Consider the following 55,793-nt stretch of genomic DNA (forward strand, 5'->3'; position numbering starts at 1 on the left):
GTGGATTTCGCCTATGCCGACCGCCCGCTGGTGCGCGACCTGTCGACCACGATCTTCCGCGGCGACCGCATCGGCCTGATCGGCCCCAACGGCAGCGGCAAGACCACCCTGATCAAGCTGCTGCTGGGCCAGCTCGCGCCCGATCGCGGCGAGGTCAAGCTGGGCAGCAACCTGCAGGTCGCCTATTTCGACCAGTACCGCGCGACCCTGCGCGAGGACTGGAACGCGCTGGAGAACGTGGCCGAAGGCCGCGACTTCGTCGAGGTCGGCGGCAAGCAGAAGCACGTGATCGGCTACCTGCAGGATTTCCTGTTCACCCCCGAACGCGCGCGCGCGCCGATCACCCGTTTGTCCGGCGGCGAGCGCAACCGGCTGCTGCTGGCCAAGCTGTTCGCGCAGCCGTCCAACCTGTTGGTGATGGACGAACCCACCAACGACCTGGACGTGGAAACGCTGGAGCTGCTGGAAGAGCTGCTCGGCGATTACCCGGGCACCTTGCTGCTGGTCAGCCACGACCGCGACTTCCTCGACAACGTGGTCACCTCGACCCTGGTGATGCAGGACGGCCAAGAGGGGCGCGTGGGCGAATACGTGGGCGGCTACAGCGATTGGCTGCGCCAGCGTGCGCCGCCGGCCGCGGCGACGGGCGCGAGCAAGATCGCCGCCGCCACAGCGCCCGCCGCCCGCGCCGAACCGGCTCCGGCCGCGGCACCCGCCGCGCCCAAGCGCAAGCTCAGCTACAAGGACGCGCGCGAGCTGGAGCAGCTGCCGGCGCTGATCGAAACGCTGGAAGCGCGCGTGGCCGAGTTGACCGCGCAGATGAACGAGCCCGCGTTCTATCAGCGCGACGCGGCGGCGATGGCCGCGCACACCGCGCAACTGGCCAAGACCCAGGCCGAGTTGGACCACGCCTACGCGCGTTGGAGCGAGCTGGAAGGCTAAGGGTTCGCCAAGGGCGCCAGGCCCCGTAACCGCCCAACGCCAAGATCAAATGGCCCGGCCCCAACTTCCGTCCCTTGCACGCGCCGGCGACGCGGTCCCTAATCGCAGCCAAGGCCGATACGGCCGGCGAGGGGAGCGGACACCATGCGGGCAATCATGACGACGGCAGCGATCGCGCTGGCGCTGGCCGGGCTGCCGGCCGCGGCGGCAGTCAAGGACGCGGCCAAGGACGGGTTCACCGTCGAGAACGAGCAGTTCGTACCGGTCGATGCCGCCACCGCCTGGAAGGCCTTGGTCGAGGACGTCGACCAGTGGTGGCCCAAGGACCACACCTGGTGGGGCAAGGCCTCCAAGCTCAGCATCGATGCGCGCGCCGGCGGCTGCTTCTGCGAGATCGGCGGCGCCCAGCAGGCGCAGCACATGACGGTGGGCTTCGTCGATCCGGGCAAGACCTTGCGCCTGCTCGGCGGCCTGGGCCCGCTGCAGGGCATGGGCCTGAGCGGCGCGGCGGAGTTCCGCCTGTCGCCGGCCGAGGGCGGCGGCACCCGCATCGTGCTGTTCTACCGCGCCGGCGGCTACACGCCCGACGATCTGAGCAAGTTCGCACCGGTGGTGGATCAGGTCATGGGCCTGCAGTTGCGCGGTCTGGCCGAACACCTGCGCAAGCCCGGCACCGCAGGCGCGCGCAAGTGAATCCCAGCGGCGCCGCCTATCGCACCCGGCATGCGCGCGGCGCCACGCTGGCCACGCACCGCCATCGCGCGCCGTACGCGGCGCTGGTGCTGGACGGCGACTACACCGAATCCAGCCTGGACGGCCCGCTGCCATGCCGCCCCGGCACCCTGGTGCTGCACCCGGCCTACCACGCGCACGGCGACCGCTTTGGCGGGCTCGGCGCCAGCGCGGTCAACATCGAGCTGACCGAAGTCGGCTTCGACCTGTCCGCCAGCGCCTGGCAGGTGCACGACCTGCGCGAAGCGGTGGAGGTGTTCGAACGCTGCCCGCAGCGCTTGTCGGAATTGCTGGCTTGCGCCAGCCCGCAGGCCGCGGCCGAGCCGCCCGATTGGCAGGGCGAGCTGCTGCGCCGCATGGCCGATTCCGAACAGGACATCGCGCTGCTGGCGCGCGGACTGGGCGTGTCGGCCGAGCATGCCAGCCGCGCGCTCAGCCGCAGCTACGGCATGTCGCCGCGTGCCCTGCGCCGCGAAGCGCGCTGGCGCCGCGCCCTCAACCTGCTCGGCGGCGCGTTGCCGCTGGCGGAGGTGGCCGTGGCGGCGGGCTTCGCCGACCAGAGCCACCTGCACCGCGTGGTGGTCGCCCATGCCGGCTGCACGCCGGCGCGGCTGCGGCGGCAGATCAAGTGCGTACAAGACCGGGCGATCGGCGCCGCGGCCTAATCGCTCCAACGCGCCCCCGCGCCTCTGGAGCCTCCGCGATGAAAACCCCTCTGCCGCTCGCTGCGGCCGCCTTGCCCGTGTTGTTGGCCTTGGCACTCAGCGCCGCCGCCGCGGCCCCCGCTGTGGAGCCCACGCCCAGCGGCCCGCTCGCCGCCAAGGCCGTGAGCGAAGCCTTGGGCTCGGCCTTGCGCGCCGACGTGCCGACCGCGCTGACGGCTTTGAAGGCCGCGCCGGCCGAACAGTTCAACGCCAAGGACATCGCGTTTCGCAGCTGCATGATCGAACGTCATGAACGGACCTCGCCGCCGGCGCCGGTCGGCGAGACCGACGATCCGCTGGCGCGCAAGGTGCTCGATCTCTATCAGAACTACTGGTGGCACGCGGTGCGCGATCCGGCCGGGCGCCCGGCCCGCGACGCGCAACTCAAGGCCGACCTGGCCGCGACGATCGGCGAGAAACCGCCGGCCGACGGCGACGAGGCCTTCGACGCCCTGACCGAACGCATCAACGTCAAGCTGCGCGCGGCCGGCATGCATCCGCTGCAGGGCCGCACGCCGCCGCTGTACGACTTCATGGTGTGGCGCCAGCAGGAAGAACGCGACTACACCGTCGCGCTGCCCGGCGGCGAGCAGCAGCCGGTCAAGGTGTTCGTGATGGACGACTGGCTCAGCCGCGGCTGGAGCCATTACACCGCTTGCAGCTACACCGGCGCGGCCGGCTGGGCCAACGAACAGGGCCTGTTCGCGGTGCGTTCGGCCTACGGCGACTTGCAGGGCGAGGACTTCAAGGTCAGTTTCCTGGGCCACGAATCCCAGCATTACGCCGACCTCAAGCGTTGGCCCGACATGCCGCCGTGGACGCTGGAGTACCGCGCCAAGCTGGTCGAACTGGCCCTGGCCGACGAAACCCGGATCAAGTTGCTGGACCGCTTCTACCGCAGCCAGGACGACGAGCCCGATCACCCGCACCCGTATGCGAACAAACGCGTGATCGCCGCCGTGCTGGCCCGACTCGGTCAGCCGGCCAGCGCCGACCTGCGCCAGGCCGATCCCGAGGCGGTGCGCCGCGCGGCGCGCGAGGTGCTGATCGAGGACAGCCGCAAGCGCCAGGCCGAAACGCCGGCCGCGGCGCCCAAGGCCTGAATAGGCCTGAATAGGTTCCGCTCCGCGGGCGCTACACTGCCGGCATGCAACAGAATTTGTTCGACGCGGCGCCCGCGGCTTCCACCGATATCCACCGTTTGTTCTTCGCCCTGCTGCCCGATGCGGCGACGCGAGCGCGCATCGCCGACCAGGCCTCGGCCCTGCGCGATCGCCACCAGGCCGGCGGCCGCCTGATCGGCGCGCACCGCTATCACCTGACCCTGCAGTTTCTCGGCGACGCCGACCGTTTCGACGAGCAGCGCGCGCAGGCGGCGCAAACCGCCGGCGCCGGTGTGGTCGCCAGCGCGTTCGATCTGCCGCTGGATCGAGCCGGCAGCTTCCGCAACCGCTCGATCCCGTGGTGGCTGGGCTGCGAGCGCACCCCGCCGCAGCTGCAGGCGCTGTGGGAGCGGCTGGGCCTGGCCCTGGCCAAGCGCGGCGTGCGGGTGGAAGGCGGGTCCGCCCTGACCCCGCACGTGACCATCGTTCGCGACGCGGCCGGCGCGCTGCATCCGCCGGTCGGGATCGAGCCGATTCTCTGGCGGGTGCGCGATTTCGCCCTGATCCACAGCCAGCTCGGCAGCCGCAACGCCTACACCGTGCTCGGGCAGTGGCCTTTGGCGCGGTGACCGGACCACAATGGCGGCGTCCTCGCTGGGGCTGCCGCCATGGTCCAGACCGATCCGCGCATCGACGCCTACATCGCCCGGGCCGCCGAGTTCGCCCGGCCCATCCTCGAACACCTGCGCGGCGTGGTCCGCCAGGCCTGCCCCCAGGCCGAGGAAACCCTGAAGTGGGGCATGCCCACCTTCACCTACCAGGGCAAGATCCTGTGCGGCATGGCCGCGTTCAAGCAGCACGCCAGCTTCGGCTTCTGGCAGGGTGCCAACATCGTCGGCCCCGACGGCGCGCAAGGCGACGAGGCCATGGGCCAGTTCGGCCGCCTGACCCGCGTGGCCGACCTGCCGGGCAAGCGCGTGCTCAGCGGCTACGTGAAGCAGGCGATGGCGCTGATTGACGCCGGCGCGACCCGACCGGGGGCCAAGCGCGGCGCGCCCAAGCCGCCGCTGGAGGTGCCGGCCGACCTGGCCGCGGCGCTGAAGAAGAACGCCGCCGCACGCAAGACCTTCGAGGCATTCCCGCCCAGCCACCGCCGCGAGTACGTGGAATGGCTGACCGAGGCCAAGCGCGAGGCGACCCGGCTCAAGCGCCTGCAACAGACGCTGGAATGGCTGGCCGAAGGCAAGCCGCGCAACTGGAAGTACATGGGCACCTGAGTTCGGGCGCTACCCGCCGGCTCAGCGTGGCCGCTGGTCTTGATTGCGCGGCAGCAGGCGCAGCCGCGCCTGCATGCCGTAATGGTCCGAGGCCCAGACGCCGTCGGCATCGGGCCGGTCGAACAGGCGCCGGGCGTCGACGACGGCGAACGCGCGCGGATCGAACCAGATGTGGTCGATGCGCAGCGGCGCGTACTGTTTGAGGTTGAGCGTGCTGTGCTCGCGCGCGTCGTCGGCGATGCCGGGGTGGCGCGCGCCGTAGGCGTTGCGGTAACGCGCGGCCAGTCCGGCGAATTCCGGTGCGTGCTCGCCGGCGTTGAAGTCGCCGACGATCAGGGTCGGCGTGCCGTCCTGGTTCGCGTCGATGCGCGCGAGCAGGTCGGTCACCTGGCGGCGGCGGATGTCGCCGCCCTCGGGCTTGTAGTGCAGATGGGTGGCGTACACGTCCACCGCACGCTGGCCGATGGCGATGCGGGCGTGGGCGACGGTGCGGTAATCGTCGGCCGGCTGCAGCGGCGCCCAGTCCAGCGCCAGCATCGGCCGGCGGCTGAGAATGGCGTTGCCGTAGCGGCGCGGCGCGTCGGCGGCGTCCACGCTGCTGAAATAGGCGCGGTAGCCCAGCGCGTCGGCCAATTGCTGGGCCTGGTTGGGCAGGGTTTCGTGCTGCAGCACTTCCTGCAGCGCGATCACGTCCGGCTTCAGCCGGCGCAGCTCGGTCACGATCTGGCGCTTGCGCGCCGGCCAGTCGCTCTTGTCGTGCCAGAGGTTGAGGCTGACCACCGTGACCTCGCCGTCGGCGGCCTGCGCCACCGGCGCCGCCCAACCGGCGGCGACGGCCAGAAACAGCGCGGCGAGCGAACGGCGCAGCATGCTCAGCGCGGCACGGTGGCGGTGCGCAGCACCGGGTAGAGCCGGTAGCCCTGGTCCCAGGACGAATGACGGCGGTAGAAGAACTCCAGCCGCGCCTGCGAGTTCTGGGCGAAGGCTGCATCGTCCTTGAGCTTGCGCTCGAACTCGGCCTTGAGCTTGGGATCGGCGGCGAGCATCTCCCGCGCCACTTCCTCGGCCACGTAGTCCTCCATGTATTCCTTGCGCTCGAAGGCGTTGTTGAACTCGCCCCAGGCGGCCAGCGCGTCGGGCGCCTGCGGTTCCAGCAGGGCCATGGCCAGCCGCGCCTTGGGCTGGGCGATGGGCACGAACAGCGCGCCGGCGGCCAGGTCGCGCTGCTCGGGCTTCCAGCTGCCGGCCAGGGTCAGGCGCTGGTGGCCCTCCACCGACTGCGCACCGAACTCGGCCTGGTCGGCGCGGAAGGCTTCCACCCGCGCGTGCACCATCGCGCCGTCCAGGCGGCGGTAGCGCACGCCGTGGGTGTCGAGCTTGGCCGCGACCCAGTCGGCGTGCGCGGCCGGTACCAGGTAGCCGCCGCGCGGCGCCTTGATGCTGAGGCTGGGCTGCACGTCGTCCTTCATCGGCAGGTTCCAGATCTGCGGCACGTTCTCGTCGTAGCGCGTCATCAGCGCGCCGGAGATGTCCGAGGGCGTGCGCGTATAGGCATAGCCGCGGAAGGCCACGGTGCGTACGCGCTCGCCGGCGCGGTAGTCCAGGGCCACGTTCTGGCCGCCGAGCTTGGCCGAACGCTGGTCGGCCGCGGCCGCCTCGCGCTGCCAGGCCGTGCCTTGCGCGGCCACCAGTTCGAGCACATCGACGATGGTGTTGCGGGTGATGCGCACGCGGGTCGGGTAGTCCTTCCACGAATGCGTTTCCACCAGCATGCCCAGGCGGTTGCGCAGCTGGAAATAGCCGTGCGAGAAGCGCGGCGGCGCCACGCCGTCCTCGAAGCCGGATTCGGGTTCGTCGTTGCGCACGAAGGAGGGGTAGTAAGGCAGCGGCAGCGAGCCCTGGGTGGCCAGGCGCGCGATGGTGCCGTCGCGCAGCGCGGTGCCGGCCTTGCGCAGGGCGGCGTCGCCCGAGCGCACCGGTTCGACCTGGATCGACACGTCGTGCTCGAACTTGGCGCCGTCGGTCACGTGCAGGTCCACGTACACCAGCGGGTCCCAGGCGCCGACCAGCTTGAGCATGGCCTGCATCTCGGCGGTGTCGGCCTTGAGGTAGTCGCGGTTGAGGTTGTAGTTTTGCGCCGTGGTGCGCCAGCCCATTTCCTCCGGCCCGCGCTGGTTGGGACGGTTCCAGCGGCCGTAGCGCTCGTGGCCGTCGACGTTGAACACCGGCACGAACAGCAGCACCTGCTTGGCCAGCGCGCCGGGCGCGGCTTCGCCGTTCAGGGCCTGGCGCAGGGCCAGGAAGCCGGCGTCCTTGCCGTCGATCTCGCCCGAATGGATGCCGCCCTGGATCAGGGTCACCGGCAGGCCGCGCTCGCGCGCCGCTTCGGGGGTGAACGCGCCGGCGGCCGAGACCACCAGCGCCTTCATCGGCCGGCCCTCGGGCGAGGTGCCGAAGTCGATGCAGCGGACCTGCTGCGGATAGCGCAACTCGTAGGCCGCGCACAGCGCGATCACCTCGTCGTAGCGGCCGGTCTTGAGGAACCCGCTGCGCTCGGCCACGGTGCTGAGGCTGTCGTCGGCGGCGTAGGCGGCGGGCAGGGCGGTGGCGAGAGCGGCGGCGAGCAGAAGTCGGCGGATCATGCGTGGGTCTCCGGGGTCTGCCCGCATGGTAGCGAAGCCTCGCCGCCACGACTGTGCCCGGCTTGCACACTGCTGACAGCCCGCGGCAGCACCGCCGCGCACCACGCGGCTGCGTACGGCGCCGGCGCCGGCGTAGACTGCGCCGCCGTCCACCGGAAAAACCCACGCATGTACGCGCTCTACTATTCGCCCGGCGCCGCCAGCCTGGTCGTGCACTGGCTGCTGATCGAACTGGACGCGCCGCACGAGCTGCGCCTGACCGACATCGCCAGCGGCGCGCACAAGACGCCCGAGTACCTGGCGCTGAATCCGGAAGGCCGCATTCCCACCCTCGTCGTGGACGACGAGCCGCTGTGCGAAACCGCGGCGCTGTTGCTGCTGCTCGGCGACCGCCACCCCGAATCCGGTTTCGCCCCGGCGCCGACCGATCCGCGCCGCGGCGCCTATTACCAGTGGATGCTGTACCTGGCCAACGCGGTGCAGTCGCCGCTGCGGCTGTGGTGGTACCCCAGCGACCTGGGCGCGGCCGATCCCGAAGCGGTGCGCGCCGCGGTGCGCGAGCGGGTGGAATCGGCCTGGCAGCGCATCGACGCGCACCTGGCCGCGCACGGGCCGTACCTGCTGGGCGAGGGCCCGGGCATCGTCGATTTCTACCTGACCATGCTGATGCGCTGGACCCGCAACATGCCGCGCCCCGGCCACGACTGGCCGCACCTGGCCGAACTGGCGCGGCGGATGAAGGCGCGGCCTTCGTTCCGCACCCTGTACGAGCGCGAAGGCCTGACCGAGTGGGCTTGAGCCACTTTTGGTTCCCCCTTTCTTGAGGGAGGCAAGGGGGGATTTGCTGTTGCTGTTGCTTATCCCTTGAGCCCCAAAAAGCGAATCCCCCTCAATCTCCCTCAACAAAGGGGAAGACAAAAGGGGCGGCGACTTTGCCATTCCTGCCTTCCCAGCCCCGGCCCGACGCGGCCCAGGCGACCGGCCGGCGGCGGCGATCGGTTAGGCTAGGCGGACCGTCACCGCAGGACCGACCGTAGATGAGCTCAGCCGCCACCGTGCCCGCCGATGCGCAAGGCAAGATGCCGCGCCAGATCGCCTACATCATCGGCAACGAGGCGGCCGAGCGCTTCAGCTTCTACGGCATGCGCAACATCCTGACCGCGTTCCTGGTCGGGACCCTGCTGATGGCCTCCACCGGCGATCTGGCCGAGCGCGAGCGCATGGCCAAGGACGTGTTTCACACGTTCATGATCGGCACCTACTTCTTCCCGCTGCTGGGCGGCTGGCTGGCCGACCGCTACTTCGGCAAGTACAACACCGTCATCTGGTTCTCGCTGGTCTACTGCGCCGGCCATGCCTGCCTGGCGCTGTTCGAGCACAGCCAGACCGGCTTCTACACCGGCCTGTTCCTGATCGCCTTCGGCGCCGGCGGCATCAAACCGCTGGTGGTGTCGTTCTGCGGCGACCAGTTCGACCAGAGCAACAAGCACAAAGCCAAGCTGGTGTTCGACGCGTTCTATTGGACGATCAACTTCGGCTCGCTGTTCGCGTCCCTGCTGATGCCGATCTTCCTGCGCGAGTACGGCCCGGCCGTGGCCTTCGGCATTCCCGGCGCGCTGATGTTCCTGGCCACCTTCATCTTCTGGCTGGGCCGCAAGCGCTACGTGATGGTGCCGCCCACTCGCAACGCGCCCGATCCGCATTCGTTCTTCAACGTCGCCCGCACCGCGCTCGGCGCCAAGGTCGCGGGGCAGGGCAACCCCGGCGTGGCCGTGGCCGCGTTGGGTGTGGCCCTGGCCGCCGGCGCGCTGGCGCTGATTCCGCTGATGGGCTTCGTCAAGAGCGCCTGCCTGGCGCTGGGCCTGCTGATCGGCTTCGGCGGCTACGGCGTGTCGCTGCAACTGGAGCGCGCGCGCGGCATCCACCCGGACGATGCGGTGAACGGCGTGCGCGCGGTGCTGCGCATCCTGATCGTGTTCGCCTTCGTCACCCCGTTCTGGTCGCTGTTCGACCAGAAGGCCTCGACCTGGGTGCTGCAGGGCCAGAAGATGGTGGTGCCCACCGACCTGTGGTGGTGGCCGACCTGGCTGATCTCGGGCGAGGGCGGGGCCAAGGCGGCCGCCTCGCAGATGCAGGCGATCAACCCGCTGCTGGTGATGCTGCTGATCCCGTTCAACAACCTGGTCCTGTACCCGGCGCTGCGCAAGATCGGCTTCAACCCCACGCCGCTGCGGCGCATGGGGTTCGGCATCGCCATCTCCGGCCTGTCCTGGATCGTGGCGGCGGTGCTGCAGCTGTACATGGACGCCGGCCACCCGATGTCGCTGGCCTGGCAGATCGTGCCCTACATCCTGCTGACCTTCGGCGAAGTGCTGGTGTCGGCCACCGCGCTGGAGTTCGCCTATAGCCAGGCGCCGCAGTCGATGAAGGGCGTGATCATGGCGCTGTGGTACCTGACCAGCACCTTCGGCAACCTGTGGGTCATGCTGACCAACGCCGCGGTGCGCAACCAGGCGGTGACCTCGCAGATCGCCGCCACCGGCCTGAGCGAGAACGCGTTCCTGATGTTCTTCTTCGCCGGCTTCGCCTTCGTCGCGGCGGCCGCGTTCGGCTTATACGCCAGACGCTACCCGATGCAGGACCACTACCGAATCGCCTGAGCGCCGCCCCGATGCTGACCCTGATCCTGATCGCCGTGACCGTGCTGGTGTCGTGGCAGGCGTTCAACAAGCCCAAGCTGCTGCACCGGCTGATCCTGTGGCCGCCGGCGGTGGAACGCCAGCGCCAGTACGAACGCCTGCTGACCCACGGCTTCATCCACGCCGACTGGCAGCACCTGCTGTTCAACATGATCACGCTGTATTTCTTCGGCCGCCTGATCGAACAGGTGCTGGCGCAGATGATCGGCCCGCTGGGCTTCGTGTTCTTCTATCTGACCGCGATCGTGGTGGCGATCCTGCCGACCTACCTGCGCCACCGCAACGACGCCAACTACAGCAGCCTGGGCGCGTCCGGCGGCGTCTCGGCGGTGCTGTTCGCCTACATCCTGCTGCAGCCGTGGACGCTGATCTTCATCCCGATCCCGGTGCCGGCGGTGCTCTACGCGGTGGGCTACGTGGGCTATTCGTTCTGGATGGACCGCCGCGGCGGCGACAACGTCAACCACAGCGCGCACCTGTCGGGCGCGATCTACGGCGTGCTGTTCATGCTGCTGATGGAGCCGCGCTTGGGCGGCTATTTCCTGCAGCAGCTAACGAGCCCCAACTTTCGTTGATCGCGCCCGGCCCCTAGAACGGGTGCGGGCGGGGCGGGCTCAGGCGGCCCAGCGGTTCTCGATGCGCGGGGCGGCTTCCAGCTCCGGAATGGTCTCGCCGTAGGCCTCGGCCAGGCGGCCGTAGATGGCGGCGTCGAGTTGCATCATTTCCAGGGCGTCGCCGTCGCCGGCGCGGACCAGATCGTACATGCGGGTGACCAGGGCAGCGTCGCTGACGGCGGTCATGGGCAGGTTCATGGACATGCGCCTTCTCCTCTTGCTCTTTCCCCTTCGGTAACGGAAACAACGCAGAAAGCGTGCCAGGGTTTGTGGCCTCTATCACCCCAAAAATGTGACGCAAGGTGTCAAGGCTGGCCCTGCCGGGGCCGGGCGGGCCTGACGTGCAGGGGCGGGCGGCCTGGCTGCGCTCACCCGGCTTGAATGCCGGCCGTGCTACCACCGACACAGCGGCGGCCGGCGGCCGCCGCACCCCCGCAGACGTCACAGGAGGCAAGGCATGGCGACCAAGAAAGCCGCCAAGACCCCGAAACGGACCCCCGCCGCGGCCAAGCCGGCCGCGCGCAAGACCGCCAAGGCGGCCAAGAAGACCGTCGCCAAGCAGGCGACGGCCAAGAAAGCCGTGGTGAAGAAGACGGCACCCAAGAAGGCCGCGCCCAAGAAGGCGGCCGGCAAATCGGCCACCGCCAAGAAGGCGGCGCCCAAGAAGGTCGCGGTCAAGAAGGTCGCTCCCAAGAAGACCACGCCCAAGAAGACCGCTCCCAAGAAGACCGCTTCCAAGAAGACCGCTTCCAAGAAGACCGCGGTGAAGAAGGCCGCCACGAAGCAGCCCGCCGCCAAGCAGGTCGCGGCCAAGAAACCCAGCCCCAAGCAAGCCGCGGTCAAGAAGGCAGCCGCCCAGCGGCCGATCCTCAGGCAGGAGGCCCCCAAGGCGTTGGCCCGCAAGCCGGGAGCGGCCGAGAACGTCGCGGCCAAGCAGGTAGGCGGCGCTCAATCCGCCCCGTCAGCTACGAGCAAACCGTCGCCGACGAAACCTCAGGCGGCTGCCAAGCGCCGTACCGCCGCGCAGCCCAAGACCGCGCCCGCGGCCACCCCGGCCCTGGCGGTCAGCACGGTCGGCGCGCGCAAACCGGCCGCACGCGCACCGGCGGAAAAGCCGGCGGCCGCCGCCTCGCCGCCCTCCGCCGCGGCCGCTCCGCGCGAGTCGCCGCCGGCCGAGACCGATGGGGACGAGCAGGGCCATGCGATCACGCCCGAGCAGGCCCTGGCCAACACCCGGCAGTTGCTCGAAGCCAAGCAGGAACGCGACCGCCAGCCCGCCGCCTGGCAGCAACTGGACCCGGGCCACGGCCAGGTGCCGCGCGATGGGCCGCAGTCGCCGTCGGCCGCGGCCAAGGCCGAGGAGCTGCACGCCGGCGAGAGCCGCATGCAGGCGATCCAGGGCAGCATCGGCACCCAGGATCGACATAACCAGGGCAAGCGCGATAATCGCTGAACCCACGCGCCGGAGGCCTGTGCCTCCGGCGTCCCCCCGACCAGGACCGTCCATGCCCAGCATCCACCACGACGCCCACACCGGCCGCTACTCGACCACCGTCGACGGCGAAATCGCCTACCTCGACACCCGGCTGGAAGGCGAGCGCCTGGTCATCACCCATACCTGGGTGCCGGAGGCGATCGGCGGCCGCGGCATCGCCGCCGAACTGGTCCGGGCGGCGTTCGAGTACGCGCGCGCGGCCGGGCTCAAGGTGCGGCCGGCCTGCTCCTACGCCGCGGCCTGGGCCGAGCGCCACCCGGAGTTTTCGGACGTGCTGGGCTGAACCCGCGCCGCCGCCGGGCGCCGCCACCGCTGCAAGCCCGGCCAAGGTGTGACAGCATGCGCGCCCGTCTTCGCACCGGCCGCCCCCGCCCGATCCCCGCATGCGCCTGAACAAACACATCAGCGACACCGGCCACTGCTCGCGCCGCGAGGCCGACCGGCTGATCGCCGAAGGCCGGGTCCAGGTCAACGGCGTGCGCGCCCGCGTCGGCGCCGAAGTGGGCGAGGGCGACCAGGTCCTGATCGACGGCCAGCCGCTGCGCGCGCGCGCGGCCGCGCCCGGCCGCCGCCAGCACGTCTACATCGCGCTGAACAAGCCAGTGGGCATCACCTGCACCACCGAGTCCACGGTCAAGGACAACATCGTCGACTTCGTCGGCCACGAGCGCCGCATCTTCCCGATCGGCCGGCTGGACAAGGACTCGGAAGGGTTGATCCTGCTGACCAGCAACGGCGACATCGTCAACGAGATCCTGCGCGCCGAGAACAAGCTGGAAAAGGAATACCTGGTGGCGGTGAACCACGCCGTGACCGACGAGTTCCTGCGCGGCATGAGCCGCGGCGTGCCGATCCACGGCCAGACCACGCTGCCCTGCCGCACCGGCAAGCTCAACCGCTTCGGTTTCCGCATCGTCCTGGTGCAGGGCTTGAACCGGCAGATCCGCCTGATGGCCGCGCACTTCGGCTTCCGGGTCAAGCAGCTCATGCGCGTGCGCATCGGCAACGTCAAACTGGCACACCTCAAGACCGGCCAGTGGCGCAACCTGACCGACGCCGAACTGCGCGGGCTGCTGCCGCACCGCAACGAGTGGTGAACGGCGGAACGCGCCGGTAGCAAACTTTCGTCGCCGGCATGCATGCGGGCATCACGGTTTCGACGATAATGTCGCCGGGAACACCAAAGGATTGCCCCATGAAGTCTGCCGCCGCCCGGCGTCTCGCCGCCGTCTCCCTGCTGGCCCTGGCACTGGCCGCTTGCAAGGACCAGCAACCGTCCGCGCCCACCACCGCCGCCACCCCGGGCACGACGCCCGCGGCCGGCACCGCCGCGCCGGTGGCGCCGGTGGAACTCAAGGACGTGGTGGAGACCACGCCCGATTACGTCATCGGCATCAGCTATCAGACCCCGGCGGCGAAGTACCCGGGCCTGGCGAGCGAACTCAAGCGCTACGCCGACGACGCCCGCACCGATCTGATCCAGGCCGCGCAGGCGCGCAAGAAAGGCGAGGGCAGCGCGCCCTACGACCTGTCGCTGAATTTCACCGAGGTGCTGGATTCGCCCGGCCTGGTGGCCGTGGCCGCCGAGGGCAGCAGCTACACCGGCGGCGCCCATGGCGCGCCGCTGATCGCGCGCTTCGTCTGGCTGCCGCAGCAGAACAAGATGCTCACCGCCACCGAGCTGGTGCCGGACAAGCAGGGGTGGACCGCGATCTCGCGCTACGTGCGCGAGCAGCTGCACTCGGCGCTGTCGCAGCGCGTGGACGCCGACGAGCTGGAGCCGGCCGAGCGCGCCGAAGTGGTGGAAAGCGCCGGCCGCATGATCGACGACGGCACCGGCGCCGACCCGGCCAACTTCGCCCTGTTCGAGCCGGTGGTGGCGCCGGACGGCAAGATGACCGCATTGCGCTTCGTGTTCGCGCCTTACGAGGTGGGCCCGTACTCCGACGGCACCCAGACCGTGGAAGTGCCGGCCAGCGTGTTGCTGCCCTACGTGGCGCCGGCCTACAAGCCGCTGTTCGCCGGCGGCTGAGGCCGCGCGCGCCGCGTGGGCGGCGCGGATCGCAGCGTTGCAGGTGTCGACCCGCCGCTCACGGCGGCGGGCGTTAGCATGGCCGTCGACTCCGTCGAACGAGGCCGCCATGAGCGCCGAGTCCCTGCGCCACCGCGTCGAAGCCCTGTTGGCGCTGGCCGACGTGCAGGTCGGCGGCGAACGGCCCTGGGACATCCAGGTCGACGACGAGCGCTTCTATGCACGGGTGATCGCGCAAGGCTCGCTGGGCCTGGGCGAGTCCTACATGGACGGCTGGTGGCGTTGCGAGTCGCTGGACGCGGCGCTGTTCCGGTTGCTGCGCGCCCACGTCGACGAGCGCGTGCACGGCTGGAGCGCGCTGTTCGACGGCCTGCGTGCGCACTTGATCAACCTGCAGACCCGCAAGCGCGCCTTCACCGTCGGCGAGCGCCACTACGACCTGGGCAACGACCTTTACCGCGCCATGCTCGGCCAGCGCCTGGTGTACAGCTGCGGCTACTGGCGCGACCGCAGCGGCGCGCCGCTGCACGACCTGGACTCGGCGCAGGAAGCCAAGCTGGACCTGGTCTGTCGCAAGCTCGGGCTGCAGCCGGGCATGCGCGTGCTCGACATCGGCTGCGGTTGGGGTGAGGGCCTGAAGTTCGCCGCGCAGCGCTACGGCGTGAGCGGGGTAGGTCTGACCATCTCGCACGAACAGGCCGAGTACGCGGCCGAGCTGTGCGCGGGGCTGCCCATCGAGATCCGCCTGCAGGACTACCGCGACCTGCAGGACGGCGAACGTTTCGACCGCGCGTTCTCGCTGGGCATGTTCGAGCACGTGGGCGTGCGCAACTACGAGACCTATTTCGACGCCGCGCGCCGCGCCCTGGCGCCGGACGGCTTGTTCCTGCTGCACAGCATCGGCGGCAACCGCTCGGTCACCCACACCGATCCCTGGATCGGCAAATACATCTTCCCCAACTCCATGCTGCCCTCGGCGCGGCAGATCGCCGAAGCCGTGGAGCAGCGTTTCGTGATCGAAGACTGGCATAACTTCAGCGCCGACTACGACCTGACCCTGCAGGCCTGGCGCGCCAATGTCGAGCGCGCCTGGCCGCAGCTGGACGAGCGCTACGACGAGCGCTTCCGGCGCATGTGGCGCTTCTACCTGGCCGGCGCCATGGCCAGCTTCCGCAGCCGGCACGCGCAGCTGTGGCAGTTGGTGCTGTCGCCGGAGGGTGTGCCGGGCGGTTACGTCGCGCCCCGCTAGCGCGCCAGTGCCGTGGGGTAGGCGCGGCGTGAGCCGCGATCCGGATTGCGAGCGCCGACGAGGTTTGCACGGCAGGCGCAGAGGCGCGGTCGCGGCTTACGCCGCTCCTACCCCAAAGCATGCAAGGGGCCGGACGAGACGGCTCCACGGAGCCGTCGCCTTCGAGCCGAAGACGCCTCAGCCCGCGCCCTGCGATTCCTGCGCGAGCTTGCTGTGACGGATGCCATAGCAGAAATACACTACCAGCCCCAGCGACACCCAGATCAGGAAGATCAGCCAGGTGATGGCCTGCAGTTCGGCCAGCAGCCAGATCGAGAAGCCGATGCCGATCAGCGGGATCGCCGGCACCCAGGGGGTGCGGAACGAACGCTGCAGGTTCGGCTTGCGCACGCGCAGCACCCACACCGAGGCGCAGATCACGATGAAGGCCGAGAGCACGCCGATGTTGACCAGCTTGGCGACCTCGCCGATCGGCAGCAGGCCGGCGACCAGGGCGGTGAACACGCCCAGCACGATGGTCGGGCGGTGCGGGGTGCCGTAACGCGGGTGGATCTTGGCGAACCAGCCCGGCAGCAGGCCGTCGCGCGAGAGCGAGAACCAGATCCGCGCCGCGCCGAGCATGAAGGCGAACAGCACGCTGGCGATGCCGACCACCGCCGAGAACGCGATCACCTTGGCGATGAACGGCAGGCCCAGCGCCGCGAACGCGTCCGACACCGGTGCGTCGCCGTCCAGGGTGGAGTAGTGGGCGATGCCGGTGAGCACCAGCGACACCGCCAAGTACAGCACCATCGACACGCCCAGCGACAGCAGCACCGCGCGCGGCAGGTCGCGCTGCGGGTTCTTGGATTCCTCGGCGGCCGTGGTCAGGGTGTCGTAGCCGAACACGGCGAAGAACACCACCGCCGCCGCGGTGCCGATGCCGCCCCAGCCGAAGTGGCCGACGCCGTCGGCGCCGATCACCCGCTCGGGCACGAACGGCACCCAGTTGGCGGTGTCGATGTAGAACACGCCGATGCCGATCACCAGCGCCACCGCCAGCACCTTGATCGCCACGATCAGGGTGTTGAAGCGCGCGCCCCATTCGGTGCGGAACACCAGCAGCGCGGACACGGCCAGGGTCACGCCGGCGGCGATCACGTTGAATACCCGGCCTTCGCCGGTGCCGATCGCGCCTTGCGCCCAGACGGGCAGGGCGATGCCCGCGCCTTCCAGCAGCACCTGCACGTAGCCGGACCAGCCTATGGCCACCACCGCCACGATCAGCGCGTATTCCAGCAGCAGGTCCCAGCCGATCAGCCAGGCCGCCAGCTCGCCCAGGGTGGCGTAGCTGTAGGTGTAGGCGCTGCCGGTGACCGGGATCATCCCGGCGAACTCGGCGTAGCACAGCGCCGCCGCGGCGCTGGCGATGCCGGCGATCAGGAACGACAGCGCCACCGCCGGGCCGGCGTTCTCCGCCGCCTGATGGCCGGCGAGCACGAACACACCCACGCCGATGATGCCGCCGATGCCGATGGCGGTCAGCTGCCACAGCCCCAGCACGCGGCGGAAATCGGAACGTTTGCCGACGTCGGCCTGCAGTTGCTCCACCGACTTGTGCCGCAAGATACGCGCCAACAGGCTCATCCGCTGTCCTCCCCAGTGATCGCCGCATCATAGCCGCACTCGCGCCGGACGGTGGCGCACGGTTCCGCAGTCTCGGCTTCCGCCCCATGCGTCACAGGGTTCGCACCGGCTCGTTATTCCGGGCACACCCACGGCGACAGGAGCCAGCGTTATGAGTAAGTGGAACCGAGCGTTTTCCGACCTGATCCGGCGCAGCCGGCCGGCGTACTGGGGCAACTGGGCGCTCAATGCCCAGATCCGTCCCGGCGCGGTCGGCATCGTCGATCCCGAGTCGGGCGATTTCCAGCTGGTGCGCGAGCAGCTGCCCAACCTGCAGGTGCTGAAGTCGGCCACTTCCAGCTCCTGGCAGCTGATGACCGAGCGCGTGCAGCGCACCGAGGCCAAGGTGGACGTGAGCGGCGAGGTCACCGACCCCGAGAGCGGGGTCAAGGGCGAGGCCGGCCTGGAAGTGAACTGGTCGATGAGCCACAGCGGCTCGATCGCCTCGGAGTTCTCGCTGCGCGAAGAAGCCTTCCTGCAGGACCTGACCGTGTTGCAGAACCACACCGAATGGCTGGCGCAGCAGGCGCAGTCGGTGGGCTTCGGCAACCACGGCCTGATCGCCCAGGGCTTCGGCGTGGTCACCAGCGTGATCTACGCCAACAGCGGCCTGAACGTGGGCTCGCAGTCGGACGACTCCAGCTTCGCCATCGCCGGCCGCGCCAGCGCGATCCAGGAAATGCTGGGCGGCGCCAGCGGCAAGGGTTCGTTCACCTCGGTGCGCAAGGCCAAGAGCGTGGACCGCCACCTGTGGCCGGACCAGGCCAACACCCAGCCCAGCGGGCTGGTGCCGATCGCGTACGCGTTCGCGTCCTTCGACGGCCACCTGCTGATGCCCAACTGGATCGGCAAGCTGGGCAGCTTCCAGATCTTCTTCAACAACAAGGTCGGCAGCACCTACATCGTCGACATCGTGCTGAGCTACAACACGCCCGAAGGCCCGCGCCGCGAGGCGTTCAGCATCAGCGGCGGCCTGTCGCGCACCATCGGCAACATTCCGCTCAACGCCACCGACATCTCGGTGGAAGCCAAGTTCCGCGGCGTCATCAACAGCGATACCTACCGCCGCCACTGGGCGCGGCCGCTGGGGCAGTGGCTGACCGGGCAGCGCCACATCGAACTGTTCGGCGTGTGGCCGGGCGCGACCCACTTCACGGTGCTGGAAGAGTGATCCAGCCGCGGCCGCTCATGGCGGCCGCGTTTCCCCTTGCATGCCAGCCGGCGCGCGGCGCCGTGGAGCATCGTCATGACGTATCTGTACGTGCAGGAAATCACCGACAAGAAGGTCGGCAAGAACTTGAACGAGCCCGAGGTCGCGATCCAGGTGCTGCGGACGATCCAGACCATCGCCGAGGCCACCGAGCCGGTGGATGGCGACCAGGTCAAACAGTGGCTGGGCCTGCTGCGCGATAACGAAATCCTCGCCCAGAAGTGGAAGACCAGCGCCCACGGCATCGAGATCTATCCCAGCGGCAAGCGCAGCGAGGACCGCCTGGGCATCGTGGTGAACAACGGCGTGGTCACCGTGGTCAACGCCTGGATCAGCGAGCACTGAGGTCGCCGCCACCGCGGTCGCGCGCGTTGTCGCCGCGCGCGGCCGCGGCGGCGGTCACAGTCCGGGCAGGGCGCAGCGATTCGGTCAAGTGCGCGCAATCTTCGGCGCCCAGCATGGCGGTCGCCGGCAGCAGGGGTGCCGGCATTTCCCCCAAGCCTGAGACGAAGCCATGACCCTGCCTTGCACTAAGCTGGTCCGGCTGCTGGGCGCGGCGCTGCTGTGCGCCGTCAGTGCCTGCGCCCTCGCCGAGACGCCCGCCGTGACCGACCGCCCCGCGCACCGCCCCGACGCCGAACGCCACGGCCTGATCGTGATCGGCCACCGCGGCGCCAGCGGCTACCGCCCCGAGCACACCCTGGAGTCCTACCGCCTGGCCATCCGCATGGGCGCGGACTTCATCGAGCCCGACCTGGTCGCCACCCGCGACGGCGTGCTGGTGGCGCGGCACGAGAACGAGATTTCCGGCACCACCGACGTGGCCGCGCACCCCGAGTTCGCCGCGCGCCGCACCACCAAGACCATCGACGGCGTGGCGGTCACCGGCTGGTTCACCGAAGACTTCACCCTGGCCGAGCTGAAGACGCTGCGCGCGCGCGAGCGTATCCCCACGATCCGACCGGCCAATACCCGCTTCGACGGCATGTACGCGATTCCGACCTTCGCCGAGGTCGTGCAGCTGGCCAAGCGCGAAAGCCGCGGCGGCCGCCGCATCGGCATTTACCCCGAGACCAAGCACCCGACCTATTTCGCCAAGGAAGGCCGCCATCTGGACGGCACGCCCATCGCCGTGTCGCTGGGCGCCAAGCTGGTCGAGACCCTGGTGGCCGAAGGGTTCACCGACCCGCAGCGCGTCTACATCCAGAGCTTCGAGGTCGAGAACCTGATCGAGCTCAAGACCCGTATCCTGCCGCGCGCCGGCCTGTCGCTGCCGCTGGTGCAGCTGTACGAGGATTTCCAGAGCCGCCGTCCTTACGACCTGGCCTACCACCTGAGCCACGGCGCCGACCTGCGGGCGATCTACGGCGACCTCGGCCAGGCCCTGCCCAACGGCCTGGGCGCCGATACGCGCTATGCCGATTTCGCCAGCGAGGCCGGCCTGCATTGGATGAAGGCGCACTACGCCAGCGGCGTCGGCCCGTCCAAGGCCAGCCTGCTGCCGCGCCTGCCATTGGACCCCAAGCGCGACGCCAACGGCGACGGCAAGGCCGAACTGGCCACGCGCAACACCGGCGTGGTCCATCCCATGCTGGCTTGGGCGCTGAAGGCCGGCCTGGTGGTGCACCCGTATACGGTGCGCGCCGAGGAACCCTTCCTGACCCAGGGCCCGAACGGCCTGGACCAGACCGCGCTGGCCGAAGCCGTGCAGCTCTACGGCCTGGGCGTGCAGGGCTTCTTCATCGACCAGCCCGATATCGGCGTGGCCGCGCGCGAGATCTACCTGGACCTGCACCGGCCCTTGCGCAGCCGCTGAGCCAAGCGGGGCAGGAGCGGCGCAAGCCGCGACCACGACAAGGACGTGGCCCAGCCAACCGCGTGTCCTGTGCCGCCGCCATGGCCCGGGCCCGCGCTTGGCGCAGCGACGCGGTCGCGGCTTGCGCCGCTGCTACCCCAACAGGCTGCCACCGTGGGAGCGGCGTAAGCCGCGATGCGTTTCGACGGCCTAAAGCCATCGCGGCTTACGCGCCTCCCACAGAACGCAGCGCCCAGGCTTTGGGGTAGGAGCGGCGTGAGCCGCGACCGCGAAACCCACTTGCGACGAAAACGTCGGCCTGCTGTGCGCCATCACATAGCTGCGCGCAGCTCAAGCAGGCAAAGCCGCCTGCAACGTGGCACCGCAATCCGCTTCCAGCTTCAGCGTCGCGATGTCGTCGGCGCGGGTGACACCGCGGTTGAGCAAAGCCAGCGGCAGCCCGGCCTCGCGCGCGGCGCGGGCGAAGCGGTAGCCGGAATAGACCATCAGCGAGGAGCCCACGACCAGCATGGCGTCGGCCTGCTGCAGCGCCTCGAACGCTGCGGTCACGCGGGCGCGCGGTACGTTCTCGCCGAAGAACACCACGTCGGGTTTGAGCAGGCCGCCGCAGCGCTCGCATTGCGGCGACACGAAGCCGGCGAAATCCAGGCCCTCCAGGTCGGCGTCTCCATCGGGCGCGGTGCGCGCCTGCAGGCCGATCCAGTCGGGGTTCTGCGCGGCCAGGCGGTCCTGCAGCGCCTCGCGCGGGCGGCGCGCGCCGCAGTCCAGGCACACGGCTTCGTCCAGGCGGCCGTGCAGGTCGATCACCTCCGTGCTGCCCGCACGCTGGTGCAGGCCGTCGACGTTCTGGGTGACCAGCCGGGCGGGGCCGCCGTGCGCCTGCCAGCGCGCGAGCGCGGTGTGCGCGGCGTTGGGCCGGGCGCGCGCGAACGCGGGCCAGCCGACGAAGCTGCGCGCCCAGTAGCGCGCCCGCGTGGCCGGTTCGCCGACGAAGGCCTGGTAGGTCACCGGCGGCTTGCGCTGCCACCGACCGTCTTCGCCGCGGTAGTTGGGCAAGCCGGAATCGGTGCTGACGCCGGCGCCGGTGAGCACGAACACGCGCGGGTGCTCTCGCAGCCAGTCGGCCAGTTGTTGCGCGGCGAGGGCGGCGTGGCGGTCGGTTTCGGCGGGGGAGGTCATGGCCGCCATTCTAGGGCTGCGGACCGCAGTGTGCCGGATGCGCTTTCTGTGGGAGCGGCGTAGGCCGCGATCGGTTTATCGGCGCACCAGCAAAAAGCATCGCGGCTCACGCCGCTCCCGCAGAAGGCAGAAGACCTGCAGCCGCTCGAACGAACGGGCAAAAAAAACCGCCCGGATCGCTCCGGGCGGCAAGTGCGATGCGAAAACGGTTTACTTCGAGCCGGTGGGCTTGGCCTCGCCGGTGGCCGGCGCGGTCAGGCCGCGGCGCTCCAGCAGCGGCTGGATCTGCGGCTCGTGGCCGGAGAAGTCGCGGAACAGCTGCAGCGCGTCCTTGCTGCCGCCCTGCGACAGCAGGGTGGCGCGGAAGCGGTCGCCGTTCTCGCGGGTCAGGCCGCCGTGCTCCTTGATCCACTTGACGGTGTTGGCGTCCAGCACTTCCGACCAGATGTAGGCGTAGTAGCCGGCCGCGTAGCCGCCCATGATGTGGCTGAAGTACGGGGTCTTGTAGCGCGGCGGCACCGGCGCGTAGCTCACGCCGTCCTTGCTCAGCGCGGCGGCTTCGAAAGCCATCACGTCCTTGGCCGCCGGCACGTCGGCCGGGTTGCCGATCTGGTGGTAATTCTGGTCGAGCATGGCCGCGCCCAGGTACTCGGTGGTGGTGAAGCCCTGGTTGAACTTGGACGCCGCCAGCACCTTGTCCAGCAGTTCCTTGGGCATCGGCGCGCCGGTCTGGTAGTGCTTGGCGTAGTTGGCCAGGATCGACGGCCAGTCGGCCCACATCTCGTTGACCTGCGAGGGGAACTCGACGAAATCGCGCGGCACGTTGGTGCCGGAGAAGTAGGGGTACTTCACGTTCGAGAACATGCCGTGCAGGGCATGGCCGAACTCGTGGAACATGGTGGTGACCTCGTCCCAGGTCATCAGCGTGGGCTTGCCCGCCGGCGGCTTGGGGATGTTGAGGTGGTTGGCCACCACCGGCAGGGTGCCGTACAACTCGGACTGGTCGACGTACGAGTTCATCCAGGCGCCGCCGCGCTTGCTGTCGCGCGCGTACATGTCGGCGATGAAGATCGCCAGCTGCTTGCCGTTGGCGTCGAACACGTCGTAGACGCTGGTGTCGGGGTGATACAGCGGCAGGTCGGTGCGGCGCTTGAAGGTGATGCCGTAGAGCTGGGTGGCGGCGTAGAACACGCCGTTTTCCAGCACGTTGTTCATCTCGAAATAGGGCTTGAGCTGCGCTTCGTCGAAGGCGTACTTCTCCTGGCGCACCTTCTCGGCGTAGTAGGCCCAATCCCAGGGCTCGAGCTTGAACGAGGGCTGGCCCTTGGCGGCCTGCTCCTTGTCGATCATGGCCTGCAAGTCGGCGGCTTCGCGCTTGGCGTTGGCCACCGCGGCCGGGGCCAGCTGGCCGAGCATGGCGTTGACCGCCTGCGGGGTCTTGGCGGTCTCGTCTTCCAGCACGAAGGCGGCGTAGTTCGGGTAGCCCATCATCTTGGCGCGCTCGGCACGCAGCTTGACCACCTGCGAGACGATGCCGGTGTTGTCGAACTGGTTGCCGCGGCTGCCGCGCGCGACCGAGGCGCGGAACAGCTTCTCGCGCAGGGCGCGGTTTTCCAGGTCGGTCAGCGGCGGCTGGCCGGTGGTGTTGAGCAGGGTCAGCACGTACTTGCCGTCGAGCTTGCGGGTCTTGGCCGCTTCGGCCGCCGCGGCGATACGCTCGTCGGACAGGCCGGCCAGCTCTTCCTTGGTGTCGACGGTGATCGCCGAGTCGTTGACCTCGCCCAGCACGTTCTGGCTGAACTTGGTGGCCAGGCCGGCCAGCTCGGCGTTCATCGCCTTGAGCTTGGCCTTGTCGGCCTCGGACAGGTTGGCGCCGCCGCGGACGAAGTCGGTGTAGTAGCGCTCGACCAGGCGCACGCCCTGCGCGTCCAGGCCCAGCGAGTCGCGGGTTTCGTACAGCTTCTTGACCCGCTCGAACAGCTTGGGGTTCAGCGCGATCGCGTCGCGGTGCGCCGACAGCTTGGGCGCGTACTGCGCCTGCAGCTTCTCTCGGGTGGGGTTGGTGTCGGTGCCCACCAGGTTGAAGAAGGCCGAGGTGGCGCGGCCGAGGATGCGGCCGGACTGCTCCATCGCGATGATGGTGTTGTCGAAGGTCGGCGCGTCCGGATTGTTGGCGATCGCCTCCACTTCCTTGAGCTGGTCGGCCATGCCGCGGTCGAAGGCCGGGGCGAAGTCGCTGTCCTTGATCTTGTCGAACTGCGGGTACTGCAGCGACAGCGGGCTCTCGGCGAAGAACGGATTGGCGGTTTGCGCGCTCACGGCGGTATCGGCCTTTTTAGCGGGGGTTGCCGCATAGGTGGGGGCGGCGGCGGTCAAAGCCACGGCCAGCGCCAGGGCGAGAGGGTGCTTCATCGGACGAACCTCGTCGAAAGGAACCCCGAAGCGTACCGGAAGGGGTCCGGAGCGGCGCATGACTAAAGGCATGGTCGACCCGGGTCGCCCGATTCGGTGACATGGGCACGGCCCGGCGCCCGGAGCCGGGCTTAGACTGCGGCCGAGCCGGCAATGGGGCGGCTGCCGGTGCAACCGTCGCCTGCGCGGCGGTATCGGTACCCCGTCGCCCGATCCGCGCGGTCACATGCGCCGCGCCGGCAGCGTCATCCCATCACCCCCAAGGACAGCGAGACGACGATGAACCCAGCCCCGCGCTCCCTCACCCGCATCGCCCTGGGCTTGTGCCTGAGTCTGGGTCTGGCCGCCAACGCCCTGGCCGCCGAAACCACGCGCTACCTGGCCCTGGTCGACGGCGGCAAGCAGGCCGGTCACCAGACCGTGACCCAGGCCGACGACGGCAGCGTCAGCGTGGACTTCATCTTCAAGGACAACGGCCGCGGCCCGGAGCTCAAGGAGACCTACACCCTGGGCGCGGACGGCACCTACCGCAGCTACGCGGTCAAGGGCACCTCGACCTTCGGCGCGCCGGTGGACGAGCGCTTCTGGATCGAGGGCGGCAAGGCGCATTGGAAGTCGACCTCCGACCAGGGCGAGCAGGCGCTGGCGCCGGGCAGCCAGTACTCGCCGCTGGGCGGCACGCCGGCCGGCTTCAGCGTGGCCCTGGCCGCGCTGAGCAAGCGCAGCGACGGCAAGCTGCCGCTGATTCCCAGCGGAACTTTGAGCGTGCGCAAGGTCGCCGAGGCGCAGGTGCAGCGCGACGGCAAGAGCCAGACCGTGCAGTTGGTGGCGATGACCGGCGTGGGCCTGACCCCGACCTTCGCCTGGGCCACCCAGGGCGAGAACCCGCGCCTGTTCGCCTTCATCTTCCCGGGCTTCCTGCAGCTGATCGAAGAGGGCTGGCAGGGCAACGCCGACGCGCTGGAAGCGCGGCAGAAAACGGCCGAGGGCGAGGCCCTGGTGGACCTGCGCCAGCGCCTGGGTCACGCCATCGCCGGCAGCACCCTGATCCGCAACGCGCGCGTGTTCGACAGCGAGCACGCCAAGCTCGGTCCGGCCTCGGACGTGCTGCTGCGCGACGGCAAGATCGTCTCGGTGGAAGCCGCCGGCGCGACCAAGGTCAAGGCCGACCGCACCATCGACGCGAACAATAAGGTGCTGCTGCCGGGCCTGTTCGACATGCACGGCCACATCACCCGCTGGGACGGCGGCCTGCACCTGGCCGCAGGCGTGACGACCGTGCGCGACATGGGCAACGACAACACCAACCTGCAGCAGATGATGGCCGACATCCGCGCCGGCAAGCTGATGGCGCCGGACGTGGTGCCGGCCGGTTTCATCGAGGGCGAGAGCAACTTCTCGGCGCGCAACGGCTTCGTCATCAAGACCCTGGACGACGCCAAGAAGGCGGTGGACTGGTACGCCGAACACGGCTACCCGCAGGTCAAGATCTACAACTCCTTCCCCAAGGACCTGCTGCGCGACACCGCCGCCTACGCCCACAGCAAGGGCCTGCGCGTGAGCGGTCACGTGCCGGCGTTCATGCGCGCGCAGGACGTGGTGGAGCAGGGCTACGACGAGATCCAGCACATCAACCAGGTGCTGCTGAACTTCTTCGTCGACGACAAGACCGACACCCGCACGCTGACGCGCTTCTATCTGGTGGCCGACAAGACCGCCGACCTGGATTTCGATTCCAAGCCGGTGCAGGACTTCATCGCCCTGCTGGCTTCGAGGCAGACGGTGATCGATCCCACCCTGACCACCTTCGACTTCCTGCGCCAGCGCCCAGGCGAGCTGTCGCAGGCCTATGCCGCGGTGGCGCCGAACCTGCCGCCGGACCTGCAGCGCGGCCTGCGCGTGGCCGAGATGAACATCCCCGACGACGCCACCGCCGCGCGCTACAACCGGTCCTACGAGAAGCTGGTCGAGTTCGTCGGCCGCCTGTACAAGGCCGGCGTGCCGATCGTGGCCGGCACCGACGCGATCCCCGGCTTCACCCTGCAGCGCGAGCTGGAACTGTACGTGCAGGCCGGCATGACCCCGTCGCAGGCCTTGCAGGTGGCGACCTGGAACGGCGCCAAGTACTCGCGCACCCTGGACAACCGCGGCTCGATCACGCCGGGCAAGCGCGCCGACCTGATCCTGGTCGACGGCGACCCGACCGCCGACATCGCCGACATCCGCAAGGTGGCGCTGGTGGTGCGCGGCGACGTGGCCTATTACCCCAGCGAGATCGACGAGGCCCTGGGCATCAAGCCCTTCGCCGCGCCGGTGCCGGTGGGCGCGCAGTAAGCCGCGCTTTCCACTCTTGCTTTCTGTGGGAGCGACGTAAGTCGCGATTTCCCCATCCGGGACGAAATCGCAGCTCACGCCGCTCCCACAACCGCCCGGTTCCCTCGCACTCTCGGGGTAGGAGCGGCGCAAGCCGCGACCCTGAAATACGAACGGCCGGGCAACCGACGCGGCCATGCGCGGCATCCCGGTCGCGGCTTGCGCCGCTCCTACAGGGGGCAATGCGAAGTTGTCGGAATGGCGGCTGCAACTGAAATCAAAATAATTCAATTGCTTATCCGTGCTTTCTCGAGGACGGCTCACCCGACGCGCCGCCATCGGCCGGCCAAGCCACGTACCCCTGAGTACGTGCTCTTTTAATGGTTTGGTAACATTCACGGCGTCAACGAACCGCACCGGCGCGGGCAGTCCGCGCCATACGGCCGTCAGGGGACGGTCGGAGACCCGAGGTCGCAGTCCCCCCGCCGCCGCGTCGCACCTGTGTGCCGGCGCGGCTTGCTCCGAACCCGCGCGCCCCCGTCCCGGGCCGCCTTCCAACGAGAACGCCAGCCATGCGCCAGCACGTCCGTGCTCCCCGCAGCCATGCCCTTGCCATCGCCGTCGCGATCAGCCTGACCTCCGCCGCCGCCTTCGCGCAGGACGCGCCCGCCAGCGCCGACCCGGCGCCCGCCGCCGAAACCGACGCCAAGACCCTGGACGCGCTGATGGTCACCGCGCAGCGCCGGGTCGAGCGCGCCAAGGACGTGCCGATGGCGCTGACCACCGTGGACGCCGAGAAGCTGCACGTGCTCGGTTCCGGCGGCGGCGACATCCGCTTCCTGTCCGGCCGCCTGCCCAGCCTGAACATCGAGTCCTCGTTCGGCCGCGCCTTCCCGCGCTTCTACATCCGCGGCCTGGGCAACACCGACTTCGACCTCAACGCCTCGCAGCCGGTGTCGCTGGTGTACGACGACGTGGTCCTGGAAAACCCGCTGCTGAAGGGCTTCCCGGTGTTCGACATGGAGAACGTGGAGCTGCTGCGCGGCCCGCAGGGCACGCTGTTCGGCCGCAACACCCCGGCCGGCGTGGTCAAGTTCGAATCGGCCAAGCCCACGCGCGAGCTGGAAGGCTACGGCCAGATCGCCTACGGCACCCACGGCACCACCAATATCGAAGGCGCGATCAGCGGACCGCTGGGCCCGAACTGGTCGGCGCGCGCCTCGGTGCTGTACCAGCGCCGCGACGAGTGGGTGACCAACACCAACCTCAACGCGCGCAGCAATCCCAAGCTGGAAGGCTACGACGAGTCGGCCGCGCGCGTGCAGCTGCAGTACGACGGCAGCGACACCTTCCACGCGCTGTTCAACGTGCACGCGCGCCACCTCAACGGCACCGCGCGCCTGTTCCGCGCCAACATCTTCAAGCCCGGCAGCAACGACCTGGTCGACGGCTTCGACGAAGAGAAGATCGCCATCGACGGCCGCAACTACCAGACCCTGGACGCGTTCGGCGCCAGCGCGCGCCTGAGCTGGGACTTCGGCAACGACCTGACCCTGTACTCGATCACCGGCTACGAGAGCGTGGAATCGCTGAGCCGCGGCGACATCGACGGCGGCGTGGGCGCGGTGTTCGCGCCGCCCTCCGGCCCCGGCGTGATCCCGTTCACCGCCGAATCGGCCGACGGCCTGCCCGACCATCGCCAGTGGACGCAGGAGTTCCGCCTGGAGTCGAACTACGCCGGCCCCTTGAACTGGCAGGCCGGCCTGTTCTACTTCGACGAGGACATCACCGTCGACAGCTTCAACTACGACACCCTGGCCGGCGGCGTGCAGGCCGGCTGGGCGCAGCAGCAGCAGCGCAACAAGGCCTGGGCCGCCTATGGCTCGCTGGACTACAAGGTCACCGACCGGCTGACCCTGCGCGGCGGCCTGCGCTACACCCAGGACGAGAAGGACTTCAGCGCCAGCGTGCTGGAAAGCGCGCCGTTCGGTGCGCCGGTGTCGGGCCCGTTCCGCGAGCGCACCGACGTCGACGACGTGAGCTGGGACCTGAGCGCGGTCTACCAGGCCAGCGAGGACGTGAACCTGTACGCGCGCGTGGCCAAGGGCTTCCGTGCGCCGTCGATCCAGGGCCGCCTGCTGTTCCAGAACCCGCCGCGTCCGTCGGTGGCTGCGGCCGAGGAAGTGATTTCCTATGAGGCCGGCGTCAAGGCCGACCTGTGGGACAAGCGCGCGCGCCTGGGCTTCGCGGTGTTCCATTACACCGTCGACGACCAGCAACTCAACGCCGTGGGCGGCGCGCTGAACCAGACCATCCTGCTCAACGCCGACAAGACCGTGGGCCAGGGTTTCGAAGTGGACTTCGACACCTACCTGACCGACAACCTGATGCTCACCTTCGGCGCCAGCTACAACAAGACCGAGATCCAGGACCGCGACCTGGCCGTGGCTCCGTGCGGCAGCGGCATGTGCACCGTGACCGATCCCGTCGTGGGCGGCCTGGCGCGCATCAACGGCAACCCGCTGCCGCAGGCCCCCAAGTGGGTCTACAACCTGACCGCTCGCTACTCGCTGCCGGTGGGCGACGACGGCGAGTTCTTCGTCTACACCGACTGGGCTTACCGCAGCGAAGTGAACTTCTTCCTGTACGAGGCCAAGGAGTTCCGCGGCAAGGCCCTGCTGGAAGGCGGCCTGCGCGTGGGCTACGGCTGGGACAACGGCAAGTACGAGCTGGCCCTGTACGGCCGCAACATCCTGGACAAGGTGCAGGCGGTGGGCGCGATCGACTTCAACAACCTGACCGGCTTCGTCAACGAGCCGCGCGTGGTGGGCGTGGAGTTCAAGGCCGGCTTCTGAGGCCGGGCAGGGCGGCTGGCCGCCCCGCCATCGCAAGACCGGACGGCCCGCCCAGTGCGGGCCGTTCGTTTTTGCGCGCCCCCGACGGCAACGCGCTATCGTTCGTGCAATCCCCGTGGAGCCTGCCCCATGACCACCGCCTACGACTTCACCGCCACCGACATCGACGGCCGGCCGCGTTCGCTGGACGAATACCGCGGCAAGGTGCTGCTGATCGTCAACGTCGCCTCGCAGTGCGGCTTCACCCCGCAGTACACCGGCCTGGAGCAGTTGGAGCGCAAGTACCAGGCGCAGGGCTTCGAGGTGCTGGGCTTTCCCTGCGACCAGTTCGGCCACCAGGAGCCGGGCGACGAAGCCGAGATCAAGGAATTCTGCTCGCTGACCTACGACGTGAGCTTCACCATGTACGCCAAGATCGACGTCAACGGCGACAAGGCGCACCCGCTGTGGAAGTGGTTGAAGGACGAGAAGGGCGGCTTCCTCGGCATCGACGCGATCAAGTGGAATTTCAGCAAGTTCCTGGTCGGCCGCGACGGCAAGGTGATCAAGCGCTACGCCCCCACCGACAAGCCCGAATCGATCGCCGGCGACATCGAGAAGGCGCTGGGCTGAGCCTGCAAAGGGGCGCAGCTTTGGGGTAGGAGCGGCGTGAGCCGCGACCGCGACAGGCAGCTGCCGCGAAACCTTCGCCGCCGTTCGGATTTCCGGGTCGCGGCTTACGCCGCTCCTACCCCAAGTCAAAATCGGCAGCCGCTCCCACAGTCGCTTACGCCAGGTCGTTAGCCGCCTGCAGTTGCGCCGGCGCCACCGCCTTCACCGTCTCCCGCGGCCGCATCTTCAGCCCGAAGCAGGGACGCAGCAGCGGTACGCGGCGGATGATTTCGTGCAGCCCCCAGCACCCCAGCACCGTGCCCGCCACCACGATCGCCGGTTCGCTCACCGGGCCCAGCTGCCAGGGCAGGATCCAGTAGGCGATCAGCACGGTCAGGCTCTGGTGCAGCACGTACCAGGGGTAGACCGCCTCGTTGGCCCAGGGCAGCCAGCGGAACGGGCGGTTGAGCAGGGCATGGCTCCAGCCCAGGATGGCCGAGATCGCGAACCAGATGTACAGGTTGCGCAGCAGCCACAGGCTGTTCTGCAGCAGGTTCGGAATCTCGTCGGGCAGCACCAGCACCAGGGTCAGGTAGAAGCCGAACAGGCCCAGGGCCAGGCTCAGGGTCCACTTGCGCAGCCGCACCAACTCCTGCCACAGGCCGCGGTCGTTGCCCAGCCAATAGCCGTACAGGAACACGCTGAAGTAGATCGCGTGGCGGTACCAGTCGTGGATCAGGTCGCCGGTTTCCTCGAAATGCGGCTGCAGCAGCATGGTCGCCACGGCCAGCGGCAGCGCCGGCAGGATCGCCAGCTTCCAGCCGCGCAGCCCGGCCACCAGGGCGTGCAGGCGGCGGCCGACGCGGTTGCGGAACAGCGGCAGCAGAGCGGCCAGCACGATCGTGTAGACCCACAGGTAGGCCAGGTACCACAGGTGGTTCCAGGTGAAGCCGTACTCCCAGCCGTCGAAGGCGTCCTGGGGCCAGGGCTGGAACTGGTAGTAGCGCAGCAGGAAGTCGACGAAGCCCGGCTCGACCAGGCCGTTGGCCACGCCCTGGGCATAGGGCTGGATCGGCACCACGACCAGGCAGCCGAAGGTCAGCGGCAGCAGCAGGCGCCAGCTGCGCTGGACCACGAAGCGGCCCAGCGAGGTGCCGCGCAGCAGGAAGTGCACCGACAGGCCCGAGATCAGGAAGATCAGGTCCATGCGCCAGCGGTTCACGAACAGCATCGGGATCTGCAGCGGTTCGGACAGGTGGGTGCTCTTGAGGTGCCAGTCCCACTCGGCCACGTACAGCATGGCGCAGTGGTAGAGGATCAGCAGGGCGAAGGCGATCGCGCGCAGGGCGTCGATGTCGTGGCGGCGTTGCATGGCGGGTCCGTGCGATGGGCGGTGCACGCAAATTCGTTCCTGCGGCCCGCCGGCGCAGCCGCCAAGTGACCGGCGGAGGGCCGGCAGGGACGAATTGCGGGCCGCGGGGACGGCCGGTTGCCGCCAACCGGCCCGCGCAGGCGAGAATGCGCGCATGAGCTACGCCCCTGACGCGGCCACCGACGCCGACGCCGCCATCCCGCCCGCGCGACCGGTCGCCCCGCCCACCGCCTGGGACCGCTACCAGCCCTGGCGGCGCACCGCCGAGGTCGCCAGCTGGGTGCTGCTGTTCGCCGCCAACGCGGTCGGCGGCACCCTGACCACCATCATCGACATCCACCGCGTCGGCCTGGACATCCCGGACTGGGCGCCGGCGATCTGGGAGGGCAGCAGCTGCCTGGTCGCGCTGTGCCTGGTGCCGGCCCTGGTGTGGTTCACCCGCCGGGTGCCGCTGCGCTTCGACACCTGGCCGCGGGCGCTGGCCCTGCACCTGCTGGGCAGCGTGGTCTGGTCGATGCTGCACGTGAGCCTGATGGTGGGCCTGCGCAAGCTGGTCTACGCCGGCCTGGGCGAGTCCTACGACTTCGGCTCCTGGGGCCTGGGCTATGTCTACGAGTACCTGAAGGACGTGCGGTCCTACGTTTATATGGTGTTGTGGATCGAGGCCTACCGCCTGCTGATGCGGCGCTGGCAGGGCGAAGCCAGCCTGCTGGCACCGCCGGACGACCTGCCCGAGCCGGCGCTGCCCGAGCGCCCCGAGCGCTTCCTGGTACGCAAGCTGGGCAAGGAATTCCTGGTCGCCGCGGCCGAGGTCGAATGGCTGCAAGCCTCGGCCAACTACGTCAACCTGCACCTGCGCGGGCGCGACTATCCGCTGCGCACCACCATGGCCACGATCGAGGCGCAGCTGGACCCGGCGCGCTTCGTCCGCGTGCACCGCTCCTACATGGTCAACCTGGATTGCGTCGGCGAGATCGAGCCGCTGGAAAGCGGCGATGCGCGCATCACCATGCGCGACGGCACCCGCATTCCCTGCAGCCGGCGCTACCGCGGCGCGCTGCGGCAGGAGCGCCGCGCGGCCTAGCCGGCGCGGCGCGCCTCACTTCTCGACGAAGGCGCGCTCGTACACGTACTGGCCCGGCGTGCCGATGCGCGGCGCCGCGGCGAAGCCGCGGCCGTCGAGCAGGGCGCGGAAGTCGGCCAGCATCTGCGGGCCGCCGCAGATCATGGCGCGGTCGTGCTCGGCGTCCAGCGGGGCCAGGCCCAGTTGTTCCATCATCCGCCCGCTGCCCATCAGCTCGGTCAAACGGCCGCGCTGGTCGCGGCCTTGGAACGCGAAGTCGTGGCGGGTCACGGCCGGGTAGTACTTGAGCTTGGCCGCGATCTGCTCGCCCAGGAACTCGTGGTGCGGCAGTTCGTTGACGATGTAGTCGCGGTAGGCCAGGTCCTGCTCGTTGCGCACGCCGTGGCAGAGCACCACGTTTTCGAAGCGCTCGTAGGTCTCCGGGTCCTTGATCACCGACAGCCACGGCGCGAAGCCGGTGCCGGTGCCCAGCAGATACAGGTTGCGGCCCGGGTGCAGGTCGTGGATCAGCAGGGTGCCGGTGGGCTTGCGCCCGATCAGCACCGGGTCGCCGGGCCGGATCTCCTTCAGCCGCGAGGTCAGCGGGCCGCCCGGCACCTTGATGCTGAAGAACTCCAACTGCTCCTCCCAGTTCGCGCTGGCGATGGAATAGGCGCGCAGCAGCGGCTTGGACGAGCCGTCCGCCTGCGGCAACTGCAGTCCGATCATCACGAACTGGCCGTTGTCGAAGCGGAAACCGTCGTCGCGGGTGGTGGTGAAGCTGAAGTAGTCGTCGGTCCAGTGACGGACGTCCAGCACCGTCTCGGTGCCAAAGGCGGAGGACATGCGGGGCAGGGGGAGTGGAGCCGGGCGCGCATTGTAGCCGATTGATGAGATTGACTCTCATCTTGGGCGGGGACGGGGCCGACCCGGTTTCCGCCGCCGCTGTCAACGGGTTTCCCCTGCCGGCGTGCGTTGCGACAATCGGTCCGACACCCGCAGCGAGCGGGGGCCAGACCGAATTGGAATCAATGCAAGACACGACGAAGTCGCAAGCGCAGATCGCCGAACAGATCGCCCGCACCATAGCCGCCGAGATCGGCGCGCAACCCGCCCAGGCCCGCTCCGCTATCGCCCTGCTCGACGAGGGCGCCACCGTGCCCTTCATCGCGCGCTACCGCAAGGAAGTCACCGGCGGCCTGGACGACACCCAACTGCGCGACCTGGAAAGCCGCCTGCGCTACCTGCGCGAACTGGAAGACCGCCGCGCCGCGGTGCTGGCCAGCATCGAGGAACAGGGCAAGATGACCGACGCCCTGCGCGCCGACATCGAGGCCGCCGACAGCAAGGCGCGCCTGGAAGACCTGTACCTGCCGTACAAGCCCAAGCGCCGGACCAAGGCGCAGATCGCGCGCGAGGCCGGCCTGGAGCCCTTGGCCGACGGCCTGCTCGCCGATCCCACCCTGGACCCGGAGACCTACGCCGCCGGTTTCGTCAGCGAAGAAAAGCAGGTCGCCGACAGCAAGGCCGCGCTCGAAGGCGCGCGCGCGATCCTGATGGAGCGCTGGGGCGAGGACGCCGCGCTGGTCGGCGAGCTGCGCACCTGGCTGCACGCGCAGGGCCAGATCCGCGCGCGCGTGGTCGAGGGCAAGGAGAACGAAGGCGCCAAGTACCGCGACTACTTCGACCACGCCGAAGCGCTGGCCAAGATCCCTTCGCACCGGCTGCTGGCGCTGTTCCGCGCGCGCCGCGAGGAAGTGCTGTACCTGGACCTGGAGCCCACCGCCGACTCGGCCGCGGGCCATGCCTACGGCGAAGGCCGGGTGGCGCTGCATGCCGGCGTTAGCGACCGCGGCCGCGCCGCCGACCGCTGGCTGCTCGACGCCTGCCGCATGACCTGGCGCGCCAAGCTGCACCTGCATCTGCTGCTGGACCTGTTCGGCCAGGCGCGCGAGAAGGCCGAGGCCGAGGCCATCGATGTGTTCGGCGACAACCTCAAGGACCTGCTGCTGGCCGCGCCGGCCGGCCCGCGCGCCGTGCTCGGCCTGGACCCGGGCCTGCGCACCGGCGTCAAGGTCGCGGTGGTCGACGCCACCGGCAAGCTGGTGGCCACCGACACCATCTACCCGCACGAGCCGCGCCGGCAGTGGGATCAGTCGCTGCACACCCTGCGCGCGCTGTGCGCCAGGCACGGCGTGGAGCTGATCGCGATCGGCAACGGCACCGCCTCGCGCGAGACCGACAAGCTCGCCGGCGACCTGATCAAGCTCGCGCCCGAGCTCAAGCTGACCAAGGTGGTGGTCAGCGAGGCCGGCGCCTCGGTGTACTCGGCTTCGGAGTTCGCGGCCAAGGAATTCCCCGGCCTGGACGTGAGCCTGCGCGGCGCGGTGTCGATCGCGCGGCGCCTGCAGGACCCGCTGGCCGAGCTGGTCAAGATCGAGCCCAAGGCCATCGGCGTGGGCCAGTACCAGCACGACGTGGACCAGTACCGGCTGGCGCGCGCGCTCGACGCCAAGGTCGAGGACTGCGTGAACGCGGTCGGCGTGTACGTGAACACCGCTTCGGCCGCGCTGCTGGCGCGGGTGTCGGGCCTATCGTCCACCGTGGCCGAGAACATCGTCCGCCACCGCGACGACCACGGCCCGTTCAAGAGCCGCAAGGATCTGCTCAAGGTGCCGCGTTTGGGCGACAAGACGTTCGAGCAGTGCGCGGGCTTTCTGCGCATCGTCGACGGCGATCAGCCGCTGGACGCCTCGGCCGTGCATCCGGAGGCCTATCCGGTGGTCGAGCGCATCGTGAAGCAGTGCGGCCGCGAGGTGAAGCAGCTGCTCGGCGATCCGCAGTTCGTGCGCGGGCTCAGGCCCGAGCCGTTCACCGACGAGACCTTCGGCGTGCCCACGGTGCGCGACATCCTCAAGGAGCTGGAAAAGCCGGGCCGCGACCCGCGCCCCGAGTTCAAGGCGGCCAAGTTCGCCGACGGCGTGGAGGAGCTCAAGGACCTCAAGGTCGGCATGATCCTGGAAGGCGTGATCAGCAACGTGGCCGCGTTCGGCGCTTTCGTCGACATCGGCGTGCACCAGGACGGCCTGATCCACATCTCGGCGCTGTCGGACAAGTACGTCAAGGACCCGCGCGAAGTGGTCAAGGCCGGCGACGTGGTCAAGGTGCGGGTGTTGGAAGTGGACCTGCCGCGCAAGCGCATCGCGCTCACGCGCCGTCTCGACGACGCGGTGCCGGCACCGCGTCCGGCCGGTGCCGACCGCGCCGAACGCGGCCATGCGGGGCGCGGCGACACGCGCGGCCCGCGCCGCGATGCGCCGTCGCGCGGCGGATCGTTCGCGCCGGCGGGCAAGGGCAACGCCCCGATGGGCGGAGCGTTGGCGGATGCATTCGCGCGGGCCAAGCAGAAGTCCTGAGCCTGCACGGCGGACGCCGGTGCTCCCCTAGCAGGGCGCCGGCGCACCGCTGTGGGGTAGGAGCGGCGTAAGCCGCGACCGCGACCCAACAATTACGACGAACGCCGCGGCCACCCCTGTAGGAGCTGCGCAAGCTGCGACCGCGAATCCTCACCTACGACTAACGCTTCGTTCTCTGCGGGATGTGCTTTCTGTAGGAGCGGCGTGAGCCGCGATCAGCTCCGAACTCGCGAAGTTCTTTGGGTGTGTCTTCAGAAGCAACAGCAACAGCTTCCGTCCGCAAGCGGCCGGGTCACTTTCTTTTGATAAGCGTCAAAAGAAAGTAACCAAAGAAAAACGCTGCCCCAAAGCTCCCGTGCGAGATCGGAGTTTGCGCGGGGATTTTTCGATGGCACATCCTGTGCCAGCGAAAAACGGCGCACGTCCTGTGCGCCGCCCTACGGGTCTTCTATTGGTACGGCGAGTTCGGGGCCCGAGCGAGGATCAAGAGCATTCGCGCGTTGCGCTCACCCCCTCACCCTGGCCCTCTCCCGCAAGCGGGAGAGGGGATGAATCCGACGCCGCTTTGCTTTAGCCCCTCTCCCGCTTGCGGGAGAGGGGTTGGGGTGAGGGCACACGCAGCAGCAAACCGCCGCGCAACTCGCGTATCCATCCGCAGCTCAGCCCTTAACCGGCGGCTCCACCCGCAGCAACTTCCCATCCTTCTCGTCGGTCAACACATACACCTTCCCGTCCGCGCTCACGCGCACGTCGCGGATGCGCCAGCCCAGTTCCTTGAGCAAGCGTTCTTCCTTGACGATCTTGTCGCCGTCCAGGCTCAGCCGGATCAGGCTGCCGTCGGCCAGCGCGCCCAGGAACAGGCTGTCGTTCCAAGGCGAATCCGGCAGGCCGGTGTAGAAGGCCATGCCCGACAGGCCCGGCGACTTCTCCCACACGTGGTAGGGCGCCTCCATGCCGGGCTTCTCCTTGCCTTCGGCTTCGGAGATCGGCAGGCCGCTGTAGTCGATGCCGTGGGTGATGATCGGCCAACCGTAGTTCTTGCCGGCTTCGGGCAGGTTGATCTCGTCGCCGCCGCGCGGGCCGTGCTCGGCCTCCCAGATGCGCCCGGTGCGCGGGTCGGTGGCCAGCGACTGCATGTTGCGGTGACCGTAGCTCCAGACTTCCGGCCGCGCGTCCTGACGGCCGACATAGGGATTGTCGGCCGGCACGCTGCCGTCGGGATTCAGCCGCACCAGCTTGCCCTGCAAGGCCTGCAGGTCCTGCGAGGCCATGCGCTTCTGCCGCTCGCCCTGGCTGATGTAAAGCCTGCCTTCTCGGTCGAAGGCGATGCGCGAACCGAAATGGTTGGGTCCTTCCAGCTTGGGTTCCTGACGATAGATCGCCTTGACCTCGCTCAGCGCGGCATCGCCGAGCACGGCCGAGGCGACCGCGGTGCCGGCGCTGCCGTTGGGGCCGGGTTCGGCGTAGCTGAGATAGATGCGCTTGCTGCTGGCGAAGTCCGGTGCCAGCACCACGTCGAGCAGACCGCCCTGGCCCTCGTGCCAGACCGCCGGCACGTTCGCCAGCGGCGCCGACACCGCGCCGTCGGCGCTCACCCGGCGCAGGCGGCCGGCGCGTTCGGTGACCAAGAAGCCGCCGTCGGGCAGCAGGGCCACGCCCCACGGGTGCTCCAGGCCGGTGGCGACCTCGGTGACCTGGACCCGGCCCAGCGCGCTGGACACCGGGTGGCCGGTTTGCTGCTTCGGTGCCGGCCGCGCGGCGGCGGTATCGGCTTGCGCGGCGCTGCGGTCGCAGGCGCTGAGCGCGGCGATCAGCGCCAGCGTGAGCAGCAGGGGGCGGGGGCGTAACGGCATGCGGGAATCTCCTTAGCGGTAACCGGCGGCTTGCAGTTCGAACAGTTCGGCGTAGCGCCCGCCTTGCGCCAGCAATTGCGCATGAGTGCCGCTGGCTTCCAGGCGGCCTTCGGCCAGCACCAGGATGCGGTCGGCCATGCGCACGCTGCTGAAGCGGTGCGAGATCAGCACCGCGGTGCGCTCGTCGGACAGTTCCTTGAAACGCTGGAATACCTCGAACTCCGAACGCGCGTCCAGTGCCGCGGTGGGTTCGTCCAGGATCATCACCTGCGCGTCGCGCATGTAGGCGCGGGCGATCGCGATCTTCTGCCACTGGCCGCCGGACAGGTCCACGCCGGTCTTGAAGCGGCGGCCGATCTGCTGGTCGTAACCCTGCGGCAGCGTCTCGATGACCTGGTCGGCCAGCGCGCGGCGCGCGGCGCTGCGGATGCGCTCGCGGTCGTCCATGGCGTCGATCTGGCCGACGCCGATGTTCTCGCCGGCGGTGAGGTGGTAGCGCACGAAGTCCTGGAAGATCACGCCGATGCTGGCGCGCAATTCGTCCAGGTCGTAGTCGCGCAGGTCGCGGCCGTCGAGCAGGATGCGGCCTTCGTCGGGGTCGTACAGCCGCGCCAGCAGCTTGACCAGGGTGGTCTTGCCGGCGCCGTTCTCGCCGACCAGGGCCAGCACTTCGCCGGCGCGCAATTCGAAGTCCAATCCACGCAGCGCCCAGCGCTCGGCGTCGGGGTAACGGAAGCCCACGTTCTCGAACACGAAACCGCGCGCGATCGGCTGCGGCACCGGCAGCGGATTGGCCGGCGAGACGATCTCGGGTTCGATCTCGAAGAACGAAAACAGATCGTCCAAGTACAGCGCTTGTCCCGCGACCTGCGAGAAGCCCACCAGCAGCCCTTCCAGCAACTGTCGCAGGCGGCGGAAGCTGCCGGCCAGGAAGGTCAGGTCGCCGATGCTGAAATCGCCCTTGACCGTGCGCCAGGCGATGTAGGCATAGGCCACGTAATAGCCCAGCGTGCCCAGCGCCGCGAGCAGGGTGCCCCAGAACGCCCGCCGCCGCGCCAGCGAGCGGTTGGCCAGGAAGAACTTGTCGGCCAGCTCGCGGTACTTGGCGATCAGGTAGCGGTGGAGGTTGAAGATTTTCACCTCCTTCGCGGTCTCCACGCTGGCGCCCATCTGCCGCACGTACTCCAACTGGCGGCGTTCCGGCGTCCAGGCGAAGTTGAGCGAATAGCCCAGCGCATTGAAGTGCGCCTCCCCGACGAAAGCCGGCACCAGCGCCACCGCCAGCAGCAGGATCAGCCATGGCGCATAGACCAGCAGGCCGATGGCGAAGCTGACCACGGTGATGGCGTCCTGGACCTGGCCGAACAGCTGGCTCATCAGGTTCATCCGGCCCATGGTCTGGCGCCGCGCGCGGTCCAGCTTGTCCTGCAGCTCGGGGTCTTCGAAATCCTCCAGGTCCAACGTGGCCGCGTGCTCCATCAGCCGCACGCTGGTGGCGTTGGTGAACAGTTCCGACAGCAGCCCGTCGCCGTAGCTGATCAAACGGCCGAGCAGGTCCGAGCCTATGGCCAGGCCGAACTCCAGCGCGAGCAGGCCGAGCAGGGTGTTGAGCTGGCCGCTGTCGAGCGCGGCGCTGACCGATTCGAACGCCGCGCCGGCCGCGACCAGGCGCACCGCCTCGTCGATGATGAGCTTGCCCACGTACAGCGTGGCGATGGGCAGGAACGCGCGGATCAGGCGCAGGCCCAGCGTGGCCAAGGTCAGCGCCGGGCTGGTGCTCCAGATCTGGCGCAGGAACGGCGGCAGGTTGCGCAGCGCGTCGAAGCGTTCGCGCAAGCTGGGTTTGCCGGAGCTGCGGCCGGGCTTGGGCCCGGCGGCGGGTGGGACGGCATCGGCGGGCAAGGACATGAGCCGGATTGTGCCTGGGCGGCGCCGAAAGTTCGTGAAAGCGGCAGGGACTGCGTCGATCGCTGTTTCAGGCCGCGGCACGCTCCGTACCGGCGCTCAGGGCGATCGCGGTGAGCGTTTGCGCCAGCTGCGCCGGCACCGACAGCATGGCCAGATGGCCGGCGTCGAGGTCTTGCACTCCAGGGCGTTGCAGGCGCGCGATCATCGCGTCCTGACGCGACCGCGCCAGGCTGCGATCGCGCAACAGGCGCAGATAGGTGGACGGCACGCGCGCGGGCTGGGCTTGCACCGGTGTCAGATACAGCCCGGGAAACTCGGCGGCGTAGCGCGACACCACCTGCGCCGCCGCGACCTCGTCCAGGTCGTTGCACAGCTCCTTGCGGATCATCGGTTCGCCGGGCTTGAGGCCGTCCTGGTTGAAGCGGAACAACAAGCGCAGCAAGGTGCGGTCGATCGCGCCCAAGGCATCGACGAAGGCGCCGCCCGGCGGCGCGATCGCCGCGGCCAGGTACGCGCAATGGCGCAGGCGCGAGCCCAGGCGCACGGCCAGCTCCGGCACCAGCACGCCGGCCAGCGAGTGCGCGACGAGCACGACCTCGTCGATGCCGCGCCGGTCCAGTTCGGCCGCCAGCGCCCGCGCGCAGCCTTCCGGCGTCGCGGTGGCATGGCGGCCGGGCACATCCAGGGCCAGCGCCGGCGTGGCCATGCGTTCGATCACGGGCTGCCAGACCCAGGCGCCCAGGCCGGCGCCATGCAGGAGAACGGTGACGGGATAGGCCATGGCGATACCGGGGAGGCGAGGGGAGTGAGCGCCAGGCTAGCCCCGCCCGCTGACAGCTTTTGTCAGCAATACCTGCTCCTACAGCCCGCGTTCCCGCAGCCCGCGCACGGTTCGCCGCACGCCGCTTGACGCCTGCGCGCGCGGGGCCGAACAATCCGCGCGATTTCGACGCCGGCGGCTGGTCCGCGCATGCCGCGCAGGCCGGGGCCGCCGCACCATCACGACCCGGGGACCAATGAGAATTTTTAGCTTTGCGCTGATCCTGGCGATCGGCTTGGTCAGCGCGCCCGCGAGCGCGCGCAAGATCGCCTACGCGCTGCCGCCGCCGGCCTCCGCGCCGGGCGCGGTGAAACCCGTGCTGGCCGCGCGCGGCGCGGCGCCGGCCGACGTGTCCGGTTTCGCCTACCTGGACGAAGCGCGCAGCGTGGGCTACCGCCAGGACTTCGGCGGCATGGGCGTGGCCGGCGGCCTGCTGCTGGGGCCGTTCGGTGCCGGCGCCAACGCCCTGGCGATCCAGAAGAACACCAAGCAGGAGGCCGAAGCCCTGCGCGGCAAGCTGCCGTTCGCGCCCGACGCGCTATTGCAGGCCGCACTGGACGCGCTGCCGCCGTCGGATGCGGCCACGCGCGAAGCCAAGCTGCTGCCCAGCCTGTTCGTGACCCGCGACAAGCAGGAGCGCCTGATCTTCTGGACCATCGTCGACGTCGACCTGGACGGCTGGAAGGGCCGCTACTCGCGCGTGCTGCCGCAACGCGTGGCCCTGGCCGCGGCCACCGCCGGCTTGCCGGCGGAGGAGTTGGCCACGCTGGAAGCGCAGTTGCGCGAGTCCTACGTGCAAACCGTCACGGTGATGCAGCGCGACCTGGAAGGCCAGGCCGGCGAATTCGCCAAGAGCAAGATCATGGTCGAAGCGCTGTCGCCGCGCTTCGCCACCGCGGTCAAGTACGAACACGTTCGCCGCGACGAGCAGCAGACCCTGATCCGCGCCATCGCGCCGACGGGCGCGCCGGTCGCCGCCATGGGCTTCTCCGGCGTGCTGATCGTGCCGAACTCGGAAGTATTGGTGAAATGAGTCTTCCTGGCCCCGGCGCGCAAGGCGCAGGGGCCCACGGATGCGCGAAGGCTCAGGTCGCGGCCATGGCCTCGACTTCGAGCTTCCAGCGCGGATCCAGCAAACGGCAGCAGATCACGGTCGACGACGGCCGGTGCCCGCCCAGGTACTTCAAACGCAGTTGCACATTGGCCTCGTCGTCGGCTGGATCGGCCAGATAGGTGCGCAACGACACCAGGTGGCCGTAGTCCATGCCCGCCGAGCGCAGCAGTGCGCCCATGTACTGCCAGATCAGATCGCCCTGCGCCTGGAAGGACTCGGGCAGGGTGACGCCGTCGGCGAGGTAGCCGTTCAGGCCGCTGATCACCAGCAGACGCGAATCGCCGCGGACCTCGGTGGCATGGCTGTAGCCGCGGTAGGGCGGGAACAGCTCGGGTGGATTGTGGCTGACGATGGGCATGCGGGCTCCAGGGGGCGAAGGGCATCGACGTCGGCGCGGCGGTCGCGGGCGTGCGGCGGGCAAGCCCCGTTGGGCGGCGCGACAGGCCGGACGGGTAGAATAGCCGTCCCCACCGCCAGCCAACGCCCGCCGTGACCGCCTCTTCGTCCCATGCCTCCACCGGCCCCGTCGTCATCCGCCAGGACGACCTGATCCAGTCCGTCGCCGACGCCCTGCAGTACATCAGCTACTACCACCCGGTCGACTACATCAGGAACCTCGCTGCCGCCTACGAGCGCGAGGAAAGCCCGGCGGCCAAGGACGCGATCGCCCAGATCCTGATCAACTCGCGCATGTGCGCCGAGGGCCACCGCCCGATCTGCCAGGACACCGGCATCGTCACCGTGTTCCTGGACATCGGCATGGACGTGCGCTGGGACGGCGCCACGATGGGCGTCGAGGACATGGTCAACGAAGGCGTGCGCCGCGCCTACAACCACCCCGACAACAAGCTGCGCGCCAGCGTGCTGGCCGACCCGGCCGGCAAGCGCGCCAACACGAAAGACAACACCCCCGCGGTGGTCAACGTCAAGGTCGTGCCGGGCAACACGGTCGAGGTGATCGTCGCGGCCAAGGGCGGCGGCTCGGAGGCCAAGTCCAAGTTCGCCATGCTCAACCCCTCCGACTCCATCGTCGACTGGGTGCTCAAGACCGTGCCGACCATGGGCGCGGGCTGGTGTCCGCCGGGCATGCTCGGCATCGGCATCGGCGGCACCGCCGAGAAGGCCATGCTGCTGGCCAAGGAATCGCTGATGGAGCCCATCGACATCACCGAGCTGCAGGCGCGCGGCGCCAGCAACCGCGCCGAGGAGCTGCGCCTGGAGCTGTACGAGAAGGTCAACGCGCTGGGCATCGGCGCCCAGGGCCTGGGCGGCCTGACCACGGTGCTGGACATCAAGGTCAAGGACTACCCGACCCACGCGGCCAACCTGCCGGTGGCGATGATCCCGAACTGCGCGGCCACCCGCCATGCGCATTTCACCCTGGACGGCAGCGGCCCGGTCATGCTCGATCCGCCCTCGCTGGAGGACTGGCCGCAGCTGACCTACGACTCGTCCAAGGGCCGCCGCGTCGATCTGGACACGGTCACCGCCGAAGACGTCGCCGGCTGGAAGCCCGGCGAAGTGCTGCTGCTCAACGGCAAGCTGCTGACCGGCCGCGACGCCGCGCACAAGCGCATGGTCGACATGCTCAACAAGGGCGAGCCGCTGCCGGTGGATTTCAAGGGCCGCTTCATCTACTACGTCGGCCCGGTCGATCCGGTGCGCGACGAAGTCGTGGGCCCGGCCGGCCCGACCACGGCCACGCGCATGGACAAGTTCACCGAGCAGGTGCTGGCGCAGACCGGCCTGCTGGGCATGGTCGGCAAGGCCGAGCGCGGCCCGGCCGCGATCGAGGCGATCCAGAAGCACAAGTCGGTCTACCTGATGGCGGTGGGCGGCGCGGCCTACCTGGTGTCCAAGGCGATCAAGGCCTCGCGCGTGGTCGGCTTCGCCGATCTGGGCATGGAGGCGATCTACGAATTCACCGTGCAGGACATGCCGGTGACCGTGGCTGTGGACAGCGCCGGCGAGTCGGTGCACAAGACCGGCCCCAAGGAATGGCAGGCGCGCATCGGCAAGATTCCGGTGGTGGTGGAACCGGCCTGAGTTCGCCGGCCGCATCCCGAGTCCGACGACGAGGCCCGCTTGCGGGCCTCGTCGCGTTTCGGGCCGATCTCAGGCCACGTGATCGTCGTAGGTCTTGCCGCCACGGAACGGCATCAGGTGCTGCTCCACGATCCCGCGCGGCACCGTCTCCAGCTTCATCACCCCGTATTCCTGCGGCCAGGCGTCGCGTTCGCGCGGCAGCTTGAAGGTGCCCATGAGCATGTCCACCAGCGGCAGGTGGATGGCGTAGTTCACGTCGATGTACTCGTACTGCCGGGCGTGGTGCCAGTGGTGGTAGCGCGGCAGCACCAGCAGGTATTCCAGCCAGCCGAAGCGGATGCCCAGGTTGGCGTGGGCCAGCACCGCCTGCAGCCCCACCAGGATCACGTAGGCGTTCACCGCCGGAGTCGAGAAGCCCAGGATCAGCAGCGGCAGCAGCACCGCGCTGCGGGTGAGCACGATCTCGACGAAATGGATGCGCGAGCCGGCCAGCCAGTCCATCTCGCGGCTGGAGTGGTGCACGGCGTGGAAGCGCCAGAGCCAGGGAATGTTGTGGTAGGCGCGGTGCAGCAGCGCCTGGGCCAGGTCGGCGATGAACACCGCGATCAGGAACTGCGCCCACACCGGCAGCGACTGGATCGCCGCCTTCAGGCCGGGGAAGGCCGCCAGCCCGGCGATGGTCGAGGTGGAGGCGGTGACCAGGATCAGGATGAACTGCACCAGCACGTGGCTCATGAAGAAATAGGCCACGTCGGTGCGCCAGCCCGGCCGCAGCGGCGAGATCCGGCGCTTGCCCAGGTAGTGCTCCAGCGGCACGAACACCAGGGCCGAGAAGAACAGCGAGATCACGAACCAGTCCAGGCCCAGCGAGTAGGGGGTGTGGCCGATCGCGTCGAACTGCACGTTGGTGCCGCCCAGCAGCACCGCCAGGGTCGCGCCGCCCACGCCGATCAGGGCGATGCGCTTGTTGCGGTCGCGCAGGATCGCCAGCGTGCCCAGGGCGAAGGCCGCGACCAGGCCGACCAGCAGCAGGTGACGGGCGAAGTCCTCGGTATAGACCGCGCGGAATTCCTTGCTGGTCAGCAGCTCGGGATAGTGGAAGCACAGCACCGCGAACAGGCTGAGCAGGCCGAGCAGGGCCGAGGCGTAGGCGAAGAACGAACGGCGGGGACGGGCAACGGCGGAGGTCATGGGCAGGCCAGGTCGGTACGCCGCAACGCGGCGGCGCCAGCTTAGCGCACCGGCCGGCCGCCAGAGCGCGCGCTGCGACTGTTGCAATGCATCGGCGCTACGTCCCCGCTCACGCCTGCGATCGAGGTGGCGTGGGCTTACAGGCCGCCGCTTTAGCCCCTCTCCCGCTTGCGGGAGAGGGGTTGGGGTGAGGGCGCGCGACACACCGCACTCGCTTCGCCAGTTCCGCTTCCTGCGCAGCTACAACTGCCGCAACAACCGCTCCAGCATCTGCTGCGTCCCCGGCTTGCCCAGGTACTCCTTGGCCATGAACTCCAATGCGATCAGATTGGTCGCGCTGGTGTCGTCCAGATCGTCCAGGCCGATATGCAGGTGTTCCTGCATGCGGAAATAGCCGTCGCCGACCAGCTGCCTGGCGATGTAATCCACCGAATCGGTGTTGCCGTCGAACAGCACGTCGATGATCGGCACCGCCCATTCCAGCGCGCCCCATGCGCGCGCCGCCGCCAGCGGAATGCTGCGCGTCCGCTCGCCGGTGCCCACCGACAGCACCACCAGGTCGCGGCTGTTGTCGACCTGGGCGTCCTTGCGCAGCGCCTCGGCGATCGCGCAGGCGGTAGGGTTGTTGGCGACCACGCCGCCGTCGATCAGGGCGCAGTCCACGCCCTCGACCTGCATCGCATGGGCGGGGAAGTAGGTCGGCGCCGCCGACGAGGCGCGGCACACCTCCCACAGCGGCAGATCCTGGTGCTCGGGCTTGAAGCTCTTGAACAGCACCGGCGCGCGCGAGATCGTGTCGTAGGCGGTGATCATCAACGGCAGCTGGGCCTGGCCCAGGCGGGTCTCGCCGAACACCGCGCGCAGCACGTCTTCCAGGCCGCGCGCGTCGTACTTGGGCGCCGACACGCCGACCTCGAGCAACTGCCCCGCGCGCGTCCACAGCCGTTGCGCCATGCCGGGGAAGATCGCGTGGCGGTGATCGCGGTACAGGTCGGCCATGGCCGCCGGCGCCAGGCCCACGGCCAGGCCGGCGGCGACGATGGCGCCGGTGGAACTGCCGGCCACCAGGTCGAAGCTGCCGCGCAGGTCCGGCTTGCCGGCGCGTTGCAGCGCGTGCTCCACGCCGTCCAGCCACAGGCAGCTGACCAGTCCGCGGATGCCGCCGCCGTCCAGCGACAGGATGCGGCGCATTTTCATCGGGGCGGTCTCGTGTGCGGGGGATGGATCGAGCCTACCCCAGCACCGTTGCAGCGCTTGAGACCCTGCCTGTGACCGCGTGCGCGTTTCGTGCGCTCAGTACCATTCCAGCAGCGACACGCCCAGGCCGATGTAGGTGGCCCGGTGGTTATAGTCGATCAGGCTCTCGCCGTAGCCGTCGAAGATCTGCAGGTGGCCGCGCAGCGAGTTGTGGATCGGAAAGCCCCAGTCGAACTGCACCGCGCCGTGGGCACGGTCGCCGCCGCGCAGCGAATGCCGCGCCATCAGGCTGAACTCGTGCCCGCCGCGGCGGTGCACCAGGGTCAGGTCGCCGCGGCCGATGTAGTCCTCGATGTCCGGGTTGTCGTCGTCGTTGCCGTCGGAGATGCGCCACCACGGCCGCAGCATCAGCGCCCAGTTCTCGCGGTCCAGTCCGATGTTGGCCACCACCCGGTTCCAACTGCGCGAGAACGGATCGGCACGGCCGTTGGACTGGTGGTTCAGGCCGATCGCCGCCATGCGCCCGTTCCAGCCGCCGATGCGGTAGTTGTTGCGGAACACCAGCAGCACTTCGGGTTCGTAGTTGGTCTCGCGGAACGGGCGCGAGTTGTCGCCGTTGTAGACCTGCCAGCGCGAGGACTGGGTATAGCCCATCCAGATGTCGCCGTTGTCGCCGAACAGGTTCTCCACCGCCTTGGTCTTGAAGCTGAGCTGGAACTTGGCTTCCACGCTGTCCAGCGATTGCGGCTGCGTCACCTGGTTGCGCGGATTGGGCGAGTAGGGCGTCTGGTTGACGTCGCTGGTCCAGAACGCCGGCAGCAGGTACACCGGTTTGTAGGCGCGGAAGTTGAACACGCCCAGCTTGGAATCCTTGGCCAGTTCCCAGCGGCTGTCGAGCAGGCCGCCCTTGCCGGCGTTGGCGATGGCGCTGTCCAGCGGCGCCTCGTTCGGGTACAGGTCGCCGACCATGCGCCCTGCGCGTTCGGGGGCGGTCTGCCCCGGTTCCGTGCGTCCTTCGATCTGGTCGGCCAGTTCCAGGTTGCGCTGGATCGCCTTGGCTTCCTTGGCGGCCACGTCGGCGGCGCGGGTGTTGGGCGCCTGCCGGCCCAGCGCCTTGTCGTAGCAGGCCAGGCGGTCGGCGTCGCCGGTGATGGCGGTGCAGGCCTCGGGCGTGGCCGGCACCGAGTCGGCTTGCGCGGCGGCGACGGAAGGCGCGGCCAGCGCCAGCGCAATCAGGCCGGGGCGGGCGACGCGGCGCAGCGGAGTGGGGCGTAGGCTCATGCGTGGAAGGTCCATGGGGGATGGGGCGGCCACAGTGTGTCGCCGCGCGCGCGGCCTTGCCACCGCGTGCGCCGCGGAATGTTGCAGTGCGAAAAGCCGCGCGGCTCAGAAGATCCAGGCCGCCACGAACAGCGCCACCATCGCGAAGGCCAGGCCCAGCTTCAGCACCGTGCCGATGACGATGCCGACCCAGGTGCCGAAGCCGACCTTGGTCGCCTGGCCGAGCTGGCGGCTGTGGATCAACTCGCCGACCAGGGCGCCCAGGAAGGGGCCCGCCAGCAGGCCGATGGGAGCGAAGAACAGCCCGGCGAAGGTGCCGACCACCGCGCCGACCAAGGCCAGTTTGCTGGCGCCCACGCGCTTGGCGCCCATGGCCGTGGCCAGGAAATCCACGCCGATCGACAGCAGGGTCAGCAGGCCCAGCACGGTCAGCATGATCCAGCCGACCTGCTGGAAATCGCCGGCCCAGGCGGCCAGCACCATGCCGGCGAATACCAGCGGCAAACCGGGCAGCGCCGGCAGCACCGTACCGGCGATTCCGACCAGGATCAGCAGGCCCGCCAGCACGTAAAACACATTGGTCAAATCCATTCCGAAACCCTGTCCGGACGGGCTGCCCGGGCTGTTTGCATTTTGCCCCATGGCGGGGTACCGTGCGGGCGCTGTGTTTGCCAAGGGTCACCGTGAATCGTGGCCCGATGCGGTTGATCCTCGATCCGCTACATCGTTGCACCTCGCTTCCTCCTTGCAACCAGCACGCGGCGCGAGCTGCGTTAAACATCCAACGTTCAAGGAGCAGCAAAAATGTCGAACCGTGAATTCGGTACCGTCAAGTGGTTCAACGATGCGAAGGGCTTCGGCTTCATCAGCCGCGAGAACGGCGAGGACGTGTTCGTGCACTTCCGCGCGATCCAGTCGCAGGGCTTCAAGAGCCTGAAGGAAGGCCAGAAGGTTTCCTTCACCGTCGTCCAGGGCCAGAAGGGCCTGCAGGCCGACGCCGTCGAGCCGCTGTAAGGCAGACGCCGATCCGGCGGCGCCGCGAGGCGACGCACAGGACTTCGAAAAGCCCGGCGCGAGCCGGGCTTTTCTTTTTGCGCGAGCGCTTTTCCGATGGCGACCGCCGCGATTCCGCCGTGGTTGCCGTTTCGACGATCGGCGCAAGCGCATCCGCGCACGGACAAGAAAACGGCCCGCCATGGCGGGCCGTTTCTTCGTTGCGCTCGTTTACTTCGCGTTCGAGCGCCGCTCAGTTCTGGAACGGGGTGTTCTCGGCGAAGTACTCGTGGTTGTCGGCGTTGTCCAAGGCATTGGTCGGGTTGCTGATCGCCAGGTTCTTGGCGCCGCTCTGGCCGTAGACGTGGTCGTCGGTGCCGGCCACCGCGTTGAAGTGGCTCATCTCGTGGATCAGCGTGCCGGCCTTGGAATCGGTGCCGGTCAGCGGCGCGTTCCAGAACGCCCGGCACACGTAGATCTGGTACGGCTGGTTCGGATACACGTAAGCATAGGCGCTGCTGGTGCAGCCGCAATTGATCGTGATCTGGCCGCTGTTCTGGTCCATGGCCGAATCGATCGAGACGAAGTGCTGGCGCGCGGTGCTGTAGCGCGAAGAGGTGTAGGCGCCGAACCAGGTGGTATAGCGCGCGCCCACGGTGCCGCCGTTGAGGTAGCCCTTGGCGTTTTCGGAGTAGTTGCGCGCAGCGGTCACGGCCTGGCCGGCGGTGGTGATGCGGGAGCTGGTGCAGCCCACGTAGTTGACGCCGTTGACCACCTGGGTCGGGCCCACCGGCTTGGCCTTGGCGCTCACGCGCTGGGCCGCGTCGAGCTTGAAGCCGCCGTCCACCCACAGGCGCATCGGCGCACTGCGCGCGCTCATCGGCAGGCCGTTGGCCTGGCGCAGCATCTTGCGGTCGTCGGTGGAGGCGAACTGCAGCGGCGCGTTGTAGGTCACGGTGTAATCGCCGGCCTGCGACAGGTCGTAGGCCGACGCCAGGTCGACCACCACGCGGTAGGTCTCGCCCGGGCGCAGGATCGCGTAATCCTCGGCCTGCGGCGCGCGCTGCTTGATCATCGGGCCCTGGTAGTCGACCTTGACGCCGTCGACGCTGACCTCGAACAGGTTGGAGCTCAGCTCCTCGGTCGGCAGCTGCCACTTGGGCAGGCGCACGGTGCGGCGGCTGGTGTTGGTGATCTCCACTTCGACCGCGCCCTGCAGCGCGTCGCCGGCGGAAAGCGCGCCCACGCCGTGGAAGGCGCCGATGTTGACGCGCAGCGGATTGCCCGGGGCAGCGGGGGAGGCGGCGGTGGCCGCGGCGATGGCGCCGACGAGGACGGCGGTGCCGGAAACGACGTGCAATAGCTTCATTCGACCGATCTCCATGTCTGTGAATGTGGTGGGTCCGAGGGGGGCGGACCTGTCGACACTAGTCCCCCCAAGCGCACTGCGCATGCCTGCGATGTGCGCGCCGGCATCGCCTAAACGTGACCGGTATAACGAAGCCGCAAACTGGAACCGTCCATGTTGCGCCGCAACAGCCGCTGCGCTGCGATGCCTGCATAAAACAGGCACAAAAAAAGCGGCCCGCTTTTGCGGGCCGCCGTGGCTTGGAAACTGCGTTGCTGGGGAGGCAGGTCGCTTACTGCGCCCAGGCGCGGCCGTTGTAGACGCGCACATAGCCGCCTTCGCGAATGCCTCCCAGATCGTTCTGGGTCACCACCGTGGTGCGGCCGTCGTTCATGCGCACGTAGACGTTGAAGCGCGCGCCGGAGACGTTCTTCTGGATGGCGTTGCCGGCGATCGCGCCGCCGACCGCGCCGGCCACCGCGGCGACGTTCTGGTTGCCCTTGCTGCCGCCGGTGTGCGACGAGATTTCGTGGCCGGCGACCGCGCCGACGATGCCGCCCAGCACCGCACCGGTCTTGCTGGGCGCGGCGCTGCCGGAGATCTGTTCGATCCGGGTCACGGTGCCGCAGTCGTAGCAGTTGGCCGGTGCGCCGTAGCTGGGCTGCGGGCTGTTGTAACCGCCACCGTAGCCGCCGGAGGAATAACCCGACGTGGCGCAACCGGCCAGGGCCAAGGTCGCGGCGGTGGCGACGCCGAGCAGACGTAGCGATTGGGTGTTCATTCCGATCTCCTGCGAGGGTAGGGCGAGTGGCGTCACTCGCCACGCGCAGTCCAAGCTAGGCGTCGTTACGTGAACAAGCCATCAATCCAGTGCCATCGCCCGCCGCGCGTTCAGCCCGCGGCGGGGTGGCGGCGGCGCTGGCTCAGCCGCGGAAGTCCTGGTGGCAGCCCTTGCAGGCTTCGCCGATCTGCTCGGCCACCGTGGTCACGCCGGCGCAGTTCAGCGGCGGGCTGGCCAGGGCGCTGTCCAGCGCGCCGCGCATCTTGCTGGCGTGCTGACCGAAACGCTGGTCGTCCTTCAGGTCCGGGAAGGCGCGTTCCAGATCGTCGGCGGTGGTGCGCAGGGCCTTGAGGTTGGGCAGGGTGTCGGTGGCCGCGCAGCGGTTCTCGGCGACGCGGTCGTGCAATTGCTTCAGGTGCCACTGCTGCACATGCATCACGCTGTCGGGGAAGGGGTCCTGGCGCGCCTGCCAGGCGCGCATCAGCATCACCGCGCCGACCGCGCCCATCACCAGGCCGATCAGGAACAGGAACAGGTACTTCCTGCCGTTGCCCTTGCGTGGCGCAGCGGCGGCGGTGTTGGGCTGGGTATCGCTCATTGCCTGGCCTCCATCCAAGATGGCCGAACCTTAACACGCAGCGTTGCGGGTTCCGCCAGGGGCCCAAGGGCTTGGCACCATTACAATGGACGCCATGAGCGAAAATGCATTGGCTCCCGCCTGGCGGGAGCGGTTCGCCGGCGTCGACCGGCTGTATGGCGCCGGCACCGTCGCGCGCCTGGCGACTTGCCGCGTGGCCGTGGTCGGCATGGGCGGGGTGGGATCCTGGGCGGTGGAGGCGCTGGCGCGCAGCGGCGTGGGCCACCTGACCCTGATCGATGCCGACGACCTGTGCGTGTCCAACACCAACCGCCAGCTGCCGGCGTTGGAAGGCCAATACGGCCGCGCCAAGGTCGAGGCCATGGCCGAGCGCTGCCGCGCGATCAACCCGGCCATCGACGTGGATGCGGTGGCCAGCTTCCTGACCCCGTCCAACCTGGACGAACTGCTGAACCGCGGCTTCGATCTGGTGCTGGATGCCTGCGACAGTTTCCGCAGCAAGGTCGAGCTGATCGCCTGGTGCCGGCGGCGCAAGCAAGCGGTGATCGCGGTGGGCTCGGCCGGCGGCCGCACCGACCCGACCCTGGTGCGCGTGCGCGACCTCTCGCGCACCGAACACGATGCGATGCTGGCCCTGATCCGCAAGAAGCTGCGCAGCGAATTCAACTTTCCGCGCAACCCCGACCGCTACTTCGGCGTGCCGGCGGTGTACTCGCTGGAAAACGTGAAGTATCCGCAGGCCGACGGCACCGTCTGCGGCCTGCGCCCCAAGCTCGACGCCGACGCCGCGCTCAAACTCGACTGCGGCGCCGGCCTGGGCGCGGCCACCCACATCACCGGCACCTTCGCCTTCGCCGCCGTCGGCCGCGTCCTGGAACTGCTGCTCAAGGCCAAGGCCAAGGCGCCCGAGCCGGTGCTGGATAGCTCCCTGTAGGAGCGGCGCAAGCCGCGACCGCGCCGCTTGCGCTGCGACGAAATCGCGGCTCACGCCGCTCTCACGGAAAGCGCATGCATTAGGCCGCGCATTCGTGAGAAATGCTGTGGGGTAGGAGCGGCGTGAGCCGCGACCACGTCACTTCGGCTACTGCGCAGTCGCGGCTCACGCCGCTCCTACCCCAAGGCACGCACGGCTTTAGCTGGGAGCGACGTAAGTCGCGATTCGTTACCCCGATTGCTGGCGCGGCTACGCCGCCAGCGACGGCAACCGAAACAACCGCTCCGCATTCGCACTGGTCGCCTCGGCCAAGGCCTCCGGTTCGACGCCACGCAACTGTGCGATCACATCGCGCACCTGGGTCAACCGCGCCGGCTCGTTGCGCTGCCCGCGTATGCCCGCATCGGGCTGATCCGGCGCATCGGTTTCCAACAGCAGATACTCGACCGGCATTTGCGCCGCCAGCCGGCGCAGCCGGTTGGCGCGCTCGTAGGTGACCGGCCCGCCCAAGCCGAGCAGGAAGCCGGCCTTCCACAGTTGCTTGGCCTGCTCCTCGCTGCCCGAATAGCTGTGCACCACGCCGCGTAGCGGACCGGTGCGGCGGATCGCGGCGATCACCGCATCGACAGCGCGCCGCGCATGCACGATTACCGGCAGGTCGAAGTCGCGCGCCAGCCGTAGCTGGCCTTCGAAGTAAAGCGACTGCGCTTCCGGGTCCAGGCCTTCGACGAAATAGTCCAAACCGCATTCGCCGACCGCCACCGGGCGTTCGCGCTGGATCCAGTCGCCCAGCTCCTGCAGATGCTCGGGGCGATGGCGCGCCAAGTACATCGGATGCAGACCGTAGGCGGGATAGAGACCCTCGGCCTCGCTGCAAACCGCGCGCAAGGCCGGCCAAGTATCGGCCGCCACCGCGGGCAACACCTGCCGGCGCACGCCCGCGGCGCGCGCACGCGCGATCACCTGCGCGCGGTCGGGGTCGAACTCCGGCGCATCCAGATGGCAGTGGCTGTCGACCAGCGCCGCCATGCGCTCAGCGCGGCGGCGGCGCGGGCGGGGCGGGCGGCTCCAGCGGTGCGGCCTTGCGGCTCTTCCAGTTGGCCAGCAACAGGGTGCCCAGGCCGAGCAGGATTTCGTCGGCCAGCGGGATGAAGTCCGGAATGATCAGGTCCAGCGCGAACAGCGTGGCGGTGAGCACGAACAGACGCGGGTAGCTCAAGCGTCCGAGGAAGCCCATCAGGGGAGCGAGCAGGGGGTTGGCCATGGCCGAGGGTCCGGGTGTGACGCGCGTTGCCAAACACGCTAGCACGTCGTCGCAAAGGGTTCATGCAGGGGACAGATTGGCCATTTTCAATAGGCGCTCATTCAGGTTTCCGGTGGTGGAATGGCGCCGTCCACACCCGCGGGTCGTCCCCGCGAAAACCGTACCGCCGCAGGAGGTTCACGATGAACAAGAACATGTTGGCTGTTGCCCTGGCTTCGCTGCTGGTAGGCGGCGTCGCCGTAGCGGCGTTTCAGAGCTTCCGCGGCAACGACGCGGCCGCGCCGACCGCGTTGACCGCGGCCGACGGCTCGGCCCTGGCCACCGCCGAAGGCGATATCGCCCCGAACGGCGCGATCGCCACCACCGGCAAGCCGGACGTCGAGTACGCCGACGTGATCAACGTCAAGCCGATCAACGAAAAGGAAAAGCTCTACGCCACCGTGATCGGCACCGACCCGGTGCGCGAGACCAGCACCAGCTCCACCCCGCGCGAAGTCTGCGAAGACGTGGTGGTGCAGGACCGCCTGCCCGAGCGCGACGGCAACGTCGGCGGCACCGTGGCCGGCGCGGTTATCGGCGGCCTGATCGGCAACCAGATCGGCGGCGGCAACGGCAAGAAGGCCGCGACCGCGGCCGGCGCCGTGGCCGGCGGCTACATCGGCAACCGCGTCGACCGCAACCATGTCGGCGGCCGCGTGGTGAACCGCACCGAGCGCCAGTGCCACACGGTGTCGGAAAGCTCGCAGTCCTCGCGCGTGGTCGCCTACAACGTGACCTACCGCAATCCGGACGGCACCACCGGCACCATGCGCACCGAGAGCAAGCCGGGCAGCCGCATCGCCCTGGGCTCGGAGGACAAGGTGGTGGGCTACGACGTGACCTACCGCTACCAGGGCCAGAACCAGACCATCCGCATGGACGAGCGCCCGGGCCAGCAGCTGCCGGTCATCGACGGCCAGGTGGTCACCCAGACCGCCAGCGCCGGCAGCGGCAACAGCCGCGGCTGATCGCCGCCGCGCGACACGCAGCAACGACGGGGCCGGGCAACCGGCCCCGTCGCTTTTTGCGCGGCCGATCGCAGGTGATAACGCTTACAGCGAGCGTGCGGGCCCGGTGTTCGGCCTTACCCCGGCCGGGCGCGGCCGATACAATGGGGATCTTTCTGCCCCGACCGGTCTCCTGAGCGCGCCATGGCCCTGAATCCCTACGATCTGTTCGACGTCCGTTCCCTGCTCAGCGAAGAGGAGCGCGCCGTTCAGGACACCGTGGCCCGCTTCACCAACGAGCGCGTGCTGCCGATCATCGGCGACGCTTTCGACCAGGGCCGCTTCCCCAAGGAGCTGGTGTCGGAGATCGCCGAACTGGGCCTGCTGGGCTCCTCGCTGCCCGAGCAGTACGGCTGCGCCGGCCTCAACGCGGTCAGCTACGGCCTGATCTGCCAGGAGCTGGAGCGCGGCGACAGCGGCATCCGCAGCTTCGTCAGCGTGCAGTCCTCGCTGTGCATGTACCCGATCTACGCCTACGGCAGCGAAGAGCAGCGCATGCGCTGGCTGCCCGGCATGGCACGCGGCGAGATCATCGGCTGCTTCGGCCTGACCGAGCCGCACGGCGGTTCCGACCCGGCCAACATGAAGACCAACGCGCGCAAGGACGGCGGCGACTGGATCCTCAACGGTTCCAAGATGTGGATCACCAACGGCAACCTGGCCGACATCGCCATCGTCTGGGCGCAGACCGACGAGGGCATCCAGGGCTTCGTGGTGGAGAAGGGCATGCCCGGCTTCGCCGCCCAGGAAATCAAGCACAAGATGAGCCTGCGCGCGTCGGTGACCTCGTCGCTGTTCTTCGACAACGTGCGCGTGCCCGAGGCCAACCGCCTGCCCAACGTGAAGGGCCTGAAGGGTCCGCTGGGCTGCCTGACCCAGGCCCGCTACGGCATCACCTGGGGCCCGATCGGCGCGGCCATCGCCTGCCTGGACGAGGTGCTGGGCTACACCAAGGAGCGCATCCTGTTCGGCCGCCCGGTGGCGGCCACGCAGTCGGCGCAGATCAAGATGGCCGAGATGTCGCGCCGCATCACCCTGGCGCAGCTGCTGGTGCTGCAGCTGGGCCGACTGAAGGACGCCGGCCAGATGCAGCCGACCCAGGTGTCCCTGGCGAAGTGGAACAACTGCCGCCTGGCCATCGACATCGCGCGCGAATGCCGCGACCTGCTCGGCGGCGCCGGCATCACCACCGAACACGCCGCGATCCGTCATGCGCTGAACCTGGAATCGGTGATCACCTACGAGGGCACGGAGACCGTGCACCAGCTGGTGGTGGGCCGCGAGCTGACCGGTATCAACGCTTTTTAAGTGCCGCTGCCCAAAGGCAGCACGATCTTACTTCTCCCGCTTGCGGGAGAAGGTGGCCCGCAGGGCCGGATGAGGGCGCGCGCCAGTCGGTAACGGCGCAAGCTGCGGCGCGGCCCTCACCCCAACCCCTCTCCCGCGCGCGGGAGAGGGGCTACGAACGCGACGCACATCAGACAGGGAAAGCCGCGCCATGATGACGATTCCCGACATCGAACTGGAAACCCCGCGCCTGCTGCTGAGGCCGCCGCAACTGCAGGATTTCGACGCCTGGGCGCAGTTCATGGCTTCCGGCGATTACCTGCGTTACATCGGCGGCCCGCAGCCGCGTCCGGTGGCTTGGCGCGGGATGATGTCGGTGATCGGTTCCTGGGCCGCGCTCGGCTACGGCTTCTTCTCGGTGTTCGAAAAATCCTCCGGTCGCTGGATCGGCCGGGTCGGCCCCTGGCAGCCCGAGGGCTGGCCGGGTACCGAGGTGGGCTGGAGCATCGTCCAGGACGCGGGCGGGCAGGGCTATGCCGCCGAGGCCGCGCATGCCGCGGTGGACTGGGCCTTCGAGCATCTGGGCTGGGACGAGGTCATCCACACCATCGACGCCGGCAACCTGGCGTCCAAGGGCGTGGCGGCCAAGGTCGGCGCGGCGTACCTGCGCCAGGACCGCCTGCCCGAACCCTTCCACGAGAACGAGGTGGAAGTGTGGGGGCAGACCCGCGAACAATGGCGCGCGCGCCGC

General features: G+C 69.1%; 51 protein-coding genes (2 of these 51 cut by a window edge). 29 read left to right on the forward strand and 22 right to left on the reverse strand.

The genetic code is table 11. From position 1 onward, the window contains the following. From DX914_RS03670 to DX914_RS03695, 6 genes are all read left to right on the forward strand, one after another. Positions 1-942: the 3' portion of an ATP-binding cassette domain-containing protein gene (locus tag DX914_RS03670; RefSeq protein ID WP_115857697.1), read on the forward strand. 957 nt of this gene lie to the left of the window's left edge; the window shows 942 of its 1,899 coding nt (coding positions 958-1,899); its start codon lies off the left edge, out of view; it ends in the stop codon at positions 940-942. Positions 943-1,098: 156 nt separating this feature from the next. After that, complete coding sequence (locus tag DX914_RS03675; protein WP_231118133.1) at positions 1,099-1,635, forward strand: SRPBCC family protein; 537 nt, start codon at positions 1,099-1,101, stop codon at positions 1,633-1,635. Beyond that, positions 1,632-2,339: a helix-turn-helix domain-containing protein gene (locus DX914_RS03680; RefSeq protein WP_115857699.1), complete on the forward strand. Its 708-nt coding sequence runs from the start codon at positions 1,632-1,634 to the stop codon at positions 2,337-2,339. Before DX914_RS03675 ends, DX914_RS03680 begins: the two co-directional genes overlap by 4 nt. A 38-nt stretch (positions 2,340-2,377) precedes the next feature. Continuing rightward, entirely contained in the window at positions 2,378-3,481 is a 1,104-nt protein-coding gene (locus tag DX914_RS03685; protein ID WP_115857700.1) for a hypothetical protein, read from the forward strand. 44 nt (positions 3,482-3,525) lie between these two features. Then, positions 3,526-4,110: an RNA 2',3'-cyclic phosphodiesterase gene (gene thpR, locus DX914_RS03690; RefSeq protein WP_115857701.1), complete on the forward strand. Its 585-nt coding sequence runs from the start codon at positions 3,526-3,528 to the stop codon at positions 4,108-4,110. A gap of 39 nt (positions 4,111-4,149) precedes the next feature. Further along, complete coding sequence (locus tag DX914_RS03695) at positions 4,150-4,758, forward strand: YdeI/OmpD-associated family protein (RefSeq protein WP_115857702.1); 609 nt, start codon at positions 4,150-4,152, stop codon at positions 4,756-4,758. Between the two features lie 21 nt (positions 4,759-4,779). Here DX914_RS03695 and DX914_RS03700 read toward each other — a convergent pair whose 3' ends face one another. Further along, the gene (locus DX914_RS03700) at positions 4,780-5,628 is read right to left on the reverse strand and encodes an endonuclease/exonuclease/phosphatase family protein (protein ID WP_115857703.1); all 849 of its coding nucleotides are present in this window, start codon (positions 5,626-5,628) and stop codon (positions 4,780-4,782) included. Between the two features lie 2 nt (positions 5,629-5,630). Further along, complete coding sequence (locus DX914_RS03705) at positions 5,631-7,400, reverse strand: M14 family metallopeptidase (RefSeq protein ID WP_115857704.1); 1,770 nt, start codon at positions 7,398-7,400, stop codon at positions 5,631-5,633. A 168-nt stretch (positions 7,401-7,568) separates the two neighbouring features. Here DX914_RS03705 and DX914_RS03710 point away from each other — a divergent pair, with 168 nt between their 5' ends. The 3 genes from DX914_RS03710 (at position 7,569) to DX914_RS03720 (ending at position 10,674) form a co-directional block, all read left to right on the forward strand. Next, entirely contained in the window at positions 7,569-8,198 is a 630-nt protein-coding gene (locus DX914_RS03710) for a glutathione S-transferase family protein (protein ID WP_115857705.1), read from the forward strand. 239 nt (positions 8,199-8,437) lie between these two features. After that, entirely contained in the window at positions 8,438-10,060 is a 1,623-nt protein-coding gene (locus DX914_RS03715) for a POT-type proton-dependent oligopeptide transporter (protein WP_115857706.1), read from the forward strand. An 11-nt stretch (positions 10,061-10,071) separates the two neighbouring features. Next, on the forward strand, positions 10,072-10,674 hold the full coding sequence (locus DX914_RS03720; RefSeq protein ID WP_115857707.1) for a rhomboid family intramembrane serine protease: 603 nt from the start codon (positions 10,072-10,074) through the stop codon (positions 10,672-10,674). 39 nt (positions 10,675-10,713) lie between these two features. Here DX914_RS03720 and DX914_RS03725 read toward each other — a convergent pair whose 3' ends face one another. Beyond that, complete coding sequence (locus tag DX914_RS03725) at positions 10,714-10,917, reverse strand: hypothetical protein (RefSeq protein ID WP_115857708.1); 204 nt, start codon at positions 10,915-10,917, stop codon at positions 10,714-10,716. A gap of 253 nt (positions 10,918-11,170) precedes the next feature. Between DX914_RS03725 and DX914_RS20755 the strand changes: the two genes are divergently transcribed. The 5 genes from DX914_RS20755 (at position 11,171) to cfa (ending at position 15,489) form a co-directional block, all read left to right on the forward strand. Beyond that, entirely contained in the window at positions 11,171-12,166 is a 996-nt protein-coding gene (locus DX914_RS20755; protein ID WP_196778814.1) for a hypothetical protein, read from the forward strand. A 52-nt stretch (positions 12,167-12,218) separates the two neighbouring features. Continuing rightward, positions 12,219-12,491, forward strand: a complete 273-nt coding sequence (locus DX914_RS03735) for a GNAT family N-acetyltransferase (protein WP_115857709.1) — start codon at positions 12,219-12,221, stop codon at positions 12,489-12,491. 100 nt (positions 12,492-12,591) lie between these two features. Then, positions 12,592-13,305, forward strand: a complete 714-nt coding sequence (locus tag DX914_RS03740) for a pseudouridine synthase (RefSeq protein WP_115857710.1) — start codon at positions 12,592-12,594, stop codon at positions 13,303-13,305. 98 nt (positions 13,306-13,403) lie between these two features. After that, on the forward strand, positions 13,404-14,240 hold the full coding sequence (locus DX914_RS03745; protein WP_115857711.1) for a DUF3298 and DUF4163 domain-containing protein: 837 nt from the start codon (positions 13,404-13,406) through the stop codon (positions 14,238-14,240). A 109-nt stretch (positions 14,241-14,349) separates the two neighbouring features. Beyond that, entirely contained in the window at positions 14,350-15,489 is a 1,140-nt protein-coding gene (gene cfa / locus DX914_RS03750; RefSeq protein ID WP_115857712.1) for a cyclopropane fatty acyl phospholipid synthase, read from the forward strand. Between the two features lie 177 nt (positions 15,490-15,666). Here cfa and DX914_RS03755 read toward each other — a convergent pair whose 3' ends face one another. Next, positions 15,667-17,115 carry an amino acid permease gene (locus DX914_RS03755; protein WP_115857713.1) on the reverse strand — a complete coding sequence of 483 codons (1,449 nt, stop codon included), beginning with the start codon at positions 17,113-17,115 and terminating at the stop codon, positions 15,667-15,669. Between the two features lie 151 nt (positions 17,116-17,266). Between DX914_RS03755 and DX914_RS03760 the strand changes: the two genes are divergently transcribed. Continuing rightward, the gene (locus DX914_RS03760; RefSeq protein ID WP_115857714.1) at positions 17,267-18,325 is read left to right on the forward strand and encodes a hypothetical protein; all 1,059 of its coding nucleotides are present in this window, start codon (positions 17,267-17,269) and stop codon (positions 18,323-18,325) included. A 75-nt stretch (positions 18,326-18,400) separates the two neighbouring features. Next, a complete protein-coding gene (locus tag DX914_RS03765) occupies positions 18,401-18,709 on the forward strand; it encodes a hypothetical protein (RefSeq protein WP_115857715.1) in 309 nt (102 codons plus the stop codon). On the opposite strand, the gene DX914_RS20170 is transcribed toward DX914_RS03765, so the two are convergent. Further along, a complete protein-coding gene (locus tag DX914_RS20170) occupies positions 18,696-18,854 on the reverse strand; it encodes a hypothetical protein (RefSeq protein WP_158549185.1) in 159 nt (52 codons plus the stop codon). The genes DX914_RS03765 and DX914_RS20170 overlap by 14 nt on opposite strands. A 24-nt stretch (positions 18,855-18,878) precedes the next feature. On the opposite strand from DX914_RS20170, the gene DX914_RS03770 reads away from it, so the two are divergent. After that, on the forward strand, positions 18,879-20,180 hold the full coding sequence (locus DX914_RS03770; RefSeq protein WP_115857716.1) for a glycerophosphodiester phosphodiesterase family protein: 1,302 nt from the start codon (positions 18,879-18,881) through the stop codon (positions 20,178-20,180). Between the two features lie 330 nt (positions 20,181-20,510). Here DX914_RS03770 and DX914_RS03775 read toward each other — a convergent pair whose 3' ends face one another. Next, positions 20,511-21,359, reverse strand: coding sequence for an NAD-dependent protein deacetylase (locus DX914_RS03775; protein WP_115859117.1), 849 nt, complete (start codon positions 21,357-21,359; stop codon positions 20,511-20,513). A 210-nt stretch (positions 21,360-21,569) separates the two neighbouring features. Then, positions 21,570-23,771 carry a M3 family metallopeptidase gene (locus DX914_RS03780; RefSeq protein WP_115857717.1) on the reverse strand — a complete coding sequence of 734 codons (2,202 nt, stop codon included), beginning with the start codon at positions 23,769-23,771 and terminating at the stop codon, positions 21,570-21,572. A gap of 279 nt (positions 23,772-24,050) precedes the next feature. On the opposite strand from DX914_RS03780, the gene DX914_RS03785 reads away from it, so the two are divergent. The 3 genes from DX914_RS03785 to DX914_RS03795 all read left to right on the forward strand — a co-directional run bounded on the left by DX914_RS03785 (position 24,051) and on the right by DX914_RS03795 (position 29,551). Then, entirely contained in the window at positions 24,051-26,105 is a 2,055-nt protein-coding gene (locus DX914_RS03785) for an amidohydrolase family protein (RefSeq protein WP_115857718.1), read from the forward strand. Between the two features lie 551 nt (positions 26,106-26,656). Continuing rightward, positions 26,657-28,939: a TonB-dependent receptor gene (locus DX914_RS03790; RefSeq protein ID WP_115857719.1), complete on the forward strand. Its 2,283-nt coding sequence runs from the start codon at positions 26,657-26,659 to the stop codon at positions 28,937-28,939. A gap of 129 nt (positions 28,940-29,068) precedes the next feature. After that, on the forward strand, positions 29,069-29,551 hold the full coding sequence (locus tag DX914_RS03795; RefSeq protein WP_115857720.1) for a glutathione peroxidase: 483 nt from the start codon (positions 29,069-29,071) through the stop codon (positions 29,549-29,551). A gap of 154 nt (positions 29,552-29,705) precedes the next feature. Here DX914_RS03795 and DX914_RS03800 read toward each other — a convergent pair whose 3' ends face one another. Next, positions 29,706-30,902 (reverse strand): acyltransferase family protein, encoded by a 1,197-nt coding sequence (locus DX914_RS03800; RefSeq protein ID WP_115857721.1) that lies wholly within the window; start codon positions 30,900-30,902, stop codon positions 29,706-29,708. Between the two features lie 154 nt (positions 30,903-31,056). On the opposite strand from DX914_RS03800, the gene DX914_RS03805 reads away from it, so the two are divergent. After that, positions 31,057-31,986 (forward strand): LytTR family DNA-binding domain-containing protein, encoded by a 930-nt coding sequence (locus tag DX914_RS03805; RefSeq protein ID WP_115857722.1) that lies wholly within the window; start codon positions 31,057-31,059, stop codon positions 31,984-31,986. A 15-nt stretch (positions 31,987-32,001) separates the two neighbouring features. On the opposite strand, the gene DX914_RS03810 is transcribed toward DX914_RS03805, so the two are convergent. Next, positions 32,002-32,811 carry a ferredoxin--NADP reductase gene (locus DX914_RS03810; protein ID WP_115857723.1) on the reverse strand — a complete coding sequence of 270 codons (810 nt, stop codon included), beginning with the start codon at positions 32,809-32,811 and terminating at the stop codon, positions 32,002-32,004. 185 nt (positions 32,812-32,996) lie between these two features. On the opposite strand from DX914_RS03810, the gene DX914_RS03815 reads away from it, so the two are divergent. Beyond that, positions 32,997-35,381: a Tex family protein gene (locus DX914_RS03815; protein ID WP_115857724.1), complete on the forward strand. Its 2,385-nt coding sequence runs from the start codon at positions 32,997-32,999 to the stop codon at positions 35,379-35,381. A gap of 659 nt (positions 35,382-36,040) precedes the next feature. Here the strand turns inward: DX914_RS03815 and DX914_RS03820 are convergent. The 3 genes from DX914_RS03820 to DX914_RS03830 form a co-directional block, all read right to left on the reverse strand. Continuing rightward, the gene (locus DX914_RS03820) at positions 36,041-37,234 is read right to left on the reverse strand and encodes a PQQ-dependent sugar dehydrogenase (protein ID WP_115857725.1); all 1,194 of its coding nucleotides are present in this window, start codon (positions 37,232-37,234) and stop codon (positions 36,041-36,043) included. Between the two features lie 12 nt (positions 37,235-37,246). After that, complete coding sequence (locus DX914_RS03825; protein ID WP_115857726.1) at positions 37,247-39,142, reverse strand: ABC transporter ATP-binding protein; 1,896 nt, start codon at positions 39,140-39,142, stop codon at positions 37,247-37,249. A gap of 67 nt (positions 39,143-39,209) precedes the next feature. Then, complete coding sequence (locus DX914_RS03830; protein WP_115857727.1) at positions 39,210-39,923, reverse strand: alpha/beta fold hydrolase; 714 nt, start codon at positions 39,921-39,923, stop codon at positions 39,210-39,212. A 235-nt stretch (positions 39,924-40,158) separates the two neighbouring features. On the opposite strand from DX914_RS03830, the gene DX914_RS03835 reads away from it, so the two are divergent. After that, complete coding sequence (locus DX914_RS03835) at positions 40,159-40,995, forward strand: hypothetical protein (RefSeq protein WP_115857728.1); 837 nt, start codon at positions 40,159-40,161, stop codon at positions 40,993-40,995. 52 nt (positions 40,996-41,047) lie between these two features. On the opposite strand, the gene DX914_RS03840 is transcribed toward DX914_RS03835, so the two are convergent. After that, positions 41,048-41,434, reverse strand: coding sequence for a RidA family protein (locus tag DX914_RS03840; RefSeq protein ID WP_115857729.1), 387 nt, complete (start codon positions 41,432-41,434; stop codon positions 41,048-41,050). A 131-nt stretch (positions 41,435-41,565) separates the two neighbouring features. Between DX914_RS03840 and DX914_RS03845 the strand changes: the two genes are divergently transcribed. Beyond that, positions 41,566-43,122: a fumarate hydratase gene (locus tag DX914_RS03845; RefSeq protein WP_231118135.1), complete on the forward strand. Its 1,557-nt coding sequence runs from the start codon at positions 41,566-41,568 to the stop codon at positions 43,120-43,122. 69 nt (positions 43,123-43,191) lie between these two features. Here the strand turns inward: DX914_RS03845 and DX914_RS03850 are convergent, their stop codons facing one another. From DX914_RS03850 to DX914_RS03865, 4 genes are all read right to left on the reverse strand, one after another. Continuing rightward, entirely contained in the window at positions 43,192-44,313 is a 1,122-nt protein-coding gene (locus tag DX914_RS03850) for a sterol desaturase family protein (protein WP_115857730.1), read from the reverse strand. Between the two features lie 240 nt (positions 44,314-44,553). Further along, entirely contained in the window at positions 44,554-45,510 is a 957-nt protein-coding gene (locus tag DX914_RS03855) for a patatin-like phospholipase family protein (RefSeq protein WP_115857731.1), read from the reverse strand. Between the two features lie 96 nt (positions 45,511-45,606). After that, on the reverse strand, positions 45,607-46,791 hold the full coding sequence (locus DX914_RS03860) for a phospholipase A (RefSeq protein ID WP_115857732.1): 1,185 nt from the start codon (positions 46,789-46,791) through the stop codon (positions 45,607-45,609). A gap of 105 nt (positions 46,792-46,896) precedes the next feature. Then, positions 46,897-47,382, reverse strand: coding sequence for a DUF456 domain-containing protein (locus tag DX914_RS03865; RefSeq protein WP_115857733.1), 486 nt, complete (start codon positions 47,380-47,382; stop codon positions 46,897-46,899). Positions 47,383-47,595: 213 nt separating this feature from the next. Between DX914_RS03865 and DX914_RS03870 the strand changes: the two genes are divergently transcribed. Next, positions 47,596-47,805 (forward strand): cold-shock protein, encoded by a 210-nt coding sequence (locus DX914_RS03870; protein ID WP_055906256.1) that lies wholly within the window; start codon positions 47,596-47,598, stop codon positions 47,803-47,805. Between the two features lie 232 nt (positions 47,806-48,037). Here DX914_RS03870 and DX914_RS03875 read toward each other — a convergent pair whose 3' ends face one another. From DX914_RS03875 to DX914_RS03885, 3 genes are all read right to left on the reverse strand, one after another. Continuing rightward, positions 48,038-49,153 carry a M35 family metalloendopeptidase gene (locus DX914_RS03875; protein ID WP_115857734.1) on the reverse strand — a complete coding sequence of 372 codons (1,116 nt, stop codon included), beginning with the start codon at positions 49,151-49,153 and terminating at the stop codon, positions 48,038-48,040. Positions 49,154-49,424: 271 nt separating this feature from the next. Further along, on the reverse strand, positions 49,425-49,913 hold the full coding sequence (locus DX914_RS03880; RefSeq protein WP_115857735.1) for a glycine zipper 2TM domain-containing protein: 489 nt from the start codon (positions 49,911-49,913) through the stop codon (positions 49,425-49,427). A gap of 142 nt (positions 49,914-50,055) precedes the next feature. Then, positions 50,056-50,511, reverse strand: a complete 456-nt coding sequence (locus tag DX914_RS03885; protein WP_115857736.1) for a hypothetical protein — start codon at positions 50,509-50,511, stop codon at positions 50,056-50,058. Positions 50,512-50,620: 109 nt separating this feature from the next. On the opposite strand from DX914_RS03885, the gene DX914_RS03890 reads away from it, so the two are divergent. Next, positions 50,621-51,445 carry a tRNA threonylcarbamoyladenosine dehydratase gene (locus DX914_RS03890; RefSeq protein ID WP_115859119.1) on the forward strand — a complete coding sequence of 275 codons (825 nt, stop codon included), beginning with the start codon at positions 50,621-50,623 and terminating at the stop codon, positions 51,443-51,445. 249 nt (positions 51,446-51,694) lie between these two features. Here DX914_RS03890 and DX914_RS03895 read toward each other — a convergent pair whose 3' ends face one another. Next, positions 51,695-52,474, reverse strand: coding sequence for a TatD family hydrolase (locus DX914_RS03895; protein ID WP_115857737.1), 780 nt, complete (start codon positions 52,472-52,474; stop codon positions 51,695-51,697). 4 nt (positions 52,475-52,478) lie between these two features. After that, positions 52,479-52,709, reverse strand: a complete 231-nt coding sequence (locus DX914_RS03900; RefSeq protein ID WP_115857738.1) for a DUF6116 family protein — start codon at positions 52,707-52,709, stop codon at positions 52,479-52,481. Between the two features lie 182 nt (positions 52,710-52,891). Here DX914_RS03900 and DX914_RS03905 point away from each other — a divergent pair, with 182 nt between their 5' ends. From DX914_RS03905 to DX914_RS03915, 3 genes are all read left to right on the forward strand, one after another. After that, on the forward strand, positions 52,892-53,716 hold the full coding sequence (locus DX914_RS03905) for a glycine zipper 2TM domain-containing protein (RefSeq protein ID WP_269204236.1): 825 nt from the start codon (positions 52,892-52,894) through the stop codon (positions 53,714-53,716). Positions 53,717-53,899: 183 nt separating this feature from the next. Beyond that, on the forward strand, positions 53,900-55,063 hold the full coding sequence (locus DX914_RS03910; protein ID WP_115857739.1) for an acyl-CoA dehydrogenase family protein: 1,164 nt from the start codon (positions 53,900-53,902) through the stop codon (positions 55,061-55,063). 193 nt (positions 55,064-55,256) lie between these two features. Beyond that, positions 55,257-55,793 carry the 5' portion of a GNAT family N-acetyltransferase gene (locus tag DX914_RS03915; RefSeq protein ID WP_115859121.1) on the forward strand. The gene runs 12 nt beyond the window's last position, so only the first 537 of its 549 coding nucleotides appear in the window; it begins with the start codon at positions 55,257-55,259; its stop codon lies off the right edge, out of view.

Origin of the sequence: Lysobacter silvisoli, assembly GCF_003382365.1 — a bacterium.
Lineage (GTDB): Bacteria > Pseudomonadota > Gammaproteobacteria > Xanthomonadales > Xanthomonadaceae > Lysobacter > Lysobacter silvisoli.

What these genes read in the sequence shown, in the direction of transcription:
- DX914_RS03675 (WP_231118133.1), top strand. Translation starts at nt 1,099, where the DNA reads ATGACGACGGCAGCGATCGCGCTGGCGCTGGCCGGGCTGCCGGCCGCG.
- DX914_RS03685 (WP_115857700.1), top strand. Translation starts at nt 2,378, where the DNA reads ATGAAAACCCCTCTGCCGCTCGCTGCGGCCGCCTTGCCCGTGTTGTTG.
- thpR (WP_115857701.1), top strand. Translation starts at nt 3,526, where the DNA reads ATGCAACAGAATTTGTTCGACGCGGCGCCCGCGGCTTCCACCGATATC.
- DX914_RS03695 (WP_115857702.1), top strand. Translation starts at nt 4,150, where the DNA reads ATGGTCCAGACCGATCCGCGCATCGACGCCTACATCGCCCGGGCCGCC.
- DX914_RS03700 (WP_115857703.1), bottom strand. Translation starts at nt 5,628, where the DNA reads ATGCTGCGCCGTTCGCTCGCCGCGCTGTTTCTGGCCGTCGCCGCCGGT.
- DX914_RS03705 (WP_115857704.1), bottom strand. Translation starts at nt 7,400, where the DNA reads ATGATCCGCCGACTTCTGCTCGCCGCCGCTCTCGCCACCGCCCTGCCC.
- DX914_RS03710 (WP_115857705.1), top strand. Translation starts at nt 7,569, where the DNA reads ATGTACGCGCTCTACTATTCGCCCGGCGCCGCCAGCCTGGTCGTGCAC.
- DX914_RS03715 (WP_115857706.1), top strand. Translation starts at nt 8,438, where the DNA reads ATGAGCTCAGCCGCCACCGTGCCCGCCGATGCGCAAGGCAAGATGCCG.
- DX914_RS03720 (WP_115857707.1), top strand. Translation starts at nt 10,072, where the DNA reads ATGCTGACCCTGATCCTGATCGCCGTGACCGTGCTGGTGTCGTGGCAG.
- DX914_RS03725 (WP_115857708.1), bottom strand. Translation starts at nt 10,917, where the DNA reads ATGTCCATGAACCTGCCCATGACCGCCGTCAGCGACGCTGCCCTGGTC.
- DX914_RS20755 (WP_196778814.1), top strand. Translation starts at nt 11,171, where the DNA reads ATGGCGACCAAGAAAGCCGCCAAGACCCCGAAACGGACCCCCGCCGCG.
- DX914_RS03735 (WP_115857709.1), top strand. Translation starts at nt 12,219, where the DNA reads ATGCCCAGCATCCACCACGACGCCCACACCGGCCGCTACTCGACCACC.
- DX914_RS03740 (WP_115857710.1), top strand. Translation starts at nt 12,592, where the DNA reads ATGCGCCTGAACAAACACATCAGCGACACCGGCCACTGCTCGCGCCGC.
- DX914_RS03745 (WP_115857711.1), top strand. Translation starts at nt 13,404, where the DNA reads ATGAAGTCTGCCGCCGCCCGGCGTCTCGCCGCCGTCTCCCTGCTGGCC.
- cfa (WP_115857712.1), top strand. Translation starts at nt 14,350, where the DNA reads ATGAGCGCCGAGTCCCTGCGCCACCGCGTCGAAGCCCTGTTGGCGCTG.
- DX914_RS03755 (WP_115857713.1), bottom strand. Translation starts at nt 17,115, where the DNA reads ATGAGCCTGTTGGCGCGTATCTTGCGGCACAAGTCGGTGGAGCAACTG.
- DX914_RS03760 (WP_115857714.1), top strand. Translation starts at nt 17,267, where the DNA reads ATGAGTAAGTGGAACCGAGCGTTTTCCGACCTGATCCGGCGCAGCCGG.
- DX914_RS03765 (WP_115857715.1), top strand. Translation starts at nt 18,401, where the DNA reads ATGACGTATCTGTACGTGCAGGAAATCACCGACAAGAAGGTCGGCAAG.
- DX914_RS20170 (WP_158549185.1), bottom strand. Translation starts at nt 18,854, where the DNA reads ATGCCGGCACCCCTGCTGCCGGCGACCGCCATGCTGGGCGCCGAAGAT.
- DX914_RS03770 (WP_115857716.1), top strand. Translation starts at nt 18,879, where the DNA reads ATGACCCTGCCTTGCACTAAGCTGGTCCGGCTGCTGGGCGCGGCGCTG.
- DX914_RS03775 (WP_115859117.1), bottom strand. Translation starts at nt 21,359, where the DNA reads ATGACCTCCCCCGCCGAAACCGACCGCCACGCCGCCCTCGCCGCGCAA.
- DX914_RS03780 (WP_115857717.1), bottom strand. Translation starts at nt 23,771, where the DNA reads ATGAAGCACCCTCTCGCCCTGGCGCTGGCCGTGGCTTTGACCGCCGCC.
- DX914_RS03785 (WP_115857718.1), top strand. Translation starts at nt 24,051, where the DNA reads ATGAACCCAGCCCCGCGCTCCCTCACCCGCATCGCCCTGGGCTTGTGC.
- DX914_RS03790 (WP_115857719.1), top strand. Translation starts at nt 26,657, where the DNA reads ATGCGCCAGCACGTCCGTGCTCCCCGCAGCCATGCCCTTGCCATCGCC.
- DX914_RS03795 (WP_115857720.1), top strand. Translation starts at nt 29,069, where the DNA reads ATGACCACCGCCTACGACTTCACCGCCACCGACATCGACGGCCGGCCG.
- DX914_RS03800 (WP_115857721.1), bottom strand. Translation starts at nt 30,902, where the DNA reads ATGCAACGCCGCCACGACATCGACGCCCTGCGCGCGATCGCCTTCGCC.
- DX914_RS03805 (WP_115857722.1), top strand. Translation starts at nt 31,057, where the DNA reads ATGAGCTACGCCCCTGACGCGGCCACCGACGCCGACGCCGCCATCCCG.
- DX914_RS03810 (WP_115857723.1), bottom strand. Translation starts at nt 32,811, where the DNA reads ATGTCCTCCGCCTTTGGCACCGAGACGGTGCTGGACGTCCGTCACTGG.
- DX914_RS03815 (WP_115857724.1), top strand. Translation starts at nt 32,997, where the DNA reads ATGCAAGACACGACGAAGTCGCAAGCGCAGATCGCCGAACAGATCGCC.
- DX914_RS03820 (WP_115857725.1), bottom strand. Translation starts at nt 37,234, where the DNA reads ATGCCGTTACGCCCCCGCCCCCTGCTGCTCACGCTGGCGCTGATCGCC.
- DX914_RS03825 (WP_115857726.1), bottom strand. Translation starts at nt 39,142, where the DNA reads ATGTCCTTGCCCGCCGATGCCGTCCCACCCGCCGCCGGGCCCAAGCCC.
- DX914_RS03830 (WP_115857727.1), bottom strand. Translation starts at nt 39,923, where the DNA reads ATGGCCTATCCCGTCACCGTTCTCCTGCATGGCGCCGGCCTGGGCGCC.
- DX914_RS03835 (WP_115857728.1), top strand. Translation starts at nt 40,159, where the DNA reads ATGAGAATTTTTAGCTTTGCGCTGATCCTGGCGATCGGCTTGGTCAGC.
- DX914_RS03840 (WP_115857729.1), bottom strand. Translation starts at nt 41,434, where the DNA reads ATGCCCATCGTCAGCCACAATCCACCCGAGCTGTTCCCGCCCTACCGC.
- DX914_RS03850 (WP_115857730.1), bottom strand. Translation starts at nt 44,313, where the DNA reads ATGACCTCCGCCGTTGCCCGTCCCCGCCGTTCGTTCTTCGCCTACGCC.
- DX914_RS03855 (WP_115857731.1), bottom strand. Translation starts at nt 45,510, where the DNA reads ATGAAAATGCGCCGCATCCTGTCGCTGGACGGCGGCGGCATCCGCGGA.
- DX914_RS03860 (WP_115857732.1), bottom strand. Translation starts at nt 46,791, where the DNA reads ATGAGCCTACGCCCCACTCCGCTGCGCCGCGTCGCCCGCCCCGGCCTG.
- DX914_RS03865 (WP_115857733.1), bottom strand. Translation starts at nt 47,382, where the DNA reads ATGGATTTGACCAATGTGTTTTACGTGCTGGCGGGCCTGCTGATCCTG.
- DX914_RS03870 (WP_055906256.1), top strand. Translation starts at nt 47,596, where the DNA reads ATGTCGAACCGTGAATTCGGTACCGTCAAGTGGTTCAACGATGCGAAG.
- DX914_RS03875 (WP_115857734.1), bottom strand. Translation starts at nt 49,153, where the DNA reads ATGAAGCTATTGCACGTCGTTTCCGGCACCGCCGTCCTCGTCGGCGCC.
- DX914_RS03880 (WP_115857735.1), bottom strand. Translation starts at nt 49,913, where the DNA reads ATGAACACCCAATCGCTACGTCTGCTCGGCGTCGCCACCGCCGCGACC.
- DX914_RS03885 (WP_115857736.1), bottom strand. Translation starts at nt 50,511, where the DNA reads ATGAGCGATACCCAGCCCAACACCGCCGCCGCTGCGCCACGCAAGGGC.
- DX914_RS03895 (WP_115857737.1), bottom strand. Translation starts at nt 52,474, where the DNA reads ATGGCGGCGCTGGTCGACAGCCACTGCCATCTGGATGCGCCGGAGTTC.
- DX914_RS03900 (WP_115857738.1), bottom strand. Translation starts at nt 52,709, where the DNA reads ATGGCCAACCCCCTGCTCGCTCCCCTGATGGGCTTCCTCGGACGCTTG.
- DX914_RS03905 (WP_269204236.1), top strand. Translation starts at nt 52,892, where the DNA reads ATGAACAAGAACATGTTGGCTGTTGCCCTGGCTTCGCTGCTGGTAGGC.
- DX914_RS03910 (WP_115857739.1), top strand. Translation starts at nt 53,900, where the DNA reads ATGGCCCTGAATCCCTACGATCTGTTCGACGTCCGTTCCCTGCTCAGC.